The sequence below is a fragment of the Aquamicrobium sp. NLF2-7 genome, from assembly GCF_022359935.1.
GTDB classification, from domain to species: Bacteria; Pseudomonadota; Alphaproteobacteria; order Rhizobiales; family Rhizobiaceae; genus Mesorhizobium; species Mesorhizobium lusatiense.
This window is the reverse complement of sequence record NZ_JAKSED010000001.1, coordinates 960,041-1,016,390: the sequence shown is the minus strand read 5'-3', so window position 1 is coordinate 1,016,390 and position 56,350 is coordinate 960,041. Positions and strand designations below refer to the sequence as shown.

General features: G+C 62.3%; 54 protein-coding genes, 1 tRNA gene, 1 other RNA gene and 1 pseudogene (2 of these 57 cut by a window edge). 32 read left to right on the top strand and 25 right to left on the bottom strand.

Going from position 1 to position 56,350, the window contains the following annotated elements; genetic code table 11:
- Positions 1–2,004, top strand: partial view of an AsmA-like C-terminal region-containing protein gene (locus tag MIC97_RS05005; protein ID WP_239799110.1) — the 3' portion only. Its footprint begins 1,815 nt before the window's first position; only the last 2,004 of its 3,819 coding nucleotides appear in the window; its start codon lies off the left edge, out of view; its stop codon occupies positions 2,002–2,004.
- Between the two features lie 31 nt (positions 2,005–2,035).
- Here MIC97_RS05005 and MIC97_RS05000 read toward each other — a convergent pair whose 3' ends face one another.
- The 10 genes from MIC97_RS05000 to MIC97_RS04955 all read right to left on the bottom strand — a co-directional run bounded on the left by MIC97_RS05000 (position 2,036) and on the right by MIC97_RS04955 (position 13,581).
- Complete coding sequence (locus MIC97_RS05000; protein ID WP_183831593.1) at positions 2,036–2,257, bottom strand: ribbon-helix-helix domain-containing protein; 222 nt, start codon at positions 2,255–2,257, stop codon at positions 2,036–2,038.
- A gap of 168 nt (positions 2,258–2,425) precedes the next feature.
- Complete coding sequence (locus MIC97_RS04995; protein ID WP_239799109.1) at positions 2,426–2,875, bottom strand: PTS sugar transporter subunit IIA; 450 nt, start codon at positions 2,873–2,875, stop codon at positions 2,426–2,428.
- Positions 2,876–2,922: 47 nt separating this feature from the next.
- A complete protein-coding gene (locus MIC97_RS04990) occupies positions 2,923–3,618 on the bottom strand; it encodes a response regulator transcription factor (protein WP_239799108.1) in 696 nt (231 codons plus the stop codon).
- Positions 3,615–6,320 (bottom strand): sensor histidine kinase KdpD, encoded by a 2,706-nt coding sequence (locus MIC97_RS04985; protein ID WP_239799107.1) that lies wholly within the window; start codon positions 6,318–6,320, stop codon positions 3,615–3,617. Before MIC97_RS04985 ends, MIC97_RS04990 begins: the two co-directional genes overlap by 4 nt.
- Positions 6,321–6,377: 57 nt before the next feature.
- Complete coding sequence (gene kdpC / locus MIC97_RS04980) at positions 6,378–6,950, bottom strand: potassium-transporting ATPase subunit KdpC (RefSeq protein ID WP_239799106.1); 573 nt, start codon at positions 6,948–6,950, stop codon at positions 6,378–6,380.
- A gap of 75 nt (positions 6,951–7,025) precedes the next feature.
- Entirely contained in the window at positions 7,026–9,098 is a 2,073-nt protein-coding gene (gene kdpB / locus MIC97_RS04975; RefSeq protein ID WP_239799105.1) for a potassium-transporting ATPase subunit KdpB, read from the bottom strand.
- 221 nt (positions 9,099–9,319) lie between these two features.
- Complete coding sequence (kdpA, locus tag MIC97_RS04970; RefSeq protein WP_239799104.1) at positions 9,320–11,017, bottom strand: potassium-transporting ATPase subunit KdpA; 1,698 nt, start codon at positions 11,015–11,017, stop codon at positions 9,320–9,322.
- Between the two features lie 938 nt (positions 11,018–11,955).
- A complete protein-coding gene (locus MIC97_RS04965) occupies positions 11,956–12,153 on the bottom strand; it encodes a DUF4169 family protein (RefSeq protein WP_239799103.1) in 198 nt (65 codons plus the stop codon).
- Positions 12,154–12,166: 13 nt separating this feature from the next.
- Positions 12,167–12,706, bottom strand: coding sequence for an SspB family protein (locus MIC97_RS04960; protein ID WP_239799102.1), 540 nt, complete (start codon positions 12,704–12,706; stop codon positions 12,167–12,169).
- 221 nt (positions 12,707–12,927) lie between these two features.
- Positions 12,928–13,581: a TetR/AcrR family transcriptional regulator gene (locus tag MIC97_RS04955; protein ID WP_239799101.1), complete on the bottom strand. Its 654-nt coding sequence runs from the start codon at positions 13,579–13,581 to the stop codon at positions 12,928–12,930.
- A 163-nt stretch (positions 13,582–13,744) separates the two neighbouring features.
- Between MIC97_RS04955 and MIC97_RS04950 the strand changes: the two genes are divergently transcribed.
- Positions 13,745–14,956: a multidrug effflux MFS transporter gene (locus MIC97_RS04950; RefSeq protein ID WP_239799100.1), complete on the top strand. Its 1,212-nt coding sequence runs from the start codon at positions 13,745–13,747 to the stop codon at positions 14,954–14,956.
- Positions 14,957–15,002: 46 nt separating this feature from the next.
- Here the strand turns inward: MIC97_RS04950 and MIC97_RS04945 are convergent, their stop codons facing one another.
- Both MIC97_RS04945 and ssrA read right to left on the bottom strand, forming a co-directional pair.
- The gene (locus MIC97_RS04945; RefSeq protein WP_239799099.1) at positions 15,003–15,545 is read right to left on the bottom strand and encodes an AAA family ATPase; all 543 of its coding nucleotides are present in this window, start codon (positions 15,543–15,545) and stop codon (positions 15,003–15,005) included.
- A 122-nt stretch (positions 15,546–15,667) separates the two neighbouring features.
- Positions 15,668–16,023, bottom strand: a transfer-messenger RNA (tmRNA) gene (gene ssrA / locus MIC97_RS04940).
- Positions 16,024–16,185: 162 nt separating this feature from the next.
- Between ssrA and MIC97_RS04935 the strand changes: the two genes are divergently transcribed.
- Positions 16,186–16,494, top strand: a complete 309-nt coding sequence (locus tag MIC97_RS04935; RefSeq protein WP_239799098.1) for a DUF2853 family protein — start codon at positions 16,186–16,188, stop codon at positions 16,492–16,494.
- Positions 16,495–16,792: 298 nt separating this feature from the next.
- Positions 16,793–17,599: a thymidylate synthase gene (locus tag MIC97_RS04930; RefSeq protein WP_239799097.1), complete on the top strand. Its 807-nt coding sequence runs from the start codon at positions 16,793–16,795 to the stop codon at positions 17,597–17,599.
- 24 nt (positions 17,600–17,623) lie between these two features.
- Here MIC97_RS04930 and MIC97_RS04925 read toward each other — a convergent pair whose 3' ends face one another.
- A complete protein-coding gene (locus tag MIC97_RS04925; protein WP_239801034.1) occupies positions 17,624–17,833 on the bottom strand; it encodes a TOBE domain-containing protein in 210 nt (69 codons plus the stop codon).
- 159 nt (positions 17,834–17,992) lie between these two features.
- Between MIC97_RS04925 and modA the strand changes: the two genes are divergently transcribed.
- From modA to MIC97_RS04905, 4 genes are all read left to right on the top strand, one after another.
- Positions 17,993–18,799, top strand: coding sequence for a molybdate ABC transporter substrate-binding protein (gene modA / locus MIC97_RS04920; RefSeq protein WP_239799096.1), 807 nt, complete (start codon positions 17,993–17,995; stop codon positions 18,797–18,799).
- Between the two features lie 15 nt (positions 18,800–18,814).
- On the top strand, positions 18,815–19,519 hold the full coding sequence (modB, locus tag MIC97_RS04915; RefSeq protein WP_239799095.1) for a molybdate ABC transporter permease subunit: 705 nt from the start codon (positions 18,815–18,817) through the stop codon (positions 19,517–19,519).
- Positions 19,516–20,613 carry a molybdenum ABC transporter ATP-binding protein gene (gene modC, locus MIC97_RS04910; protein ID WP_239799094.1) on the top strand — a complete coding sequence of 366 codons (1,098 nt, stop codon included), beginning with the start codon at positions 19,516–19,518 and terminating at the stop codon, positions 20,611–20,613. Before modB ends, modC begins: the two co-directional genes overlap by 4 nt.
- 102 nt (positions 20,614–20,715) lie before the next feature.
- A complete protein-coding gene (locus MIC97_RS04905; protein ID WP_183831040.1) occupies positions 20,716–21,057 on the top strand; it encodes a winged helix-turn-helix domain-containing protein in 342 nt (113 codons plus the stop codon).
- 36 nt (positions 21,058–21,093) lie between these two features.
- On the opposite strand, the gene cobF is transcribed toward MIC97_RS04905, so the two are convergent.
- Entirely contained in the window at positions 21,094–21,876 is a 783-nt protein-coding gene (gene cobF, locus MIC97_RS04900; protein WP_239799093.1) for a precorrin-6A synthase (deacetylating), read from the bottom strand.
- A 158-nt stretch (positions 21,877–22,034) separates the two neighbouring features.
- On the opposite strand from cobF, the gene MIC97_RS04895 reads away from it, so the two are divergent.
- From MIC97_RS04895 to MIC97_RS04875, 5 genes are all read left to right on the top strand, one after another.
- Positions 22,035–22,544 (top strand): dihydrofolate reductase, encoded by a 510-nt coding sequence (locus tag MIC97_RS04895; RefSeq protein WP_239799092.1) that lies wholly within the window; start codon positions 22,035–22,037, stop codon positions 22,542–22,544.
- 164 nt (positions 22,545–22,708) lie between these two features.
- A complete protein-coding gene (hflK, locus tag MIC97_RS04890; protein WP_239799091.1) occupies positions 22,709–23,821 on the top strand; it encodes an FtsH protease activity modulator HflK in 1,113 nt (370 codons plus the stop codon).
- A complete protein-coding gene (locus tag MIC97_RS04885; protein WP_239799090.1) occupies positions 23,821–24,759 on the top strand; it encodes a protease modulator HflC in 939 nt (312 codons plus the stop codon). The genes hflK and MIC97_RS04885 overlap by 1 nt, the downstream gene beginning before the upstream one ends.
- Before the next feature lie 3 nt (positions 24,760–24,762).
- Positions 24,763–24,948: a DUF2065 family protein gene (locus MIC97_RS04880; protein WP_183831029.1), complete on the top strand. Its 186-nt coding sequence runs from the start codon at positions 24,763–24,765 to the stop codon at positions 24,946–24,948.
- A 232-nt stretch (positions 24,949–25,180) separates the two neighbouring features.
- On the top strand, positions 25,181–26,728 hold the full coding sequence (locus MIC97_RS04875; protein ID WP_239799089.1) for a DegQ family serine endoprotease: 1,548 nt from the start codon (positions 25,181–25,183) through the stop codon (positions 26,726–26,728).
- 143 nt (positions 26,729–26,871) lie between these two features.
- Here MIC97_RS04875 and MIC97_RS04870 read toward each other — a convergent pair whose 3' ends face one another.
- Positions 26,872–27,441: a GNAT family N-acetyltransferase gene (locus MIC97_RS04870; protein ID WP_239799088.1), complete on the bottom strand. Its 570-nt coding sequence runs from the start codon at positions 27,439–27,441 to the stop codon at positions 26,872–26,874.
- A complete protein-coding gene (gene serB, locus MIC97_RS04865; RefSeq protein WP_239799087.1) occupies positions 27,438–28,325 on the bottom strand; it encodes a phosphoserine phosphatase SerB in 888 nt (295 codons plus the stop codon). The genes MIC97_RS04870 and serB overlap by 4 nt, the downstream gene beginning before the upstream one ends.
- A 16-nt stretch (positions 28,326–28,341) precedes the next feature.
- Here serB and miaA point away from each other — a divergent pair, with 16 nt between their 5' ends.
- Positions 28,342–29,262 (top strand): tRNA (adenosine(37)-N6)-dimethylallyltransferase MiaA, encoded by a 921-nt coding sequence (gene miaA / locus MIC97_RS04860; RefSeq protein ID WP_239801033.1) that lies wholly within the window; start codon positions 28,342–28,344, stop codon positions 29,260–29,262.
- A gap of 121 nt (positions 29,263–29,383) precedes the next feature.
- On the top strand, positions 29,384–30,175 hold the full coding sequence (locus tag MIC97_RS04855) for a GGDEF domain-containing protein (protein WP_239801032.1): 792 nt from the start codon (positions 29,384–29,386) through the stop codon (positions 30,173–30,175).
- Positions 30,176–30,216: 41 nt separating this feature from the next.
- On the opposite strand, the gene MIC97_RS04850 is transcribed toward MIC97_RS04855, so the two are convergent.
- Positions 30,217–32,058, bottom strand: a complete 1,842-nt coding sequence (locus MIC97_RS04850; RefSeq protein WP_239799086.1) for an ATP-binding protein — start codon at positions 32,056–32,058, stop codon at positions 30,217–30,219.
- 344 nt (positions 32,059–32,402) lie between these two features.
- Here MIC97_RS04850 and MIC97_RS04845 point away from each other — a divergent pair, with 344 nt between their 5' ends.
- The 6 genes from MIC97_RS04845 (at position 32,403) to MIC97_RS04820 (ending at position 37,613) form a co-directional block, all read left to right on the top strand.
- Positions 32,403–34,184 carry an acetolactate synthase 3 large subunit gene (locus tag MIC97_RS04845; protein ID WP_275592318.1) on the top strand — a complete coding sequence of 594 codons (1,782 nt, stop codon included), beginning with the start codon at positions 32,403–32,405 and terminating at the stop codon, positions 34,182–34,184.
- Positions 34,185–34,255: 71 nt separating this feature from the next.
- Positions 34,256–34,828 carry an acetolactate synthase small subunit gene (ilvN, locus tag MIC97_RS04840; RefSeq protein WP_239799085.1) on the top strand — a complete coding sequence of 191 codons (573 nt, stop codon included), beginning with the start codon at positions 34,256–34,258 and terminating at the stop codon, positions 34,826–34,828.
- Positions 34,829–35,051: 223 nt separating this feature from the next.
- Positions 35,052–35,648 (top strand): LysE family translocator, encoded by a 597-nt coding sequence (locus MIC97_RS04835; RefSeq protein WP_239799084.1) that lies wholly within the window; start codon positions 35,052–35,054, stop codon positions 35,646–35,648.
- Positions 35,649–35,772: 124 nt separating this feature from the next.
- Positions 35,773–36,030: a type II toxin-antitoxin system VapB family antitoxin gene (locus MIC97_RS04830; protein ID WP_239799083.1), complete on the top strand. Its 258-nt coding sequence runs from the start codon at positions 35,773–35,775 to the stop codon at positions 36,028–36,030.
- A 3-nt stretch (positions 36,031–36,033) separates the two neighbouring features.
- Positions 36,034–36,441, top strand: a complete 408-nt coding sequence (locus tag MIC97_RS04825; protein ID WP_239799082.1) for a type II toxin-antitoxin system VapC family toxin — start codon at positions 36,034–36,036, stop codon at positions 36,439–36,441.
- A 44-nt stretch (positions 36,442–36,485) separates the two neighbouring features.
- Positions 36,486–37,613 carry an ATP-dependent RecD-like DNA helicase gene (locus tag MIC97_RS04820; RefSeq protein ID WP_239799081.1) on the top strand — a complete coding sequence of 376 codons (1,128 nt, stop codon included), beginning with the start codon at positions 36,486–36,488 and terminating at the stop codon, positions 37,611–37,613.
- 129 nt (positions 37,614–37,742) lie between these two features.
- On the opposite strand, the gene MIC97_RS04815 is transcribed toward MIC97_RS04820, so the two are convergent.
- A complete protein-coding gene (locus tag MIC97_RS04815; protein ID WP_239799080.1) occupies positions 37,743–38,141 on the bottom strand; it encodes an STAS/SEC14 domain-containing protein in 399 nt (132 codons plus the stop codon).
- 104 nt (positions 38,142–38,245) lie between these two features.
- Between MIC97_RS04815 and MIC97_RS04810 the strand changes: the two genes are divergently transcribed.
- The 3 genes and pseudogenes from MIC97_RS04810 (at position 38,246) to MIC97_RS04800 (ending at position 41,934) form a co-directional block, all read left to right on the top strand.
- Positions 38,246–38,989 carry a pyridoxine 5'-phosphate synthase gene (locus MIC97_RS04810; RefSeq protein ID WP_239799079.1) on the top strand — a complete coding sequence of 248 codons (744 nt, stop codon included), beginning with the start codon at positions 38,246–38,248 and terminating at the stop codon, positions 38,987–38,989.
- 95 nt (positions 38,990–39,084) lie between these two features.
- On the top strand, positions 39,085–41,004 hold the full coding sequence (locus MIC97_RS04805; RefSeq protein WP_239799078.1) for a potassium transporter Kup: 1,920 nt from the start codon (positions 39,085–39,087) through the stop codon (positions 41,002–41,004).
- 172 nt (positions 41,005–41,176) lie between these two features.
- Positions 41,177–41,934 (top strand): annotated as a pseudogene (locus MIC97_RS04800) (IS5 family transposase).
- Positions 41,935–41,964: 30 nt separating this feature from the next.
- Here MIC97_RS04800 and MIC97_RS04795 read toward each other — a convergent pair.
- Complete coding sequence (locus tag MIC97_RS04795; protein ID WP_239799077.1) at positions 41,965–42,810, bottom strand: hypothetical protein; 846 nt, start codon at positions 42,808–42,810, stop codon at positions 41,965–41,967.
- A 13-nt stretch (positions 42,811–42,823) separates the two neighbouring features.
- Positions 42,824–43,597, bottom strand: coding sequence for a hypothetical protein (locus MIC97_RS04790; RefSeq protein WP_239799076.1), 774 nt, complete (start codon positions 43,595–43,597; stop codon positions 42,824–42,826).
- A 234-nt stretch (positions 43,598–43,831) separates the two neighbouring features.
- Here MIC97_RS04790 and MIC97_RS04785 point away from each other — a divergent pair, with 234 nt between their 5' ends.
- The 4 genes from MIC97_RS04785 to ilvC all read left to right on the top strand — a co-directional run bounded on the left by MIC97_RS04785 (position 43,832) and on the right by ilvC (position 47,698).
- Positions 43,832–44,182, top strand: coding sequence for a hypothetical protein (locus tag MIC97_RS04785; protein ID WP_239799075.1), 351 nt, complete (start codon positions 43,832–43,834; stop codon positions 44,180–44,182).
- A 199-nt stretch (positions 44,183–44,381) separates the two neighbouring features.
- Entirely contained in the window at positions 44,382–45,650 is a 1,269-nt protein-coding gene (locus MIC97_RS04780) for an NAD(P)/FAD-dependent oxidoreductase (protein WP_239799074.1), read from the top strand.
- A gap of 335 nt (positions 45,651–45,985) precedes the next feature.
- A complete protein-coding gene (locus MIC97_RS04775; RefSeq protein ID WP_183830990.1) occupies positions 45,986–46,636 on the top strand; it encodes a TetR/AcrR family transcriptional regulator in 651 nt (216 codons plus the stop codon).
- A 42-nt stretch (positions 46,637–46,678) separates the two neighbouring features.
- Entirely contained in the window at positions 46,679–47,698 is a 1,020-nt protein-coding gene (ilvC, locus tag MIC97_RS04770) for a ketol-acid reductoisomerase (protein ID WP_183830988.1), read from the top strand.
- 76 nt (positions 47,699–47,774) lie between these two features.
- Here the strand turns inward: ilvC and MIC97_RS04765 are convergent, their stop codons facing one another.
- Positions 47,775–48,287, bottom strand: a complete 513-nt coding sequence (locus MIC97_RS04765) for a BA14K family protein (RefSeq protein ID WP_239799073.1) — start codon at positions 48,285–48,287, stop codon at positions 47,775–47,777.
- 162 nt (positions 48,288–48,449) lie between these two features.
- Between MIC97_RS04765 and MIC97_RS04760 the strand changes: the two genes are divergently transcribed.
- Positions 48,450–49,565: an endonuclease/exonuclease/phosphatase family protein gene (locus MIC97_RS04760; RefSeq protein WP_239799072.1), complete on the top strand. Its 1,116-nt coding sequence runs from the start codon at positions 48,450–48,452 to the stop codon at positions 49,563–49,565.
- Between the two features lie 7 nt (positions 49,566–49,572).
- On the top strand, positions 49,573–50,286 hold the full coding sequence (locus MIC97_RS04755) for a hypothetical protein (protein WP_239799071.1): 714 nt from the start codon (positions 49,573–49,575) through the stop codon (positions 50,284–50,286).
- Between the two features lie 120 nt (positions 50,287–50,406).
- Here the strand turns inward: MIC97_RS04755 and MIC97_RS04750 are convergent, their stop codons facing one another.
- Genes MIC97_RS04750 through MIC97_RS04740 form a run of 3 tightly spaced genes read right to left on the bottom strand, consistent with a single transcriptional unit; the run spans position 50,407 to position 53,643 of the window.
- Positions 50,407–51,630: an ABC transporter permease gene (locus MIC97_RS04750; RefSeq protein ID WP_239799070.1), complete on the bottom strand. Its 1,224-nt coding sequence runs from the start codon at positions 51,628–51,630 to the stop codon at positions 50,407–50,409.
- Positions 51,627–52,340, bottom strand: a complete 714-nt coding sequence (locus MIC97_RS04745; protein WP_239799069.1) for an ABC transporter ATP-binding protein — start codon at positions 52,338–52,340, stop codon at positions 51,627–51,629. Before MIC97_RS04745 ends, MIC97_RS04750 begins: the two co-directional genes overlap by 4 nt.
- Positions 52,341–52,344: 4 nt before the next feature.
- Positions 52,345–53,643 (bottom strand): efflux RND transporter periplasmic adaptor subunit, encoded by a 1,299-nt coding sequence (locus MIC97_RS04740; protein ID WP_239799068.1) that lies wholly within the window; start codon positions 53,641–53,643, stop codon positions 52,345–52,347.
- A gap of 115 nt (positions 53,644–53,758) precedes the next feature.
- Here MIC97_RS04740 and MIC97_RS04735 point away from each other — a divergent pair, with 115 nt between their 5' ends.
- Positions 53,759–54,658: a PhzF family phenazine biosynthesis protein gene (locus tag MIC97_RS04735; protein WP_239799067.1), complete on the top strand. Its 900-nt coding sequence runs from the start codon at positions 53,759–53,761 to the stop codon at positions 54,656–54,658.
- 118 nt (positions 54,659–54,776) lie between these two features.
- A tRNA-Lys gene (locus tag MIC97_RS04730) sits at positions 54,777–54,852 on the top strand.
- A gap of 953 nt (positions 54,853–55,805) precedes the next feature.
- Here the strand turns inward: MIC97_RS04730 and MIC97_RS04725 are convergent.
- Positions 55,806–56,350, bottom strand: the final stretch of a protein-coding gene (locus MIC97_RS04725) for a GGDEF domain-containing phosphodiesterase (protein WP_239799066.1). It continues 1,195 nt past the right edge of the window; only the last 545 of its 1,740 coding nucleotides appear in the window; its start codon lies beyond the right edge, outside the window — the gene reads right to left on this strand; its stop codon occupies positions 55,806–55,808.

Sequence of the window (56,350 nt, the reverse complement as noted above, 5' to 3'; positions counted from 1 at the left end):
GTGGAGGCGCTGGCCGGCGCTCATGGCGACAACTCTGTGATTGCCGGGCCCATCATCTCGGGACTGGCGCAGCGTGTGCAAAACTATCCGGGCCTGCTGGAAGATGCGCGCATCGATGCCGTGATGAGTGCTGCGGGCGAGGATGACGGCGACCGGGGCCTGGCCGTTTCGGCGCAGGGGTCCGCCGGCGGGTCTGCCTTTTCCGCCAGCCTCTCCCTGAAGAGGAAGGCGCAGGATCTGCTGCTTTCGCCGCTTTCCGTCACGCTCGGCATTCGCAACGACGATGCGACGGCGCTGCTGGCGCTCGCGGGTCTTCCCGCCCTGCCGCTGGGGCTGACGGGACCGGGCGTGGCCGACATTTCCGCCAATGGCAGCCTGCGCGATGGCATGGCCACCACGGCGCTCGTCACCGGCGAGGATTTCCGGCTTTCCTTTGATGGCACCGTATCGGCTGACGATCAGGGGCCGGCGATAAAGGGCGGCACCAGCCTCGAAGCGGCCGATATAGAACCATGGCTGATGACGGCGGGCGTGGCGCTGCCCGGCATGGGAACGGGAACCTCGCTCACGCTTGGCGCGGAGGCCGACTATGGCAGCGGCGTCCTCATTTTGAAGGGGCTTTCGGGCGCCATCAACGAAACCGCGGTTTCCGGCGACATCAATGCCGAAATGAAGGGCGCCAAGCCCAGCCTGACCGGCGAGGTCAGTCTCGACGAGCTTTATCTCGATCCGTTTGTCGCCATGCTGACCGGCGACGAGGCACTTGCGCCTGTTTCCGGCGAGTGGCCGACAGCGCCCTTTGCTGCGACCGCGCGCGCGCCGGCGGCTATCGACATGAGCGTTTCGGCTGCAGCACTGATGGCTGGCCATATGGCGACGGCTTATGACGCTTCGATGTCGCTGAAGCTGGACGATGACGGATTGCGGGTATCCGATCTCAACGGCAGGCTGCTTGGCGGTGCACTGAGCGGCATGTTCGAGATCAGGAATTCCGCTGGAACCGGGCTGCTCAATGCCCAGATGGCGGTTTCCGACGCAGATCTCGCCACCATCTTTCCGGGTGCGGGGCTCAGCGGCCGAACTGATCTTTCGGCGACGGTTTCCACCAGCGGCAAGTCGGTTGACGGCATGATGACGTCGCTTTCGGGCTCCGGCACGGCTTCGCTGAAGGGGCTCGCCATTTCCGATCTCAACCCCGATGCGCTTGGTGCTTTTCTGAAGGCTGCGGATGCTGTCGGCCGCGACATAGATGCGCGCCGCACGGCGGAATTTGCGGGAACCATTGCGAAGCAGGGGCGCTTTGCCGCGAAGGACACGGATGTCGCCTTCACGCTCGCGAACGGCATCTTGCGCGCGCCGCCGCTCAGGCTTGAGTCGCAAACATCGGGGATTTCGGCAGATCTGAGCGCCAATCTGGCCACCGGCACCGTGCATGCGCAGGGCTCGATTGCCTATGCTGCGGGCGAGGACGCGCTGGTCGGCTCCGAGCCGACGCTGAATTTCACCGTAGACGGCGCTCCCGATGCCATGACGGCAAGTTTCGACAGCACACCGCTGGCCCAGTATCTCACCCAGCGCGCGCTGGAGCAGGAGCAGCAGCGGGTGGAAGCGATGCAGGCGGCTCTGCTCGAAAAGCAGCGCCTGCGCCGCGAAGCCCGCTATTATGCCGATCTGCAGGCACGTCGCGAGCGCGCGGCGGAAGAGGAACGCCTGCGGCAGGAAGCAGAGCGCCAGAAGGCCGAGGAAGAGGCAAGGGCGAGAGAAGAAGCGGAACGCGCCGCGCGGGAAGCGCGGTTGCGGGCCGAGCAGGAAGCGCGCGAGGCGGAAGCGGAACGGGTCCGTCGCGACGCCGAGGCGGAACGCATCCGCCGTGAGACCGAGGGCAGGGCCGGCACGCCGCAGCCATCGCCGGGGACCCCTCCCGCCAATGAAAATGCGCCTGCAAGCCCGCAGGCCGAGCCATTCAACTTGCAGAACCTGCTGAACTCACTGGAAGGCGGGTAAGGAGGGCGCAAGCGCTGCGGGATCGACCGTTTCAATCGCGCCGGACCCTGACCCACTCCAGAACATGAAGGCGAAGGGCCGAAGACAGGTTCGATGCCTTGGGGCGTGTGGTGTCGATCTCGGCCACCAATGCGGCAAGCGTCATGCCGCGCGCGGCGGCGATGGCAACGAGGTCGTCATAGAACGGCTCTTCGAGCGAATAGCTCGTCCGGTGCCCGTTGATGGTGACGGAACGCTTCTTCACCAGACCCATATGCGTCCCTTCCTACCGCTTTCCTGAAGCAGGTCTGCTTTTCTGCGAATCGCAGAAGCACTACGGCAGTTTGTTTTGAAACAATTCCGAACGCAAAATCGCTTCGTGCTTGTGCGGGAATTGCCGCTCAGGGTCGTGAATCCGGAGTTTTTCGCGTGCCGATCCACGTCAGGCGCTGTCCGTCAGCGTCGAAAAAGCTTCGGCTGGAGACTGGGCCCTTCGCAACAGCCCCGGGACCTGCTCATCACGGGTCTTGCGTGCGACGGCAGCGAGGATCTTGAGGTAATCGCTGGTGCGTTCCTTTCCGGACAGCAACAGGAAGACGATATCGACCGGAAGATCGTCCACGGCATCGAACTCGATCGGCTTTCTGAGAACCACAAGGGTGGCGAATGGTGCGTCGAGACCCGCGACAGGTGCGTGCGGAATGGCGACACCATTCCCGATGCCGGTAGAGCCGAGTTTTTCGCGTCCCATCAGAGCAGTGTGGATCACATCCTCTTCAAGCCCGGTGCGCGCGGCGGCGTGGGTGGCCAGCGTTCTGATCAGAACGGCTTTTGTGGGGACCGACAGGTCAAGGATCACATCCTGTGGTGCGATGACGGATGACAGGTTCATGGGATTACTCACGTTGAAGGCACTCGCAGGTTGGCAAGCGTGGCCGGTCACAGCTCCGGTTCACGGAGACGGTAGCCGACGCCTGTTTCGGTCAGGATGTATTGCGGCTGATCGGGCGTTGCCTCGATCTTCTGCCGCAACTGGCGGACATAGACCCGCAGATACTGGACATCGGCCACGCCGCCCCACACCTGTTTCAGGATATGCTGGTGGGTGATGACCTTGCCCGCGTGCTGCACGAGAACGCGCAGGATATCATATTCCCTGGGCGACAGTTTTACCTCCCTGTCCGCGACCCTGACGATCCGCTTCACCAGATCGACGCTCAGATCGCCTGCCTGGAATATCGGTCGTTCGCCGTGCTGCTGGAGCCTGTGCCTCAGAGCGACGCGGATGCGCGCCGCCAGTTCCCGCATGCCAAAGGGTTTGGTGAGGTAGTCGTCGGCGCCCAGTTCAAGTGCTCTGACGATGCCCGTTTCATCGGTGCGGCTCGACAGGATGACGATCGGCAATTCGACGAGTTCGGACCGCCACCGCTCAAGCAAATCATGTCCCGACATGTCGGGCAGGCCCAGATCCAGCAGGATCAGATCCGGCTTTTCGGAGGCGACAAGCGCGATGGCCTGCTCCGCACTGCCCGCTTCGACCATGGCATAGCCTTCCGCCGTCAATCCCACACGCAGAAGCTTGCGGATCGGCGGTTCGTCATCCACGACAAGTATCTTGACCGCTGTGGTGCTCATGGCCTGCCTTCCAAATTCGCTGGTTCCGGCCCGGTCGGGAACCGCAGGGTAAAAATGGCGCCGGATCGATCAAACCGATTGGTCGCCGTGATGGTTCCGCCCATCGCCTCGACAAATCCCCTGCAGATCGACAAGCCGAGGCCGGTGCCGGCCTGCACGTGATCCTTTTTGCGGACACGATAGAAGCTGTCGAAAATCCTGTTGAGATCGTCCGGCGGTATGCCCGGCCCCTCATCGATGATCTGCAACATGACATGGGCATCCTGCGCCCATCCCTTGATCGAAATAAGCGATCCCGCTGGCGCATATTTGCGGGCATTGTCGAGCAGGTTGAACAGCACCTGCTCGAACAGGACCGGATCGAGCCGCACCATCGGCAGATCGGGCGGCACGGCAAGATCGATCCGGTGGTGGACGAGAATTTTCTCGGCACGCCGCAACGCGCTTCCGACGCTGTCGCCGATGAACAGCGGCGTCAGCGAAACCGCCGCCGCTCCCGATTCCAGCCGGGTCATGTCGAGGAGATTGGCAATGAAGCGGTTTAACCGTTCCGCCTCGTCGACAATCGTTGCCAGCAGCTCGGCCCGGCCGGTTTCGGTGAGGGAGGTCGAATAGTCTCTCAGCGCGCCGGCAGATCCGAGTATCGACGCCAGAGGCGTCTTGAGATCGTGCGACAGCGAGGTCAGGAGCGCCGAGCGAAGCTTGTCTGCCTCGACGGCAAGGCGCGCATTGTCGACATCCGCCACCAGCTGGATCCGCTCGATGGCAAGCGCTGCCTGATCCGCAAGGGAATCGAACAGCCGTTGCTCGGCAGGCGCCAGCACCGGGCCCTGCTTGTCATTGTCCAGACCGATGACGCCGACCTGCGTTCGCGCCGTCTTCAGGGGCAGGTAGAGGCGTTTCGCCCCCGGCAGCGTATCCGCGCCGCGGCCCGCGGGCTTGTCATGCTCCCAGGCCCAGTGGGCGGCAGCGATATCCGCATCATCGAGCGTGTCGTCCGGCGGATAGCCTGCCTGTACCGCGATGCGGCCGTTCTCGGGCAGAAGCACGACCACCCTGACCTTCAGCATCGAAGCGATCTGATAGACGGTTGCCCACAGAACATCTTCCAGCGTGCCCGCGCCGGCGAGCTTCCGGCTGAACAGATAAAGCCCCTCGGTGGCTTTGGCGCGCTGACGCGCCGTCACGGCCTGCCGCTGGACCCGGCCCGCGAGATTGCTGGCGACAACCGCGACGCCGAGGAAAAAGGCGAATGCGACGACACTTTCCGGATCGCCGATATCCAGCGTGTAGCGCGGCTCTAGGAAAAAGAAGTTGAAGACGAAGGCGCTCACCAGCGACGCGAACAATGCCGGCCAAAGGCCGCCGCTCATGGCCGAGGCAAGAACCGCCATGAGGAAGACGAGCGCGATGTTGCGCACATCCAGAAAGCGCGAGAGCGCCGTGCCGATGCCCAGCGCGATTGCGACGTAAAGCATGCTCCACAGATAGTGGCCGGGATCCGGGCGCCTTGCCGATTTTGTGCCCGCAGCCGCGGAACGTCGTGTCTCCTCGCCATTGCTGGCCGAGATCACGTGGACGCTCACATCCGTCCTGGCGCGAATGAGGTCGTGCGACACGGAGCCTGCGAAAACCTCGCGCCAGCGCGGCGATGTGGGCATGCCGACGATCACGTGGGTGTAATTGTTTGCGGCGGCGTAGGCCAAAATCTCCTGGGCGACGTTCTCGCCCGGCAAAGTGACCGCTTCCGCCCCCAGTTGCTCGGCAAGCCGCAGCGCACTGGCGATCTTGTCCTTCTGCGCCTCGGAGAGGCGGGCATCCTTGCTGGTCTCCACATGAACGGCTGCCCATGGCGCGCGCAAACGATCGGCCTGCCGGCGCCCATAGCGTACGAGCGCGGTGGCGCCCGGACGTTCGCTGATGCACACGAGCACACGCTCTCCGGCCGACCACGGGCCCGCGATGGCATGCGCCTGCATATGGGTGACGAGCTGGTCATCGACGCGCTGCGCGGTGAGCCGCAAGGCGAGTTCGCGCAGCGCCGTCAGGTTGCTCGGCGAAAAGTAGTTCTGCGTCGCACGCTTCGCGGTCCCTGGCAGATAGACCTTGCCTTCGTTCAGGCGCTTGATCAGGTCGCCCGGCGTGATGTCGATGATCTCGATATCGTCGGCCCGGTCGATGATCGAATCCGGAACGGTCTCGCGCACCCGGATGCGCGTGATCTGGGCGACGACGTCGTTGAGGCTCTCGACATGCTGGATATTGAGCGTGCTGTAGACGTCGATGCCGTTGGCGAGCAGTTCCTCGACATCGAGATAGCGCTTGGGATGGCGGCTGCCCGGAGCATTGGTGTGGGCGAGCTCGTCCACCAGCACCAGCGCCGGCTTGCGCGCGAGGATGGCATCGATGTTCATCTCGTCGAGCACATGCCTCCGATAGGGGACGTGGCGGCGCGGAACGATCTCGAAGCCTTCGACCAGAGCCTCGGTTTCGGCCCGCCCATGTGTCTCGACCACGCCGATGACGACGTCGATGCCTTCCGCCAGCCGGGCGCGGCCCGACATCAGCATCTCATACGTCTTGCCCACGCCGGGCGCCGCCCCAAGAAAGATCTTGAGATGGCCGCGCGATTCACGCTCGGCGCTTTCCAGCAACGCGTCCGGCGATGGCCGGTTCTGCTCTCGTATGGGATCGTCAGGCACGCATGGGCTCCGGATCAACGGTCAGGACGCTTATTATAGTCGTCCTGACAACTTCGTTCAGCGCAGATTGGCGTCATCAAGAGCCAGGTTCAGCCTGAGAACATTGACCACGGGTTCACCCATGAAGCCAAGCATCCGCGGCTCCACATGGCGCTCGACCAGTCCACGCACGGCGGCCTCGTCGGCGCCCCGCGCTTTGGCGACACGGCCGACCTGAAAGTAGGCCGCCTCCGGCGAGATGTGCGGGTCAAGACCACTGCCCGAGGTCGTCACGAGATCCATGGGAACCGGCTGATTGCCGTTCGCGGCGCGTTGAGCCTGTGTATCGGCGGCCACGCGATCGCGAAGCGCCTGGCTGGTGGGGCCGTAGTTCGAGCCGCCGGATGCGCCGGCGTCATAGCCATCAGAGCCGGCCGCCGACGGACGCGGGTGAAAATAGCGTTCGCCGGCGAACCGCTGGCCGATCAGTTCGGAGCCAACGACCGTGCCGTTGCGCTCGATGAGGCTGCCATTGGCCTGGAAGGGCAGGAGTGCCTGCGCGATCCCGGTGATGCCGAGCGGATAGAGAAGCCCGGTGATGATTGTGAAGGCCATGATCATGAAAATCGCAGGCCGGATTTGATTGAGCATCTTGTTTGTCCCGAATGATCCGCCGCTGAACAACAGCAAGGATGCGGAATGATTGCCTGTTTTGCGGGGCCCGCCTCAGGCGAGGCCCGCGGCGGTGATCGCCATGTCGATGAGCTTGATGCCGGCGAAGGGGACGAGGATGCCGCCCAGTCCGTAGATCAGGAGATTGCGGGACAGCAGCGAACCCGCTCCGATTGCACGGTATCTGACGCCTTTGAGCGACAAGGGGATCAGCGCGACGATGATGAGAGCGTTGAAGATGATCGCCGACAGGATCGCGCTTTGCGGCGAAGCGAGGCCCATCACGTTGAGCGCGCCGAGCTGCGGATAGAAGACGAGGAACATCGCCGGGATGATCGCGAAGTATTTCGCGATGTCGTTGGCGATGGAGAACGTCGTCAGGGCGCCGCGCGTCATCAGCAACTGCTTGCCGATCTCGACGATCTCGATGAGCTTCGTCGGATCGCTGTCGAGATCGACCATGTTGCCGGCTTCGCGGGCGGCGACCGTGCCGGTGTTCATGGCCACGCCGACATCCGCCTGGGCAAGCGCCGGGGCGTCGTTGGTGCCGTCGCCGCACATGGCGACCAGCTTGCCTTTGGCCTGTTCCTCGCGGATCAGCGCCAGCTTGTTCTCCGGCGTCGCCTGAGCCAGGAAGTCGTCGACGCCGGCTTCCGCCGCGATCGCTGCGGCCGTCATCGGATTGTCTCCGGTGATCATCACAGTGCGGATGCCCATGCGGCGCAGCTCGGAGAACCGTTCCCTGATGCCGCCCTTGACGATGTCCTTCAGATGGATGACCCCGAGCAGGTGGCCATCCTTCACCACGGCGAGCGGCGTGCCGCCCGCCCTGGCGATTTCGTCGGAGATGTCCTTCAGTTCGCGGACGCTTTCGGCGGAAGCACGCGTGCTGCCGGTCGCGACCGTGGCAAGCTCCACATGCTTCAGAACCGCGTCGACCGCGCCCTTGCGGATCGACGAGCCGTCAAGGTCGACGCCGCTCATGCGCGTCTGCGCCGTGAAGGGCACGAAGGTTGCGTTCAGGCTCGCCATGTCGCGCGCGCGAATGCCGTATCTTTCCTTGGCGAGCACGACGATCGAGCGGCCTTCGGGCGTCTCGTCGGCCAGCGAGGCGAGCTGCGCCGCATCGGCCAGATCCTTCTCTGTGACGCCCCGCACGGGCCTGAATTCGCTGGCCTGACGGTTGCCGAGCGTGATGGTGCCGGTCTTGTCGAGCAGCAGCGTGTCGACGTCGCCGGCGGCCTCGACCGCGCGGCCGGACATGGCCAGAACATTGAAGCGGACCAGCCGATCCATGCCGGCAATGCCGATGGCCGAAAGCAGCGCGCCGATCGTGGTCGGGATCAGCGTGACGAACAGGGCCACCAGCACGATCACCGGAACCATACCGCCGGAATAGGTCGCGAAGCTCGGAATGGTGACGACCGCGAGCACGAAAATCAGCGTCATGCCGGCAAGCAGGATGTTGAGCGCGATCTCATTCGGTGTCTTCTGGCGCTCGGCGCCTTCGACAAGAGCGATCATCTTGTCGATGAAGGTCGAGCCGGCAGCCGCGGTGATGCGAACCTTGATCCAGTCGGACAGCACCTGCGTGCCGCCGGTGACAGCGGAGCGGTCGCCGCCCGACTCGCGGATAACCGGTGCGGACTCGCCGGTGATGGCGGCTTCGTTGACGGAGGCGACGCCTTCGATCACCTCGCCATCCGAAGGGATGATCTCGCCGGCGGAAACCAGAACGATATCGCCAACCTTCAGGCTGGTGCCCGGAACCGACTCGACCTCCAGGCCCTCGGCATCCACGAGGCGACGCGCCTCGGTTTCGCTGCGCGTGCGCCGCAGCGAGTCCGCCTGCGCCTTGCCACGCCCTTCGGCCACGGCCTCGGCGAAATTGGCGAACAACACCGTGAACCACAGCCACAGCACGATCTGCAGCGAGAAGCCGACATTCTCGGCCCCCGTAACGATGTCCCTGAGCAGCAGCACGGTTGTCAGGAGAGACACCACCGCGACGACGAACATCACCGGATTGCGGGCGAGGCTCTTCGGGTTCAGTTTCCGAAAGGCGTCGCCGATTGCCGGGACGAGGATGCGAGCGTCCAGCATGCTCGCGGATTTGGACTGGTTCATGAGAAACTCCAGCGCGTTTGTTGTTGGGGGCCAACCGTTCGGTCACGCCGCCGCGAGCAATTCAGGGATAAGCTTTGCAGCGACCGCCACGCCTGCAGCGCCTGCGCGCTGCCGAAAATGACGTGCTGCCTTCGGCTGTCCGGCCGGCCCCGCTCCGGAAACGGGAGCGGGGTTCACGACATATCCGATCGATCTCAGCCATCTGGCCGCTGCCACGGTTCTCAAAAGGTCTGGCCTGCCACCATGGCGAAGTGCTCGACGATCGGGCCAAGCGCCAGTACGGGGAAGAAGGTCAGGCCGCCGACGATGAGCGTCACGCCGACGACAAGGCCGATGAACAGCGGCCCCGTGGTCGGCAGCGTGCCCGTGGAAGCCGGCACGCTCTTCTTGGCGGCCAGCGACCCCGCAATGGCCAGCACCGGCACGATGAGCAAAAACCTTCCCATCAGCATCGCGAGCCCGATGGCGATGTTGTAGAAGGGCGTGTTGGCGCTCAGCCCCGCAAAGGCGCTGCCATTGTTGTTGGCGCCTGAGGTGAAGGCGTACAGAACCTCGCTCAGTCCGTGCGGACCGGCATCCTGGATGCTGGACAGGCCAGCAGGAACCACGACGGCGATCGCGGTCAGGGCCAGAATGGCAAGCGAGGGCCCGAGCATCGCAAGGATGCTCATCTTCACCTCCCGGGCCTCGATCTTCTTGCCGATATATTCCGGCGTACGACCAACCATCAGGCCGGCGATGAAGACGGCCAGGATTGCGAAGATCAGGGTGCCGTAAACACCGGCGCCGATGCCGCCGAGCGGCGGGATCTGCATGTTGAAGAGGGGCACCAGGCCGCCGAGCGGCATGAGGCTGTCATGCATGGTGTTGATCGCGCCCGTAGAGGCCGAAGTGGTCACGACGGCGAAGAGCGAGGACAGCGCGATGCCGAACCGCGTCTCCTTGCCCTCCATGTTCCCGCCTTCGAGGCCAAGCGCATGGAGGATCGGATTGCCGGCGGCTTCGGCCCAATAGACGACCCCGATGCCAGCCACCACGATGGTGAGAACTGCACCAAGCAGCGCCCAGCCCTGCTTCTGATTGCCGACCATGCGGCCGAACACGTTCAGCATCGCGAAGGAGATCGAATAGATCGCCAGAATGTGGATCAGGTTGGTCAGCGCCGTCGGATTCTCGAACGGATGGGCCGAGTTGGCGTTGAAGAAGCCGCCGCCATTCGTGCCCAGATGCTTGATGATCATCTGCGAAGCGACCGGCCCTTGCGCGATCGTCTGCCGGGCGCCTTCCACCGTCGTGGCAACGGTGTAGGGGTTCAGGTTCTGCGGGACGCCCTGCCACACCAGAACCAGACTGCCGACGATGCAGATCGGCAACAGGATATAGAGCGTGCTGCGGGTCAGATCGACCCAGAAGTTGCCGACGGTCCTGGCGGAGGCGCGCGAAAAGCCGCGGATGATCGCCATGGCGCCGGCCATGCCGACCGCTGCCGACACGAAGTTCTGCACCGTGATGCCGGCCATCTGAGTCAGGTAGCTCATGGTGGTTTCGCCGCCGTAGCCCTGCCAGTTGGTGTTGGTCATGAAGCTGACCGCCGTGTTGAACGAGGAGTCGGCGCTGACCGGCCCCATCCCGGCCGGGTTGAAGGGCAGTCCGGCCTGTATACGCTGCAAGAGATAGAGAAGCGCAAAGCCCGCCAGATTGAAGAGCAGCATGGCCGCCATATAGGTCGTCCAGTGCTGTTCCTCCTTCTCGCTCGTTCCCGCAATGCGGTACAGGCTGCGCTCGAGGGGGCCGAAAATGGTCGAGAGGATCGTGCGCTCACCAGTCATGACGCGCGTGATGTATCCGCCAAGCGGCTTCACCAGCGCGATTGCGATCCCGAGAAAGACCAGAATCTGTATCCATCCGTTTATTGTCATCGATCGTTGCTTTCCGAGCTTTTGCCCTGACAGGAGCAGCGGGCGTTCAGACAAACGCCGCTCCAGCCTCCAAATCCTGACCGCATTCATGCAAGGTCAGACGAGCGGGTCTGACTGCGAAGTGCTCTAGAATCGCTCCGGGTGAGCAAGGGCATAGAGCAGGTATGCGGTCACGAAGGCGGCAACTGCCGCACCCAGGAAATATTCCACGGTCATCGGTGAATTCTCCCGATCAAAGCTTTTCGCAGACTTTGATGTAGCCAAACATCAGCGCGAAAAATCCAAACCCTATTGCCAGCACAAGAATATCCATCGCTTTCGCCTCGGGATCTTCTGTTGATACCAATGGCGGGCAGGACGCGCGTCCTTGCCTTCCACAGCTTCAATTCATCCAGCGCTCACAGGCGCAGGCACGTGTGCCGGAGGAGGAATTTCAGGCAATATGGACGCGAACCGCATATAGGTTCGAGAGAGGACAAGGCCTCGAATAATAGGAATCTGATAAAGATTCCGGCCCCACGCATAAGCATTCCATAAAGATAGCGCCGTTTGCAACCAGAACCCCCTGCACATTCAAATCCACAGCCCACCGAGGCGGGCGCGCGGCGATCAATTTGAGGGGCTTTGGTGATTGTCGTCCGGTTCGGCCATGCGAAGCACGGGAAGGGTTGCTACGCCCCACCAGAGTCTCGTGACTTCCCCGTCATCCGGCAGGGACGAGCAGGGATAAATTGTCTGCTGGATCGAGCGCTACGGAAACCCGGCCGCACATCGAGGCGAATGCCGCCTCAGCTGGCTGGTCCGCTATGGTCGATGCTCTGGCTCGATGCGGAAATCCGTGTCACCAGCGTAGCGAAACCCGAGATGGGTTCCTCAGGAGAGGGTCTGAGGGGTGGGCATGATCCATATCCATGCCTGCCATCGAATGTCGATCCGGCTCACTCCTCTTCGGAGGGGCGCACGGGCTTCAGGAAATGTCCGTCCAGCAGGGTGCGGGATTTTTCTTCCGCCTTGCGGTCGCGTTCCCGCTCCGCTTTGGTGCGACCGTGCAGCGCCCGGTTCTGCGCGGCGGCAAGTTCCTTGTCGTCCCGCGCCTTCCGCTTGCGGATCTGGCGCAGGTTGACGATCTCGCCCATCGGGAAACCCTGTCTATTTCTTGCGGAATGCGTCGAGCGAAACGACTTCGGCGCCCTTCGCGGGGGCAGGCTCTTCTTCAGCCTCGTTCTTTTTCGCTTCCGCGGCTTTCTTCGCGGCTGCCGGCTTCACCTTGGCAGGGGCAGGAACGGGCTTTTCTTCCTGCTCCTGTTCCGTCCCGGAAACTTCTGCCGGCTCGGTGCGGACGTCGAATTCAAGCTCGAAATTCACCGAAGGGTCGTAGAAACCGCGCACAGCGGAGAACGGAATTTCCAGCTTCTCGGGAATGTCTGAGAAGGAAAGCCCGACCTCGAAGCCGCTGTCCGTGACCTTCAGGTCCCAGTACTGGAACTGGATCACGATGGTCATCTGTTCGGGATAGCGCTCGCGCAGGCGGCTCGAAATGCGAACACCCGGCGCGCCCGTCAGGAAGGTGATGAAGAAGTGATGGTTTCCCGGCAGACCCGTGCGTGCAACCTCGGCCAGAACCTTGCGCATCACACCACGCAGGGCTTCCTGAGCCAGGATGTCGTATCTGATATGGTCGTCGGCCATGAGCATTTCCGTTGAATCGTCGCAGTAGCTGTAATCAAGCTTGGCGACCACGTAAACCGGGATATGGGCTACCTGACCAAGATGAGCAAGGTAAGGATGTGTTTAGCCACTATCCCTGCGCGCAGGCCCTTCCTGTTACACGTGAGGGGTGCGGCGGGGTGGCATTGCGGTTTCTACGGAAAACTGGCCGGATTTGCGTCGCTTTTGCTGATGGCATCGCTTCAGGCCGGCTGGCGGACACCGAAGGCACGCAGGAAGGTGCGCACGCCATTGGCCGAGGCGGTTCTGACTTCCTCCTGCGAGGGCGTTTCTCCGATCAGCAGGGTGAGCTGAAGATCGGCATTGGCAAGGGCGAGGAACTGGCGCGCGGCAAGGTCTGGATCGCCGATGACCAGCAGGCCGGCATGGGCCAGCCGGGCGAAGCGGGCGGCAAGTGCGGCCATGGTGCGCCGGGGGCCTTCCTCGCGCCAGTCGGCAAACAGGGAAGGGCATCGCTCGCTTTCAGCCTGAATCAGCCTGCGCAGGAATTTTCCCTCCCGGTTGCAGATGCAGTTGAGGTTCATCCGCATTGCGAAGTCGGTCAGATCCGTTTCCAGATCGCCGGGATGATCGGGAAAGGTGCCGAGCGTGGCAAAGACGACCGCATTGGAGCGCTCCGTCATGTCCCGAACGACAGCCCGGAACAGCCCATCCTTGTCTCCGTGGTGATTGTACACCGTCTGTCGCGAAACGCCGGCTTCGGCGGCGATGAGATCGATGTTCGCCCCTGCAAAGCCCTCCCGGCAAAACACTTCGGCAGCGGCCTCAAGAATGAAGCTGCGCTTGGCGGCGTGGCCGCGTGGCGGGAGCGTGTCAGGAACGATCGATGGTTTCATAAAAAACCATATATCACTGATTGACTATTTAGGCAAACGAGTCTAAATATTTTTCATATCGAATATAAAGATCGGCGTCTTGTCTCTCAGGCATGGCCTGACGATCTTTCCGTGGGTTGCGCCGTTCCTCCCCCGGCGCGCCCGCCAAACGAAAGAGCCAGAAATGCCTGCAAAATTCTACCGCATCGCGGTGGTGCTCGGCCTGCTGTCGGCCATCGGTCCCTTCGCCATCGACATGTATCTGCCTGCACTTCCCACCATCGGTGAAGATCTCGGCGCCAGCACCGCCGCGGTGCAGATGAGCCTGCTGATCTTCTTTCTCGCAACGGCTGTCGGCCAGCTTGCCGTCGGGCCGATCTCCGACATGGCAGGTCGCAAGGCCCCGCTTTATGCGGGGCTTTTCCTTTTCATGATCGGCGGGGTGGGGGCGGCGCTTTCACCCAGTGTGGAATGGCTGATTGCCTTCCGTTTCATTCAGGGGCTTGGCGGCTGCGCCAGCATGGTCATACCGCGAGCCGTGGTGCGCGATCTGCACACGGGTGTCGAAGCCGCAAAATTGATGTCGCTCCTGATGCTTGTGTTCTCGATCTCGCCGATCCTGGCGCCGCTGACCGGGTCCTTCATCATCGACGCCTTCGGCTGGAGGGCGGTGTTCTGGGTGGTGACGGGCGCGGCTCTCGTAGCCTGCCTGTTGCTCGCCACCTCGATCGAGGAAACGCGACCTCCGGCAGCGCGCGTCGGCAGTTCGCTGCGCACATCGCTCGCCGGCTACCGCTATCTGCTTGGTGACCGCAGGTTTCTCGGCCTCGTCGGCACGGGCGGCTTCGCGATCTCGTCCTTCTTCGTCTACCTGTCGAGCTCGTCCTTCATCCTCATCGATCACTACGGGCTCTCGCCGCATCTCTACAGCGTCTACTTTTCCCTCAATGCGGTGTCGTTCTTCGCCATGTCGCAGCTGACGGGCACGCTTGCGCAGCGTTATGGGCTGGCACGGGTGGTGCGGGTCGCGGTGGCGGGATATGCCGCCACGATGCTGGTGCTTCTGGCGCTGATGGCATCCGGCGCCGATCAGCTCTGGGTTCTGGCGGCGATGCTGTTCATTGGTTACGGCTTTGTCGGACTGGTCATTCCCTCGACCTCCGTTCTGGCCATGGACGACCATGGCGCGATAGCGGGAACGGCTTCGGCGCTGATGGGCACGCTTCAGTTCGGCATCGGCGCCGTGGCTATGGCGGGGGCCGGCATTTTCTTCGACGGCACGCCCCTGCCGATGGTGGCAGCCATCGCCGTATGCGCGATCATTGCCTTCGTGCTGGCACAGGTGACGCTGGGGATGAAGCGTGCGCCGAAGGCGGTTAGCGCCCCGGCGGAGTAAGCCGGACCGGAGCGGACATGAGAGGGGCCGGTTCGCCGGACCTTTTTCATGCCGAAGTTTCGCAGAGGATGAAGCGCACCCGCTCTTCCACCGAACAAAGGGGAAGCGGCACCAGATCGTAGCCCAGTTCGGTGTAGATCTTTTTCATTGCCTCGCATGTGCGCTCCGCCTCATCGGCCGATTGCCTGCGCTCCGCATCCTGCCCGAATATGTCGGGCCAGAAAGGCGCGATGAATATTTTGCGATGGTAGCGCAGGGTTTCCGCCGCTTTCATCATGTGAGCAGGCACGGGGAGGCTGGTCAGCCGCAGATAGCCGATCGTGTCGGGAATGCCCCGGTCGAAAAACAGCGTTCCTGATTTCTGCCCTGCCTCTTCATAGGAGCGCATGTCCCATGACAGCATCAGCTCGGCGAACAGGGCCGGATCGCGCCATGGCAGGGCAGGGCCGTCCACCGCCTGCTGGGCGCGTATGATGTTGCGCCCGGCCTCCGGCATGGCGGAATGGCCCGACTCGCGCAGCGCGTCGAGCAGGGTCGTCTTGCCCGAACCCGGCCCTCCGGTGATGACGATGAAGCGGCTGGCATCCATGATGATGCTCCCTTTGTATGCGGGCTGAAATGAGGAAACGGCACGGCGCGGCTCACGGCACAGACCAAAAGGTCGTCGCGCGGACACGGCATGCTGCTGATAAGGATGAAAAGGGGGAGAGAAGTGGAGGTTTCTGTTGCCAGGTACCTCCGAACCCCGCCTGAAGGTGCGAACCCTCAGGAGTTTATTTGAAGCTATCGCACCGCATTACGCAGCGAGACGTGCTTCCGCATAGTTGTCGTTTGCAACTACTGAGTTAGCCCGATGACGGTGGTACAATGCCGGGCAAAAGTACGATCTTTACACCTTCGTCGATCCTGTTTCGCCCCCAGCAAAAGCTGTCCGTCACGACAGTTTCTGGTGGAGGCGCCGGGTACCGCCCCCGGGTCCGAACGGCTTATTACATCGCCCATTTATCGCCATAGTCGGTCAAGCCGACAGGCCGAATATAGGCACTCTTCAGGGCAAATGGAAGAGATGCCCGGTTGCAATTATCAGGTGTGGCGGAGGCTGCTTTAACTTGACTTGGCAGGGCAATTTCTTGCAGGCTCGCAAACGGTACGGGATCTCGTCCGGCGACAGGTTGTATCGGCAGATCGTCCGTGAATTGAGGGGACATAAACTCCGATGAGGGCTATCCATGAGTGACTATCTCGCCGACGTGCAGAAATACGACGCCAAGGCTGACGAGGCTGTGGTGAACAAGATCGTGAAGCATCTGGGCATCGCCCTGCGCAATCGCGATTCTTCGCTGGTTTCGGCCACCGACCAGAAGGAACTGGACCGCGTGCGTGACAGCTGGGGCGTCAAGAAGCTGGGCGTGGACGCTGCCGCAGCGGAGGCCGCCGTTGCCACCGTGGCGAAGACCATGGCCGGTGACCGTTCGAAGGGACGCGTGACCTTCTATTATCTGGTGGCCAAGGAACTCGGTAAGCTCGATTCGCTCTGAGATCTTTCTTCCGCTGCTGCCGGGCGGGGTTCCGAACGGCACACCGATGCGGATTTCACGATTTAAAGCCCGGTCGCGGAAAACGTGATCGGGCTTTTGCCAATGCCGGCTGTGGATGAACAGGGCTTGCGCATCTGTGCTCCGGGCGCGTCTGCGTCTATAGTGCAGCTGAAGCATCGGACCGAAAACCGGACTCCGGTTTTAGGCTGTTCCGATGCCTTGTCGATAATTCAGATCTTTGCTGTGTGTGCGGGTGCGCACATGGAGATCTGGCCAGAAAATCTTCGGAACGGAGCCGATGCGGCAATATCTCGACCTTCTGAGCCACGTTCTTGAAACCGGTGTCGATCGCGGCGACCGCACCGGCACGGGCACGCGCTCGGTTTTCGGCTATCAGATGCGCTTCGATCTGGCGCAGGGCTTTCCCGTCACCACGACCAAGAAGCTGCATCTGAAATCGATCATCCACGAGCTTCTGTGGTTTCTGGCCGGCGACACCAACATCAAATACCTCAACGACAACGGGGTGACGATCTGGGACGAATGGGCAGACGAGGACGGCAATCTGGGCCCGGTCTATGGCCGCCAGTGGCGTTCGTGGCCGACGTTGAATGAAAACGGGTCGGCAGGGGAGATCGACCAGATCGCCAATCTGCTGATCGAGCTACGCCGCAATCCGCAATCGCGGCGGCTGATCGTGTCGGCGTGGAACCCGGCGCAGGTGGACACCATGGCGCTGCCGCCCTGCCACTGCCTGTTTCAGTTCTATGTCGCCGAAGGACGGTTGTCCTGCCAGCTCTACCAGCGTTCCGCCGATATTTTCCTCGGCGTGCCCTTCAACATCGCCTCCTATGCGCTGCTGACGATGATGATCGCGCAGGTGACGGGCCTGAAGCCGGGCGAATTCATCCACACGCTGGGCGATGCGCACCTTTACGCCAATCATTTCGATCAGGCGCGCGAGCAGCTGTCACGCGAGCCGAAGCAGCTGCCCACCATGTGGATCAATCCGGCGGTGGACGATCTGTTTGCCTTCCGCTTCGAGGACTTCCGGCTGGAAAACTACGTGGCGGACCGGAGCATCAGGGCGCCCATCGCGGTCTGAATTCGACGCGCGCCCGCGCCGGCATCAGTCGACAGCGACCATCACATCGGACGCCTTGACCACGGCATAAGCCTCCACGCCTTCGCGCAGCTTCAGCTCATCGACCGCTTCATTGGTGATGGATGCGGTGATGACCGCGCCACCGCCGATCTCGATGCGCACATGGGCCGTGGTGGCGCCCTTCGACACCTCGATGATTTTGCCCCTGATCTGGTTTCTGGCGCTGATCTTCATCGCATGAGCCCTTCTTTTCATGGTCCAATCCGGCTTCAGTGAAGCACGGTTGCATGTGGAGCGCAAAAGGCTTCCCTTGTTATATTCGTCCGTATATATCGGTTGTGACGCTGAACAGGGCGGCAAGAGATTGAAGACAATCTGACAGGGAGAGGCTGAATGATCAGAATCAACAAAACCGGCTTGAAGGCACTGATGACCGCGGGCGCGTTTTCGGCGCTTCTGATCGCACCTGTTTCCACCGCGCAGGCGGACGACAATCAGCTCGTTGTCTTCGCCGCCGCCAGCCTGAAGAACGCGCTCGACGGCATCAATACGGCCTGCGAGGCCGAGGTCGGCGAGACGGCGAAGATCTCTTATGCGTCCTCTTCGGCGCTGGCCAAGCAGATCGAGGAAGGCGCGCCGGCAGACGTGTTCATCTCCGCCGATCTCGACTGGATGAAATATCTGTCCGACAAGAACCTGATCAAGACCGACACCGAGGAGCGGCTGCTGGGCAACCGCATCGTGCTGGTGGCGCCTGCGGATTCGTCCGCCGAAGCCAATCTTGAGAAGGGTTTTGACCTTGCCGGCCTGATTGGCGATGGCAAGCTCGCCATGGGCGACGTCAAGGCCGTGCCGGCCGGTAAATACGGCAAGGCGGCGCTTGAGGCGCTCGATATCTGGGGATCGGTCGAGGGCAAGATCGCGCAGGCCGAGAATGTGCGTGCCGCGCTGAAACTGGTGGCCACCGGCGAAGCGGCGGCCGGCATCGTCTACGCCACCGACGCGGTTGCCGAACCGGGCGTGAAGGTCATTGCGACGTTCCCGGAAGAAACCCATGCGCCGATCATCTACCCGGTCGCGCAGACCGCCGATTCCAAGGATGCCGAAGTGCCGGCCTTCCTGAAGTGCCTGCACACGGACAAGGCGCGCAAGCTGTTCGAGGAACAGGGCTTCACGGTGCTTGCCCCGGCCGCGAACTGAGCCTGAACGCAGCTCATGAACTGGTTGCTGGACCTGACCCCGGATGAATGGACGGCGGTCAGGCTCTCTGTCAAGGTGGCGACGGTGGCGATGCTCGCCTCCGTGCCGCCGGGCATACTGATCGCCTATCTGCTGGCAAGGGGCCGCTTCTGGGGCAAGTCCGTGCTCAACGGTCTTGTTCACCTGCCGCTGGTGCTGCCGCCGGTGGTGACGGGCTATCTGCTTTTGCTCGCCTTCGGTCGGCGCGGGCCGGTCGGCGCGTTTCTGGCCGAGCACTTCGGCATCGTGTTTTCCTTTCGCTGGACGGGTGCGGCGCTGGCCTGCGCGGTGATGGGCTTTCCGCTGATGGTGCGCGCGATACGGCTTTCCATCGAATCGGTGAATCGCAAGCTGGAAGCGGCGGCCGGGACGCTGGGGGCCAGCCCCTTGTGGGTGTTCTCAACCGTAACGCTGCCGCTGATCCTGCCTGGCATCATAGCCGGCGCCATACTGGCTTTCGCCAAGGCCATGGGCGAATTCGGCGCAACCATCACCTTCGTTTCCAATATCCCCGGCGAAACCCAGACCCTGCCGTCGGCCATTTACACCTTCACGCAGGTGCCGGGCGGGGACGAGGGCGCACTGCGGCTGACCCTCATCAGCATCATCATTTCCATGCTGGCGCTGATCGCCTCGGAAATGATGGCACGCCGGCTTGGCAAGCGGATGGACGTGGAATGACGGTTTCGGTCGATATTCGTCATCGGCAGGGTGACTTCAATGTCGAGGCCCGGTTCGAGGGCGCGGGCAGGCTGACGGCGCTTTTCGGTCCCTCCGGGTCGGGCAAGAGCACGCTTATCAACCTGATTGCAGGCCTGATCCGCCCCAATGAGGGGCGCATCGAGGTAGATGGCAAGGTGCTGGTCGACACCAGGGCCGGTGTCTACGTGCCGCGCCACAAGCGCCGCATCGGCATGGTGTTTCAGGACGCGCGGCTGTTTCCTCACCTGAGCGTGCGCTCCAACCTGCTCTATGGGCGCTGGTTCACGCCGGCCGCCGAGCGCTATATGGAGATGGACGCGATCGTCGATCTTCTCGGCATCGGCGCCCTGCTGGATCGCAAGCCGTCAAATCTTTCCGGCGGCGAGAAGCAGCGTGTCGCCATCGGGCGGGCCTTGCTGTCCAGTCCCCGGCTGTTGCTGATGGACGAGCCGCTGGCGGCGCTTGACGAGGCGCGCAAAGGCGAAATCCTGCCCTATATCGAGCGCCTTCGCGACGAGATGAAAATCCCCATCGTCTATGTCAGCCATTCGGTGGCGGAGGTGGCGCGTCTGGCGAGCGACGTGGTGGTTCTGGCGCAGGGAATGGTGGCCGCTTCCGGGCCGGTCACGGAAATCCTGCAGCGGCTGGACCTTTTGCCGGCATCCGAGCGCGGCGAGGGCGGATCGCTGGTCGAGACGGTGGTGCAACGTCACGACGATGCGTTTTCCATGTCGGTGCTGAGTTCCGCTGCCGGCGAAATTCACATTCCGCGCATCGATATTGCCGTCGGCCAGCCGGTGCGTCTGCGCATTCGCGCCCGCGACGTGATGATCGCGACGGAACGCCCGAAGGGGCTCAGCGCGCTGAACATTCTTGCGGGCCGCATTGACGGTATCGCCGATGGGGCAGGTGGCGAACGGGAGGTGCGGATCGACTGCAACGGCGTGTCCGTTCTGTCGCGGATCACCGAACAGTCACGGCAGGCGCTGGCGCTCGCGCCCGGCCTGCCGGTGTATGCAGTGGTCAAGACGGTGAGTTTCGACACCGTCAATGCCGGCGTGGCAGCCAGATAAGACAATGACGTGTACGCCGGCACTGTCGTTATTCCATTTTGGAATAGCGATAGTCTCTGCAAGGCGCTATGTGTACGGGAGACCGTTTTGCGGGAACAGAAGATGCCGTCACTGACATTGCGGATAAACCTCGATCCTGACGGGCGCATCGGACCCGGCAAGATCGAGCTTCTGGAACATATCGCGTCCTTCGGCTCGATTTCGGCCGCCTCGCGCGCCATGCAGATGTCCTACAAGCATGCATGGGATCTGGTGGAGGACATGAACCGGGTGTTCGGCAAGCCGCTGGTCAGTGCGCAGACCGGCGGCAAGCGCGGCGGCGGCGCTCAGCTCACACCCGTGGGGCTCGCCGTGGTGAGCCGTTACCGGGCGATCGAGCGGGCAGCGGCCGTTGCCGCGCAGGATCACATGATGGCGCTTCAGGCCGAGATTGACGCGGGATAACGTGTTTATTGCGGCGCGGGCAGGAGGCCGTCTACGTTATAAGGTGTCTTCTTCAGCGTCACCTTGCTGGCGTAGCAGATAAGTGTCCATGATCCATCCTTTCGCGGCACGTGCCTTGGCGCGGACGGCGACGATCCGATCTTCGACGTCGCCGAGGCGGCCCGAAATGATGATCTCGCCGGGAGTGCCCAGATAGGCGCCCCAGAAGATGGTGAGGTTTTTGTCGGGCAGCGAGCGGAAGGCGCAGTGTCCGTCGAGCATGACGACGACCGTGCCGGCGTTTGGCGGCATGCCTTCACCGGGAAGCCGCCGCCCGGTGGTGATCAGCACAGGATCGGCAATGCGGTTCAGCGCGATCTGATGGCTGGCGCACAGCGACTGGATGGCGGTAATGCCGGGGATGACCTCGGTGTCGAAGCTCACATTCCCGCGATGGCGTACCCGCTCCAATATGCGCAGCGCGCTGTCGTAGAGCATGGGGTCGCCCCAGATCAGCAGCGCGCCGGAGCCGTCTTCCGCGATCTCGTCCCGGATCAGCGCTTCATAGATGGCCGCGATCGCGGCGTGCCAGTCGTCCACCGTGCTTTCGTAAGAGGGGGAGGGCGTGGCGCGCCGGGGCACATCGAAGCTGACGCGCCTTGTCCGGGCATTGGTGACGAATCGGTCGCAGATTTCATGCCTCAATGCGGCAAGATCGCTTTTTTCTTCTCCCTTGTCGGGGATGAACAGCACGTCGGCCTTGTTCAGCGCCGTGATGGCCTGAACGGTCATGTGTTCCGGGTTTCCGGCGCCGATGCCGATGACGAAAAGCTTGCGCATGGCTGGTTTCCTGCCCGATCGGGCCGGCGCTGTCCAGCAGCGCGAGCTGCAAGATCGTGACCGCTGCCGTGTCAAAATGGCCGGATGCCAAAAACCACCGTGCCGCGCGGGATTCTATATGCGATACCGTTTGAGGAAGACCGATACAGGGACGACGGATGAAGACTGCGATCTATGTGGCGATTGCCGAAAATGGCGTGATCGGACGCGATGGCGACCTGCCATGGCGGCTTTCCACCGATCTCAAACGCTTCAAGGCCGACACGATGGGCAAGCCTGTCATCATGGGGCGCAAGACCTATGAGAGCATTGGCCGCCTGCTGCCCGGACGGCTGAACATCATCGTCACGCGCGACAGCGCGTTCGGGGTTGAGGGCGCTGAGATCGCGCATTCGCTGGATGACGCGATCGGGATCGCCGAACGGCATGTCGCCGCGACCGGCGGCATCGATGAAGTCTGCATCATCGGTGGCGCGCAGATTTATGCGCAGGCGCTGCCGATGGTCGATCGTCTGCATGTGACCCATGTAATGGCCGATGTGGACGGCGATGCCCGCTTTCCTGATATCGATCCGCAGCTCTGGCGGCCGGTGGAGCAGCAGGAGGTTCCTGCGGGAGAAAAGGACAGCCACGCAACACGCTATGTGGTCTATGAAAAGCGGGTTTGACAGCTGCTATCCGTCACAATGACGGAAAGTTGCACAATGCTGTATGGAGAAGGGGCGTTTTACGCGCTGTGCGCGTTGAAAGCCGGCTTTGGCCTCCCTATAGAGGATCAAGGCTTGCGCGCTGCACAAATGTAGCGTGAGTGACTGCGGACGAAAGGACATTTATGCCCTGGAATGACAAGAGCGGCGGCGGCGGCCCGTGGGGTGGCGGCGGAAACAACGGTGGCGGTGGCGGCGGCCCATGGGGTCAGGGACCGAGAGGGCCCGGCGGACCGCAAGGCAATCCTCCCGATCTGGAAGACATCATCCGGCTCGGGCAGGACAAGCTGCGGCGCGCCCTGCCGGGCGGGAACGGCGGCAACAAGGCCATGTTCGGCGTCCTGATCCTGATCGTGCTGGGCATGTGGTTCTTCAAGGCGATCTACACCGTTCAGCCAGATGAGGTTGCGGTGGAACTGCGCTTCGGCAAGCCGAAGCAGGAGCTTTCCGAGCCGGGCCTTCATTTCCACTGGTGGCCGATCGAAACCGTCGAGACCGCCAAGATTTCCGAGCAGCTCGTCAATATCGGCGGACTTGCACGCTCCAACGACACCTCCGGGCTGATGCTCTCGGGCGACCAGAACATCGTCAACGTGCAGTTCTCCGTTGCCTATCAGGTCTCCGATCCGCGCGCTTATCTGTTCGACGTTTCCGACCCCGACGGCATGCTGACGCAGGTTGCCGAAAGCGCCATGCGCGAGGCCGTCGGTCGCCGTCCGGCGCAGGACATCTTCCGCGATGACCGCCAGGGCATCGCTGAATCCGTGCGCCAGATCCTTCAGACCACTCTGGATGGTTACCGCGCGGGCCTGAACGTCAATGCGATTTCGATCGAGGATGCCGCTCCGCCGCGCGAAGTGGCGGATGCCTTCGACGAAGTGCAGCGCGCCGAGCAGGACGAGGACAGGTTCGTCGAGCAGGCGAACCAGTATTCCAACCAGAAGCTCGGTCAGGCCCGTGGTCAGGCAGCGCAGGTTCGCGAAGAGGCGGCAGCCTACAAGAACCGCGTCGTGCAGGAAGCACAGGGTGAGGCGCAGCGCTTCATCTCGGTTTACGACGAATATGCCAAGGCCCCGGATGTGACGCGCAAGCGTCTCTATCTCGAAACAATGGAGAAGGTTCTGGGCGGATCGAACAAGGTGGTCGTGGAGCAGGGCGGCGGGCCGGGTGTCGTGCCGTATCTGCCGCTGCCTGAATTGCAGAAGCGCTCCGGCGCTGCGACCGGAGGCGCACAATAATGGCAAACCGTCTTCCAGCCATTGCCGTTGCCGGCATCGTCATCCTGTTCCTGATCTACTCCTCGATCTTCGTGGTGAATGCCCGCCAGCAGGCGATCGTTCTTCGCTTCGGCGAGATCGTCGACGTCAAGAGCGAGCCGGGCATCTACTTCAAGATGCCGTTCTCCTTCTTCGACGCCGACAATGTGCAGATGATCGAGAACCGCGTTCTGCGTTTCGATCTCGACAACATCCGCGTGCAGGTTTCGGGCGGCAAGTTCTATGAAGTCGATGCCTTCATCGCTTACCGCATCTCCAATCCGCGCGTGTTCCGGTCTGCCGTCTCGGGCAGCGTGGAACTGGCCGAGCAGCGGCTCCGCACCCGTCTCGACGCAGCTTTGCGCCGTGTCTACGGTCTGAGGGGCTTCGAGGCTGCTCTTTCGGAAGAGCGTGCCGAGATGATGCGCGAAGTGCGCGACCAGATGCGGCCCGACGCGACCTCGCTCGGTCTCGAAATCGTCGATGTGCGTATCCGCCGTACCGACCTGACGCAGGAAGTGTCGCAGCAGACCTTCGAGCGCATGAAGGCGGAACGTCTGGCCGAGGCCGAGAGGCTGAGGGCACGCGGTAACGAAGCAGCGCAGCGCATCCGCGCCCGTGCCGACCGTGAAGTCGTCGAGATCGTTGCCGAAGCACAGCGGGAAGGCGAAATCCTTCGCGGTGAGGGCGATGCCGAGCGCAACTCTATCTTCGCCGGCGCCTATCTGCGCGATCCGCAGTTCTTCGACTTCTACCGTTCGATGAGCGCTTATGGCACGGCTCTGAACGGCGACGGCACCACCATGGTTCTTTCGCCCGAATCGGAATTCTTCCGGTTCTTCAGGGATCCGAATCAGAGCGCCCCGGCTTCTGCCGCCCCTGTGCGTCAGGCGCCTGCGCCGGCAACCAGCGGCCAGTAATCCGTGCAGGATTTTCTGGCGGCCCTGGGCCTGGTCCTCGTTATCGAGGGCCTGGTCTACGGGGGCTTTCCCCGGCTGGCGCGCCGGCTTGCAGCCGAAGTGCTTTCGATCCCCGAAGGCGCGCTCCGCATGGCCGGCATGCTGGCCATCGCGGCCGGTGTCGGCATCGTGTGGCTGGTTAGAGGCTGACCGGCAGCGGGGAGGGGCAATACCTCTTTCCGGTTCGACCAGAATTGATCTTTTCTTGTCAGAGCGCCGTGCGTCCGGGCGGATGCACGGCGCTCTGCCGTTTTGTATGCGGGCACGGATAATCGCAAACCCGCATACACTTTTCCGTTCGATGCTCTGGTTTCGGTCGCAAACGCGCCGTATTTCATGCCATCATGTCGCATCAACCTCAAAGACGTTCCGGAGCCCGTCCATGATCGATCATTCCGTTGTGCGCGCGGCGCGGACCACCTTGCTGGCAGCCACCGTTCTGTCGTTCGCAATCCCCGCTGCCGTGACGCCATCGCTCGCGCAGAAGGCCCCGGCATCTCCGGCGCCAACCTCTCCGGCGCAAACGTCTCCCGCGACGGGCGCTGGGCCGGAATCGGTGGCCGATCTCGCTGAGGGGCTGCTCGGCGCGGTGGTCAACATTTCAACGTCGCAGACCGTCAAGGGAACGGACGGGCCGGGCGCGGTGCCGATGCCGCAGCTTCCCGAAGGCTCGCCGTTCCAGGACTTCTTCGACGAATTCTTCAAGGATCGCGGTGGTCCGCGCGGTGGCGGCTCCCAGAAAGTCCAGTCGCTGGGCTCGGGCTTCGTCATCGACGCGAAGGAAGGCTTCGTCGTCACCAACAACCACGTCATTGCCGATGCCGACGACATCGAGGTCAATTTCTCCGATGGCCTGACGCTGAAGGCGACGCTCGTCGGCACCGACACGAAGACCGACATCGCGCTGCTCAAGGTCGATCCGGCCGATCACAAGCTGACCGAAGTGAAGTTCGGCGATTCCGACAAGATGCGCATCGGCGACTGGGTTATGGCGATCGGCAATCCGTTCGGCCTTGGCGGAACGGTTACGGTCGGCATCATTTCGGCCCGCAACCGCGACATCAACTCTGGTCCCTATGACGACTTCATCCAGACCGATGCCGCCATCAACCGGGGCAACTCCGGCGGTCCGCTGTTCAACATGCATGGCGAGGTCATCGGCATCAACACGGCGATCATCTCGCCGACGGGCGGCTCCATCGGTATAGGCTTCTCCATCCCCACCCAGCTTGCGCGCGGTGTGGTGGATCAGTTGCGCGAGTTCGGCGAAACCCGCCGTGGCTGGCTCGGCGTCCGCATCCAGCCGGTGACCGAGGACATCGCCGAAAGCCTCGGGATGAAGGAGGCCAAGGGCGCGCTGATCGCCGGCATCATGAAGGGCGGTCCGGTCGATGACGGCAGCATCCAGCCGGGCGACGTCGTCACGAAATTCGACGGCAAGGAGATCGACGAAGTGCGTGACCTGCCGCGCATCGTGGCGGAAAGCCCTGTGGGCAAGGCCGTCGATGTCGTTCTGGTGCGCAAGGGCAAGGAAATGACCGTCAAGGTCACGCTCGGCCGTCTGGAAGACAGCGAGAAGGTTGCCGAAGGCGAGGATGACGAGGCTGGCCAGCAGGGCGAGGCGGTGGCCACGGCTTCCGTGCTGGGCATGACCATCGGCGAGCTGGACGAAGCTGCACGAAGCAAGTTCGGCATTGCCGAGGGCGTCAACGGCGTCGTCGTGACGGAAGTGGCACCCGATTCCGCCGCAGCCGAGCGCGGCGTTCAGGCGGGCGAGGTTATCACCGAGATCGCACAGGAATCGGTGGCGAACCCCACGGATGTGGTGGACCGTATCGCAGCGCTGAAGGAGCAGGGGCGCAAGAACGCGCTACTGATGATGGCCTCGAAAAGCGGTGAGTTGCGCTTCGTGACGATCCGCATGGACTGAGTGCGGTTTTCGGATCTCACGGCAGTTCGTTTCGCTCATGCCTGCGACGGGGCGGCACGACCCGCTGGTGAGCCGTCGCGGACCCTGTGGGTTCGGGTGACTGCCGGAGTGCGCAGGTCATTGCAACATAAAGAAAAAGGCGGTCAGGAGACCGCCTTTTTCTTTGCCCATTCTTCCGCGGTAATGCGGTAGAAGCTGTGGCGCTTCAGGTGCGGGTGGCTGTCCGGCACGCCGGGGTGGTCGAAATCATGGGCGGGTTCGGCCGTCATGCCGATGCGTTCCATCACGGCTGTCGAGCGCTGGTTCGCTGTTACGGCGAAGGACACGATCTCCTTCAAACCCAGAACCTCGAAGCCGTAGTCGAGCCAGGCGCGGGCGGCTTCCGACACATAGCCATGGCCCCAGAATTCGGGAGCCAGCCGCCAACCGATCTCGACGCTGCCTGCGGGCATGAACGGCGTGTCTTCGGTGTAGCTGAGGCCAACGAAGCCGATGCACTCGCCGGTGGCCGCGATTTCGGTCGCTGCCCAGCCGAAATCCTGCCGGGCAAAGGTTTCGCGAAACTCGTCCATCTTGGCATCGGAGGTCGCCCGGTCGCGGCGGAACGGGAAGAATTCCATGACTGTTTCGTCGGAGTTGATGCGGTGAAAGAGCTCGCGGTCGCGTTCTTCCCAGTTGCGCAGGATCAGGCGTTCGGTCCGCAATGTTATCACTGGCTGAACTCCTCGCGCCTGTAGCCTTGCAGATAGAGAAGCGCGGTCAGGTCGCCATGGTCGATCCGCACCTTCGCCTGCGCGGCAACGGAAGGCTTGGCGTGCAGGGCAACGCCGGTGCCGGAAAGCCTGATCATGTCGAGATCGTTGGCGCCATCGCCGACAGCGATCGCATCGGCGGGCGTGAGGTTCAGCCGCGCGGAGATTTCATTGAGCGCATCGGCCTTTGCTGCACGGCCCAGAATGGGCTCGACCACTTCGCCGCTCAGCCTGCCATTCAGCTCGACCAGACGGTTGGCGCGATCTTCATGGAAGCCCAGCATGGCGGCGATGCGCGAGGTGAAGACGTCGAAGCCGCCGGAAACCAGTGCGGTCCAGGCGCCATTGGCACGCATGGTGGCGACGAGCGCCTGCCCGCCGGCAGCAAGGGTGAGGCGGTTGCGAACGATATGGTCGACGATGGTGATGTCGAGATCGCGCAACAGCGCCACGCGCTCGCGCAGGGCGGGCTCGAAGGCGATCTCGTTGTTCATGGCGCGCGCGGTGATGGCCGCGACATGTTCCTTCAGGCCCACCTCGTCGGCGAGTTCATCGATGCACTCCTGATCGATCATGGTGGAATCCATGTCCGCGATGAGGATCTTCTTGCGGCGGCTGGCGGGGTCCTGAACGGCAACATCCACAGGCGCATCCGCAACGGCATCGCGCAACAGTTGCGTCGCGGCGTCCTCATCCAGATCGCCGGGAAGCACGACGTCGCAGGCCTCGCACTCCGCAAGCCAATGAACCTCACTTGCGTGGACTGCCGCCGACGCCTTATCTGCCAGCATGGCCGACAGTGAACGGCTGGATGGATTGGAAATGAGAGTTGCGATGAGCGGCATCGGAGTGTCCGGTGAAATGGGAGAGGAAGGGCGCATCAGGAACGCAATCCTGATAGCCGGGCCGACAGCCAGCGGCAAGTCGAAGCTGGCCCTCGATCTTGCCGAAAAGCTGGGCGGCGCGATCGTCAACACCGATTCCATGCAGGTGTATGGCGTGCTCGACCTTTTGACGGCGCGGCCGGGCGCGGACGATCTCAGCCGCGCGCCGCATCATCTCTACGGCCACGTCTCCCCGGCCACCTCATATTCGACCGGCGCATGGCTGCGCGATGTCGTGCAACTGATGGATGAGGGGGCGCTGGCCGGCCGGCGGCCGATCTTCGTCGGTGGCACCGGGCTCTATTTTCGTGCGCTGAGCGAAGGCCTTTCCCAAATGCCCGATATAGCGCCGGACATTCGCGAGCGCTGGCGCGCGGCGTTGCTGGAGGAGGGGGCAGTTGCACTGCACGACAGGCTTGCGCAGAAGGACCCGGACGCGGCGGCGCGCCTCAATCCCGCCGACGGCCAGCGCATCGTGCGCGCGCTTGAAGTGCTGGAGTCCTCCGGCCTCTCCATCCTCGCCTGGCAGGGGCGGCGCGGGACCGCTCTGATCGAGCGGGCGAGCGCGAAATGCTTCGTCATCGAACCCGACCGGGAACAACTTGCGGTACGCATAGGCGCACGCTTCGATGCTATGCTGGAACGGGGTGCCGTGGATGAGGTGCGCGCCTTGTCGGCGCTTGGCCTCGACCCTGCCTTGCCCGCCATGAAAGCAATCGGTGTCAGGGAATTGCAGGCGGCGCTGGCCGGTGAAATCAGCTTTGGCGAGGCGGCTGAGCGGGCAAAGGCCGCCACGCGCCAGTATGCCAAGAGACAGTCGACATGGTTCCGCACCCAGTCCGGTCCGGAGTGGAAAAGGCTCGCCCTTCGGCAAGCTATTGATGAGGATATGATTTAACGACAATCGTACAATTGTCGACGGTGCCGAACGGAGATGTTCGCGCTCTGGTTGCTGAAATCAGATTTTGTTAAGCTTGTTCGTGAGATAAGGATTCCGGGTGGAATTCAAGCGGGCAGCGATGCGTTTTCACAAGGCAGAGTCAGCATTCTTTGTCTTCATCACAGTCATTCTGGGTGCCGGAATGCTGATGATGTTCGCACATGGCGTCGTGGATTCTCTTGTACATGAGATAAAGGCGCCTGACGGCTTTGCCGACATTTCATACCTGAAGAACCTTCTGTTCTTTACCAGCGTTCTTATGGCGACGGCGTTGTTCTTCGGTGTTTTCTTCATTTATCCGCTCATCCGAAAGCAGGTGAGGGAGGAGAAGAAATTGCGCCAGATGACGGCGTCGCTCAGTGCCCGCTCCGAGACGCTGGAGATCGAGGCGCTGACCGATGGCCTCACGGGGGTGCAGAACCGTCGCTACTTCGACGATGCGCTCAGGGAATACATCGAGGAGTTCCGCCGCATCGACAAGCCGCTGGGGCTGATGATCCTCGACCTCGACCACTTCAAGCAGGTCAATGACGGCTACGGCCACGATATCGGTGATCGCGTTTTGCGTGCCGTCGGCAAATGCCTGCGTGACATGACCCGCTATCACGACATCGTTGCACGTCTGGGTGGTGAGGAATTCGGCATCGTCACGCCCAACATGAACCTTGTCGGGCTGGAAAAGCTGGCGGAGCGCATCCGCGATGCCGTCTCGGCACTATCGATCCCCACGGGGCGCGGCGGCTTGCGGGTAACAACCAGTGTGGGACTGGCCGTATGGGAAGGCAAGGAGACGGCCGAGGAATTCTACCGGCGCGCCGACCGCCAGCTCTACGAAGCCAAGCGGCAGGGCCGCAATCGGGTGTGCGCCTGAAACGGAAACCGGGCCGGGAAGGGCCCCGGCTTCGACTCGTTTCAGGCTCCGTGAGGCTTCATACCAAAGGTCGAGGGTTTCAGTCCGTAGCGCTGGTCCGTTTCGTCCGTGACCGATCTGCGCAACAGGGACGATGCTCTGCGATAGTCGGGATCGCCGGGCTGGCTCGTCCTGTCGACCGGCTCCGCCATCACCATTGAAGGCTCAGGCTGTGGCGCCATGCCGTTTCGCAGGCGGTTGACGATCGACGCCAGATCGACCTCGCGTCCATTGAGACAGGCGGTGGGATCGTCGCCTTTTTGCTGGCCCGGAAGCAGGCTTCTGTCCAGCTTTTCGAACTTCAGCCGCATGGTGGTCGCCACACCCTCGCCGAAAGCGATGGCCTCGCGCTGCCCCATGGAGGACAGGAACGAAAGCGTGGAGGCCGATGAATCGGCAATGGCGGAGCGGATGATCGCCTTGTCCTGTTCGTTTGACAGACGCATGGCGAACACGGTCGAGCATTGCGACAGGATGGTCGGGTCGAGTTCCCCAGGTCTCTGGGTGACGATGCCGAGGAAGCAGCCATATTTGCGGCCTTCCTTGGCGATGCGGGCAAGCGCGTCGCGCGTCGGCGCAAAGCCCTGACGCGAGTCGGCCGGCATGTAGCGGTGGGCTTCCTCGCACATGACCAGAAGCTTCAGCCGTCCCTCGCTCCACTGGGCCAGCTCGAAGGCGAGGCGCGCCAGCACCGAACATACGGCATTGACCACTTCCGAAGGCAGGCCGGCCATCTCGAAGCAGGTTACCGGGCGTCCGCCATGCGGCACGCGGAAGATGTTGCCGATGGTCTGGTGGATCGTGTCCTCGATCAGGTGTGAATTGAACATGAAGCGATAGCGCGGGTCGGCAAAAGCCTGTTCGATGCGGGCCTTCAGCGATTTCAGCGCCGGCCGTTCCGTCTTGCCATCCAGCAGCCCGATCCGCTCATCGATCAGTTTGAGAAGATCGGCGATGCGGTAGGGAATCGGGGTGTCGGCGGTCAGCGTGTCGGAACCGCGGCGCGTGAAGGCCGACGATCCGCCATTGCGATACATCTGGCGCGCGACGGGAACTAGATCCCGCAGCAGGTCGACTTCTTCCGGGATGGCCTGCCTGCCGCGAAACAGCACTTCGGCGAATTCTTCCAGCCGGAACATCCAGAAGGGCAGGTCGAGGCTCGAACTGTCGATCCGCACGCTGTGCTCCGGCAGGGAGGCGGCGAATTCGTTGTGAGGATCGAGGATAAGGATGCGCAGATCCGGGCAGGCGGCGATTGCCTTGCGCATCAGCAGGGACACGGTCGTCGACTTGCCGACACCCGTGCTGCCCACGACAGCGAAGTGACGCGAAAGCGTATCCTCAATGGCGATATTGGCGCTGATGCCGTCATCCTGCGACAGATGGCCGATGTTGACGCCGCGTCTGCCGGCGAGATCGTAGACGGCTTCCAGATCGCGGGCGCGGATGCGATGGGCATGGGCGCCGACATGCGGATAACGGGTGATGCCGCGGTCGAATACGGGCCTGGCACCGGGCTGTGCGCTGTCCTGCACCTCGCCGACCAGTTCCACCTCCACTTCGATCGCGTTGAGCTCGCCGCGCCGCCAGTCGTGTCCGGGCTTGCCGACGCCATAGACGAGGCCGACGGTGCGGGTTGAACCCAGATTGATCGATATCATGCGCCCGACGGTCCAGCGCTCGGCTGGATCGTCTGTATCGTCATCGCCGGCGTAGGAACTGAGGACAGCACGCGCGCCATCGCAGCGCACCACATGCCCCAATATACGCAGATCGGATTGCTGCGCATCGCGCCGCTCCTGCGACGTGACTTCACCCGGCCGATTGCCGCGCTCAACAAACATGACAGAGACCCCCGTACTCTATTGCCGACACTCTGGCATGGCCGGGTTAAGGTGCCGTGAGGGGGCATGGTTGCGACAGTCTTAATAAAGCTGATCCGGCAAATGCATTTTCTGCGCAGATTGGGCGTTGACACGCTATGAAAATCGCCTCTATTGTCCCGGCCCATGGAAAAGGCACTCATTCTCGTAGTAGGAAGGCGCGTGGGCAAGGTGGTGTAACCACCGGGCGAAATCCTCCCATGCGCAACACACAGGCTCCCTCGGGGGCCTTTTTTATTATCCAGAACGGCACTAAACGACGATACAGCGGCCCGCGACAGCGGAAACAGGACGGGACCATACCGATGAGCAACGGACAGAACGAGCGGCGCGAAATGACTGGCGCCGAAATGGTGGTTCAGGCGCTGAAGGACAACGGCGTCAGGCACCTCTTCGGATATCCGGGTGGTGCCGTCCTTCCGATTTACGACGAGCTTTTCCAGCAGGACGATGTCGAGCACATTCTGGTTCGCCATGAGCAGGGTGCGGGCCACGCGGCCGAGGGATATGCGCGCTCGACCGGAAAGCCCGGCGTCATGCTCGTTACCTCCGGCCCCGGCGCCACCAATGCGGTGACGCCGTTGCAGGATGCGCTGATGGATTCCATCCCGCTGGTGTGCATCACCGGTCAGGTCCCTACCAGCCTGATCGGCTCGGATGCCTTTCAGGAATGCGATACGGTCGGCATCACGCGACCCTGCACCAAGCACAACTGGCTGGTGAAGGACGTCAACCAGCTGGCGGCCATTCTGCATGAAGCCTTCCACGTCGCCACGACTGGCCGGCCCGGTCCGGTGGTCGTCGACATTCCGAAGGACATCCAGTTCGCCAAAGGCACCTATGTGTCCCCGCAAACCGCGCCGCTGACCAGCTACAAGCCGCGCAAGCAGGGCGATCTCAACCAGATCAAGGCAGCCGTCGAGCTGATGGCCGGCGCGAAGAAGCCCGTGCTCTACACCGGCGGCGGCGTCGTGAATTCCGGCCCGGAGGCCAGCCACCTGCTGCGGGAGCTGGTCGACCTCACCGGTTTCCCGATCACCTCGACGCTGATGGGCCTCGGTTCCTATCCGGCCTCGGGCAAGAGCTGGCTCGGCATGCTGGGCATGCACGGCACCTATGAGGCCAACATGGCCATGCATGACTGCGACGTCATGGTGTGCATCGGCGCGCGCTTCGACGACCGCATCACCGGCCGGCTGGACGCCTTCGCACCGCATTGCAAGAAGATCCACATCGACATCGATCCGTCTTCCATCAACAAGAACGTCCATGTCGACATCGGCATCATCGGAGACGTCGCCACGGTTCTGGAGGACATGGTGCGCCTGTGGCGCGCGTCGGCCAAAACCGACAAGAAGGCGCTGCATCCGTGGTGGGAGCAGATCGCCAGATGGCGCGCGCGCGATTCGCTGGCTTACAAGACCAATCCCGACGTGATCATGCCGCAATATGCGATCTCGCGGCTCTATGAACTGACAAAGGACCGTGACACCTACATCACCACAGAAGTCGGCCAGCACCAGATGTGGGCGGCGCAGCACTTCCATTTCGACAAGCCCAATCACTGGCTGACGAGCGGCGGCCTCGGCACCATGGGCTACGGCCTGCCGGCGGCGCTGGGCGTTCAGGTCGCCCATCCCGACGCGCTGGTCATCGACATCGCCGGCGACGCCTCGATCCAGATGTGCATTCAGGAAATGTCGGCCGCCATCCAGCATGATGCGCCGATCAAGATTTTCATCCTGAACAACCAGTACATGGGCATGGTGCGCCAGTGGCAGCAGCTTCTGCACGGCAATCGCCTCTCGCACTCCTACACCGAGGCGATGCCTGATTTCGTCAAGCTGGCCGAAGCCTATGGCGCCCATGGCATTCGCTGCGACAAGCCGGACGAGCTGGACGATGCGATCCGCGAAATGATTTCGGTGAAGAAGCCGGTGATCTTCGATTGCCGCGTCGCCACCCTCGCCAATTGCTTCCCGATGATCCCCTCGGGCAAGGCGCATAACGAAATGCTGCTGCCGGACGAGGCGACGGACGAGGCGGTGGCGAATGCGATCGACGCCAGGGGCAGGGAGCTGGTCTGACCAGATCCGCGTGGGTGAAAATTGCGCGAAAACAGTGAATTGTTGCAGATTTTGAATATCGGGATTCAACCATGAACGCACAGCTTCAGCCCACCGGTTCGGCCTATTTCATCTCGCGGGAGACCGAAAAGCCGGAAACGCACACGCTCTCGATACTCGTGGCCAACGAGCCGGGCGTACTGGCGCGCGTCATCGGCCTGTTCTCGGGGCGCGGCTACAACATTGAGAGCCTGACGGTTTCGGAAACCGAGCATGAAACGCACCTTTCGCGCATCACCATCGTGACGCGCGGAACGCCGCATGTGCTCCAGCAGATCAAGCACCAGCTTGAGCGCATCGTGCCGGTGCACCGGGTGGTGGACCTGACCGTGCGGGCGCATGAGCTGGGGCAGGAGCGGCCGCTGGAGCGGGAACTGGCGCTGGTGAAGGTTTCCGGCACCGGCACCGACAGGGTCGAGGCGCTGCGGCTTGCCGATGCGTTCCGCGCCCATGTCGTCGATGCCAACACCGAGCACTTCATCTTCCAGATTACCGGCAAGAGCACCAAGATCGACCAGTTCATCGCCATCATGCGTCCGCTGGGTCTGGTGGAAATTTGTCGTACCGGCGTCGCCGCCATGAACCGCGGCCATCAGGGCATGTAGTTTTTCTTCGCCGTGGGAGAAGACCTAGCGCTCGGTTCGGGCGGCTCTCACGATCATCGAAAACGCTAATGCATTCCGCTCATGCATCGGCTGGTCCCGAAGCCGGATATGCCTTCCTGTCCACCCATGGATGCTGCTGGCACAAGGATTCGGACGCCATTGGCGCGCCCGAAGCAGACCGTTTTTCTCTATAGGTCAGCATTGCTGACTTTGCAGGTTCCACATGAACTCTGAAGTTCTTTTTGCACTGGCTGCCTATGCCTTCGTGAGCTCCATCACGCCAGGCCCCAACAACTTCATGCTGCTGTCTTCGGGTGTGAATTTCGGCTTCGTGCGGTCCATTCCGCATATGCTCGGCATCGGTATCGGCTTTGTCGTGCTGCTGCTCGCTGTCGGATTTGGACTGGGTGCGGTGCTGACGACGTTCCCGGCATTGCATACGGGGCTCAAGATCGCCGGTGGCGCCTATCTTCTCTATCTGGCGTGGAAGATCGCGATGTCGCGCTCTGTCGAGACCGGCGGAGACGGTTCCGCGCAGCCGATGACCTTTCTGCAGGCCGCCGCCTTCCAGTGGGTCAACCCGAAGGCATGGGTCATGGCGGTTACCGCAATGGCGGTATTCTCAAATCCGGAAAACCCGTTCCTGTCCGTCATCCTCATCGCCGTGGTGTTCGGCATCATCAACCTGCCCTGCGTTTCGAGCTGGGCCGGCTTCGGCATGGCGCTGCGCGGCTTTCTGTCCGATCCGGTGCGCCTGAAATGGTTCAACATCGGCATGGGCGTGCTGCTCGCCGCCACGCTCTGGCCGATGCTGCGGTAGCAAAAAAAGCTACTATAGTGCGGCGAGGCTGTCCTTTGACAAGGAATGGGGATAGTCCCCTTTTGTTCTCGTTTTATATACGCTATAATGCTATTTACATAAAGTATTTATGGTTGTATATAAAATGGTGATACACGTTAAGGACGATGAGGCGGATCTGCTGGTAAGGAAGCTGGCGCGGTCACGGGGTATAGGTATTACCGAAGCGATAAAGGAGGCCACCAGGGAGGCTCTGGCGGCAGATGCCGCCGAAGCGAAGGTGGTTGATGTTCCGTTGCGGATGCGATTGCAGCCGTTGCTGGATCGCCTCGACAGGCTGCCGCGCGGTGGCCTCGCTACGGATAAAGAGTTCTTCGACGAGCTGTGGGGCGAGGAAAGCTGACCGATGGACGAGGGAAAGATTCTTTATCTGGAGACTTCCGCCATCGTGGCTATTCTGAAAAATGAGACTGAGCGTCAGGAGTTTCTTGACAGAATCGAGCAGACGAAAGTTTGTGTAACCTCCATTGTTTCGGCGTTCGAGGCTTCGATAGCCATGTCGGGTCTCACAGGAAGTTGTTCTGCGGGATTAAGTGAAGTTCTGAATTTTTTGCGATTAGCAAAGGCTGAAATTCAGGGAGTTGGGGCTGAATTACTACCAGAACTGGCTATCGCTCGCGACCGCTATGGCAAAGGCAGCGGTCATGTCGCCAAATTGAATTTGGGTGATTGCTTTTCTTATGCTGTTGCCAAGCAAGGTGGCATGGAGATTTTGTATAAGGGTGATGATTTTGCTGCCACGGATCTCGGCTAAAATCCTGCCTTGCTCTTGCAAAGCGAATCCTGTCTGACCATCTCATGCAATTTTCACCGCAGCAGGACGAGGCGCTCAAGGCAGTCGCCACATGGCTCAAGGCTGGCCGGCCGCAGCTTTTCCGCCTCTTCGGCTATGCCGGAACGGGCAAGACGACGCTGGCGCGCTATTTCGCAGAGCATGTCGACGGGCAGGTGCAGTTCGCCGCCTTCACCGGCAAGGCCGCGCAGGTTCTGCGCTCCAAGGGGGCAACGAATGCCCGCACCATCCATTCGCTGATCTACCGTCCGCGTGGCGAGGAAGCGGTCGAGGACGAGACGACCGGCAAGACCTCCATGTCGCCGACCTTCTCGCTCAATCGCCAGAGTCCGATCGCCAAGGCGGCGCTGGTGGTCATCGACGAATGCTCGATGGTGGACGAGCAGCTTGGCCGCGATCTTCTGAGCTTTGGCACGCCGATCCTCGTTCTGGGCGATCCGGGCCAGTTGCCGCCGATTTCCGGTGGCGGCTTCTTCACCGAGCAGGAACCTGATTTCCTGCTGACCGAAATCCACAGGCAGGCGCGCGACAATCCCATTATCCGCATGGCGCTGGACGTGCGCGAGGGGCGGGATCTCGCCTATGGCGACTATGGCGGGGCGCGGGTGATCGGCAAGGACGAGGTGACGCAGGATCTGGTCCTCGACGCCGATCAGGTGCTGGTCGGCACCAATCGCACCCGCCGCCGCTACAACCGCAGGCTGCGCGAGCTGAAGGGCTTCACTGCTGACTATCCGCAGGCCGGCGACAAGCTCGTGTGCCTGCGCAATGACCCGGCCAAGGGGCTGCTCAACGGCTCTCTGTGGAAGGTGATGACCGCGTCGCGCGAAACGGTGAAGCCCGGCATCAACCTGCTGGTTTCACCGGAAGAGGATGATCCGGACCGCGGCGTCGCCAAGATCAAGCTGCTCAAGGCCGCATTCGAGGATGCCGAGGCCGAGATTCCGTGGCAGCAGAAGCGGCGCTTCGACGATTTCGACTACGGTTACGCGCTTACCGTTCACAAGGCGCAGGGCTCGCAGTGGAACGACGTGGTGCTGTTCGACGAAAGCTGGGCGTTCAAGGACACGCGGGAGCGCTGGCTCTACACGGCCATCACGCGCGCGGCCGAAAGGCTTACAATCGTCAGGTAGCCGCATGGCTCCGAAGCGAGCCGCTTTGAAACCGGGCCTTTTTCGGGGATGCGACATGCCTCAAAACAGGGCGTGAACACGTCGCCCGATTTCGTGCAGGCGCAGTATTTCGGGCGGCCGCAGCACGTTTCAGGTGCTTTTCTTTGGTTTCGCGCCCAGCCACTCCCATGCTTCCGCTTCGCGTTCAGCCGGAAAATACCTGAGCTCCTGTTCGGGCTGCAGTTCTGCGCGAATGCGTCTGGTCCAGTCCGGCCCGCCGACGCTGGCACAGCGCCTGACATGCGCCAGCGCCATCTGCCGGCCCTGCTCGATCGTCTGCGGGGAGGTTTCCGACCAGTCGGCAGTGTCGAAGTCGGTCAGACGCACCAGCACGTCGACGCGCGGATGCAGCGCGCAGGCGGCCTCAAGCAGGCCGTAAAGGTTCTCTGCGTCGGCCGAATTCACCTCTCCCACGATATCGATCGCAAACAGATCGTCCCTGCTGCTGTCGATACGGCGGATGGCAGGCACGGCTTCAAGATAATTCATCCATTCTCCCTCCGGAACGCGTTTGTCTTCTGGAACACACAAATCCGCTGTCTGTTCCCTGCAAAGCCGCTATAGATGCCGGCACATATGCTCGGGAGGTCACAATGCCGGTCAAGCTGTCGGTCAATCTCAACGCGGTCGCCATGCTGCGCAACAGACGAGATCTGCCGTGGCCAAGCGTGACCGGGCTGGGGCGGGTCGCGCTGGCCGCCGGCGCCCACGGACTGACGGTCCATCCGCGTCCCGACCAGAGACACACGCGCAATTCCGATCTTCCGGAACTGCGGGCCCTGATCGATGACGAGTTCCCGCAGGCAGAGTTTAACATAGAAGGCTATCCGAACGAGGATTTCCTGCAGCTGGTTGAAAAGAATCAGCCGGAGCAGGTGACACTCGTGCCCGATGATCCGGCACAGGCCACCTCGGACCATGGCTGGAACTTCATCGCGCAAGCTGCGTTCCTCACACCGATCGTGCGGCGGCTGAAGAAGGAAGGGGCAAGGGTATCCCTGTTTGCGAATCCCGACACGGAAGGCCTTTCGGCGGCGCGCGACACCGGCGCCGACCGCGTGGAATTCTACACCGGCCCCTATGCGAGCTGCCACTCCGACCCGGACCGGATGGCCGCCGAGCTGGAAAAGCTTGGAAAGGCCGCCGATGCAGCCCTTGCGCTGGGGCTCGAAGTGAATGCCGGCCACGATCTCGTGGTCGCCAATCTGCCGGCTCTGGTGAAACGCGTTCCCCGGCTTGCGGAAGTTTCCATCGGGCATGGGCTGACCGCCGATGCGCTGGAGTTTGGAATGGGCGCCACTGTCAGGCGGTTCCTGAAAGCCTGCGGCTGGCCGTGACCCTGTGCGGCAGCAAGGGTGGCGAACGGACGACGGGGACTTGATATTGCGCCGCGCCGAGAGTAGAGCACCGCGCGCTTAACGGAGTTCTTTCCATGGCCGTTGCCGATCCCGGTAGCGAGGTCGGGTCCGCCGCACCGGCAGACCAACCCGAACACAAGCCCCAAAGCACGCCGCTCATGATGCTCGCCGCGCTTGGCGTCGTCTATGGCGACATCGGCACAAGCCCGATCTATGCCTTTCGCGTCGCGCTCGGCGCCGCATCCGGATGGGAGGGCGCTGTGCGCCACGATATTCTGGGTGTGCTGTCCCTCATCATCTGGGTGCTCACCATCGTGGTGGCGGTCAAGTACATGATGTTCGTGCTGCGCGCCGACAACAAGGGCGAGGGCGGAACGCTTTCCCTGATGGCGCTCAGCCGCTCGGCCTTTCCCAAAAGGCCGGCCCTGATCCTCGGCATCGGCATGCTGGGAGCAGCACTTTTCTACGGCGACGCGGTGATAACCCCCGCGATCTCGGTGTTGTCGGCCACGGAAGGGCTGACCATCATCGGCGAGGGTTTCGCTCCCTACATCGTGCCGCTTACCGTCGTGATCCTGCTGATATTGTTTTCCGTCCAGCGTTTCGGCAGCGGCGGTGTCGCCACCATTTTCGGGCCCATCACGCTGATCTGGTTTCTGGCGATCGGCTTTGCCGGGCTCAGGCATATCATCCACGATCCTGAAATTCTGCTGGCGTTCAATCCGCTCTACATGCTGCGCTTCATCGGGCAGGAAACCACGGTTTCGATGGCCATCATCGGGGGCGTCTTCCTGGCCGTCACGGGTGCCGAATCCGTCTATGCGGACCTCGGCCATTTCGGCCGCCGGCCGATCGTGCTCGCCTGGTTCTGGGTGGTGTTCCCCTGTCTTCTGCTGAACTATCTGGGGCAGGGCGCTTTCGTTCTGTCGCATGACGGCGCTGTCGGCCATCCGTTCTTCCAGATGAACGACGGGTGGCTGCTCTACGTGATGGTGGCGCTGGCGACGGCCGCGACCGTCATCGCCAGCCAGGCCGTGATCACCGGCGCCTATTCGCTGACACGGCAGGCTGTTCAGCTCAACATGCTGCCGCGCATGGAGATCCGCCACACCTCGGAAACCCAGTCGGGCCAGATCTACATGCCGCGGGTCAATTTCCTGATGGCCGTTGTGGTGCTGCTGCTGGTGCTCGGCTTCCGCGAGTCCGAAGGCCTTGCTTCGGCCTATGGCATCGCGGTCACCGGCGTCATGCTGGTCACGACCACGCTGTTTGGCATCATCATGATCCGCATCTGGAAATGGCCTTTGTGGGCAGCGCTTAGCCTCACCGCTCTGTTCGGCCTGATCGAGCTCGGCTTCCTCGTCACCAACGCCATGAAGGTGAGGGACGGCGGGTGGGCTTCGCTGGTGGTAGCCTTCATGGTCATCGTGGTGATGGTGACATGGGTGCGCGGATCGCGTCTGCTGTTTGAGAAAACACGCAAGAATGAGATTCCGCTGGAATTCCTCGCCGGCAATCTGGAAAAGAAGCAGCCCCAGCTGGTGCCCGGAACGGCGATCTTCCTGACCAGCGACCCGTTCAGCGCCCCGACCGCGCTGATGCACAGCCTCAAGCACTACAAGGTGCTGCATGAGCGGAACATCATCCTGTCGGTGGTGACGGCGCCGCAGCCGAAGGTGCCGGACAGCGAGCGCGTGAAGCTGGAAGCGATCAACGACCTGTTCATGCGCATCACGCTGACATTCGGCTACATGGAACAGCCGAACATTCCGCGCGCGCTGGCCACCTGCCGCAAGCAGGGCTGGAAGTTCGACATCATGACCACGTCGTTCTTCCTCTCCAGACGCTCGCTGAAGGCATCGGCCAGTTCCGGCATGCCGATGTGGCAGGATCGCCTGTTCATCAGCCTTGCGCGAACGGCGGCGGATGCGACGGAATATTTCCAAATTCCGACCGGGCGCGTCGTGGAGATCGGCACGCAGGTGGCGATCTAGAGCAATTCTGCTTTTATCTGAATCGCAGAAACGCTCTATCTCATTGTTTTGGCTGCATTTGTGCGAGGCCAGATGTTTCCATCTGGCTGCAAAGTGCTCTAAGATCCGTACTCAATCATCGCTTTGATTAGGCGTTGGAATATGATTTTCTCCTGACAAAGGAGGGCATGATATGGCCAACGAGTTCTGGTTGAGCGACAAGCAGTGGGCTGCGATCGAGCCTTGCCTTCCCAGGAACCAGCCGGGCGCTCGGCGGGTTGATGACCGTCGGGTAATCTCTGGCATTGTTCACGTTCTGCGTTCGGGCTGCCGCTGGCGCGACTGCCCGCCTGTCTACGGCCCCTATACCACCGTCTACAATCGCTGGAACCGATGGTCTCGGCGCAAGGTCTGGCAGAAGCTCTTTGAAGCCTTGCGCTCGGTGTCGCCCGATGAGGACTTTCAGGCCATCGCTTCCACGACCGCCAAGGCACACCGTTCGGCCGCAGGTGGAAAAGGGGGGCGGATGCGCAGGCGATCGGCCGCTCGCGCGGTGGCAGAACGACCAAGATCCATGCGGTCTGTGACGGCGCCGGCAGGGCCATCGCGTTCGAAGTGACGCCCGGCCAACGCGGCGATGTCCGCGTGGCCGCCGCCCTGCCCGGCCCGCTGGCGCCACCAAAGGTCTGAGCCGCCGATACGGCATATGATGCCAATGGCTTGCGTCAGTTCATGATCGAGCGCGCTACAGTGCCGGTCATTCCCAACAACCCGACCCGTAAGCGCCATCATCCTTTCGACATCGTGCTCTACAAACGCAGAAACCTCGTCGAACGCATGTTCTGCCGGCTGAAGGACTGGAGACGCATCGCGACACGATACGACAAGCTTGCCAGAAACTTCCTATCGGCCGTCACTCTCGCTGCAACAATCATATGGTGGACTGATTGAGTCCGAACCTTAGCCCGAGATGGCCTCGATCTAATCCGTCACCGTCATCTTGAAGAAATCGCCCTGTATCTCGAATTCCTCGATGCCGGGCGCGGAGGCGGTGAAGACGATGGCGCGGGCCGGGGTGAGGCCCTGGCAGAACTTGCTGAAGCGCCGCGCCAGCCCGCCATCGGAAAATGTGCCGGTGCGCAGTTCCGGCAGGTCCGAGGCCAGCAGGTGCCAGTCGCGGGGCAGCTTCCCGCAATCGCCGCGCTCTGCATAGATCGGGCGCGAGTCGCCTACCTTCATGTTCACGACGGGATTGAAGGCAATGATCGGCGCATGGTCGGCCGGACCAGCCCATGGCCGCCATCCGGAAGCGGTGACGAGTGCGCCTGCGGTCGCCCCGACCGCCAGAAGCACCGCGCCGCCGAATGCGGCCTGCATTGCCGAAAAGCGTTTGCGGCCGAGCCTCTCAGGGGCAAAAAGGGTGGTCATGCCGGTTGGCCGGCCCGTCACCCGCGTGAGAGCTGTCACGGGGGCTCGGAAAGGCACGGCATATTGCGCCACCGGCACCGGCAGCCCGGGACGGACCTTGCCTTCCATCTCGCCGTCCTGCCTGTAAAGCTGGTTCCACAGCTTCTGCGTTTGTGGATCGTCCGCCACATTGAGCAGCTTTGCCAGCACGCGCAGATTGCCGGAGCGCGGCAGGTGACGGCCTGAACGCCAGTTGTTCAGGTTGCGCAGGGCCGTTTCATGCTGCCGCTGGCCCTTGCTGGCGGTCAGCGCGCAATAGGCGCTGGCGAGCGTCGCGTCGTCGTAATAGCCGGCGCGATTGCACAGTTCGTCGAACAGAGCATGCCAGTGCCGGAATGCCGTGCCGTCGGGTTCCCCCATTGTCCCCTCCGCTTCATCTGGTCACGAGGTTTACCGGATCGGTGACGAAAATCTTGACGAAATCGTCGAGCAGCCGGATTTCCTCGACGCCTGCCGTCCGTGCGGTAAAGCGCACTGCCCGGACCGGCACGACCTTGTTGCAATAGTTGCTCATCTTGCGCGCGAGACCGCCGTCGGTGAAGACACCGAGCGAGCTGTGGGGAACGCGCGGTGCGGTATAGGTCCAGTCCGGGATGTTGCCACCGTCGCAGTCGCCGCGATCTCCGTGGATGACGCGGCTTTCCCCGATCACCATGGCAACGCGCGCATCATAGCCGATGACCGGCAGATCCCTGTGGGGATCGACCATCATCCATCGGATGCCGGTGGCGGCCAGCAAGGCAGCAATGATGCCGGTTCCTGACCAGAGCAGCCGCCCGGCGATGGAGGGGCGCGTTCGGACATTGCCGCTGGCATCCATGTCGGCGGCTGTGTTGCCGGTGTCCGGCAGTTCCCGGCCGCGCGCGGCGGCGTAGAGGAGGTTCCATCGTTGCAGAAGCTCGGGATTGTCCGACACCCGCAGCAATTCTGCGAGGATCATGAAGTTGCGGCGCAGCGGCAGGTGCCGACCGGCCCGCCAGTTGCGCAGGTTTTTTTCCGCGGCGTTGAAATCCTCGCGGGCGGATTTGCCGGAACGGTGGCACAGCTGGCTGGCCAGTGCCGAATTATCGATATGGCCGCTTCTGTCACACAGCGCGTCCAGCAATGCGTGCCATCGGCTGAATTTGCCCCAATCCTGTTCCTGCATGCCCTGTCCCCGCATGCTGTGCGCATCCGCTCCGCTGCCTGAGAGGTGATTTAAAAAGCAATTCATAGAGATAGCAATCAAGTTTGCTCTCGTTTTTCCGGATTTTCCGGTGATTGGCGGACTTTTCGATTTGCTGGCGCGAATGGATTTGGCACGCCGGAAGGACCACCGCCGATGTTCTGCCTGGCTCCGGTGGATCAGTTTTCAGGCGTTACAGAGAGGGGCTTAACAGAGATGCGAAACGCTGTTGTTGGTGCGATGTCGATCCTTTCGGGGCTGATGCTGTCGGGCTGCGTCACTGCGACCAATGCCGACAAGACCGTCGAGATGAGGGTGGGCGAAACGAAGCACCTGACCGCTTACCGGGGCAATTCGTGCAGCGCCGGTGCGCCGAGCTATGCGGACATCGTGGGCCGGCTGCCGAAATCCTCGATCGTGAACTACTCCGATGGAGGGCTTTCGAGCCGCGTCAGCCGGGATTGCGGCAAGCGCGTGCCGACCCGTGCGGTGAACGGCACGGCTATCGCGACGGGCTCGGAAGGCCATCGCTACCAGTCCGGAACGGTCGCGATCGTCGTGAAATAGGTTTGCGACCGGCAGCAGCCGGCAAGGCAATTTGCGGGGGCGACCGGGCGACGCGGCAATGCGCCGCCCGGTTTCGTTTCCGGCATGGTTGTGGCGGTGCAGGGCTTTGTTGTATCCCGCACGAGGGGGACGCAACCGCAGACGCATGATCCGGCAAACTACGGTGCGGAACGGCATTGCCGGACAAAGCAGGTCTGACGTGCAGCCAAAATTATCGATCGCCATTGCAGGCGCGGGACCGGCCGGTCTTGCCGCGGCACTCTATCTCCACCGCGCCGGGCACAGGATCACCATATTCGAGCGTTTCGAAAATCCGGCTCCGGTCGGCTCGGGGCTTATCCTGCAACCGACCGGGCTTACCGTTCTGGACGACCTTGGATTGTTGGGCGACATCATGGCGCTTGGCAGCCGCATCGACCGGCTGCACGGCACGGATGCGCGCTCCGGGCGCACGGTGCTGGATGTCCGCTACCGGGCCCTGCCGGGCGGGCGCTTCGGGGTGGCGGTGCACCGCGCCGCACTCTTCGGCGTGCTCTACCGCGCGGTTCTGCGCGAGGGCATCGCCATCGAGACGGGCGTCGAGATCGATTCCCTCGATGCGGACGAGGCGGCAACGCTGATCGACGACAAGGGGCGCGGGCTCGGATCATTCGATCTGGTGATCGACGCCAGCGGCACGCGCTCCCGTCTGCGACGCCATGCCGATGTTCCTGTCGAGCCGGAGCCGCTGGCCTATGGCGCGTTCTGGGCGTCGCTGGGCTGGCGCGGAGACGGGTTCGACGAACATGCGCTGCTGCAACGCTATGACCGGGCGCGGGTGATGATCGGCGTGCTGCCCATCGGCCGTGCCGAACCGGGCGGAGAGCGGATGGCGGCCTTCTTCTGGAGCCTGAAGCCGGACGCCGCCGCCCGCGTGCAGAGCGAAGGCCTTGAGGCGTGGAAAGCCCGCGTGGTCGGGTACTGGCCGAAATGCGCTGCGTATGTCGACCAGATAGACAGTTTCGACCAGCTTTCGCTGGCACGCTATGGCCACCACACGCTGCCGGTTCCGGCCGGTCGGCGGCTGGCCATTATCGGCGATGCCGCCCATTCCACCAGCCCGCAACTGGGGCAGGGGGCCAACATGGCGCTTCTCGATGCGGCGGCGCTGGCCCATGCGCTGAAACAGAGCGCAACTATCGAGGATGCGCTCGCCGCCTATGCGCGGACGCGGCGCTGGCACATCCGCAGCTTCCAGACATTGTCGCGCGTGTTCACGCCGTTCTACCAGTCGGACGGCTGGCTGCTGCCCTTCATGCGTGACAGCGTGGTGGCGACCACCGCGAAGATTCCGCCGTCGCCGCGCATTCTCGCCGCGCTCGTGGCGGGGACCATCATCGATCCGCTGCGCGGGATCGGCCTCAGCGAGACGGACTGGCAACAGGTCGCTGCAGCGCCGGCGCGGCCTGTGGCGGCGTTCGCTGAGTGATCCGCCGGTTCGCCGGCGTATAAAATTCCGGCTCTGATATGCGGATCTTCCGGCACCTGTGGCAATTCCGGCAAAAGCGCGAAGCGGCTTTGCGTCCGGGATTTTATCGAGAAAAAAGATTGGAGCGTTTCCGGGGGTCGGGGAAATGCACAAATGATCCAAGGGATATTTTTTCAAAAGATCAGCCTTGCGTGAAAAGACCCTCTTGTCTTCCCGATGGTGATCGGGCATAGCAGGAACCGTAACGTACGGTACGGCATCTGAAGATGCGGCCGTCCGATTAGGGGAAGGGCGCGGGCAGGGCTTTTGCTGCCAAGCGATGAGCGGACGACAACGTGGTTCAGGCGTACGAACAGGAGGAAGTGCAGAAGCTCACGGAGCGTCAGAAAGACATTCTGGATGCAGCTCTGCGCCTGCTGGTCGAAGACGGCGACAATCTCACCATGGCTGCCGTGGCGCGCCGGGCGAGATGCTCCAAGGAAAGCCTCTACAAATGGTTCGGTGACCGCGACGGGCTGCTCACCGCGACCGTGCGCTGGCAGGCTTCCAAGGTGCGCGTGGTGCCCGTCGATCAGGGCAGGCCGGACCTGGTGTCGCTCACCGAAAGCCTGGAAAGCTATGCGCGAGACTGGCTGAAGGTGATTTCGAGCGATACTTCCGTGGCGCTCAACCGGGTTGCGATCAGCCATGCAGGCTCAGGCCGCGACAAGCTCGGCGAGATCGTACTGCAGAACGGCCGTTTTGCGCTGGCCGCACGGCTGAAGCCGGTGCTCGATGCCGGCAAGCGGGCCGGACTTCTTGTGTTCGAGGATGCGGAAACCGCGTTCAGGACGTTTTTCGGGCTGGTCGCGCGCGATGTGCAGATCCGGCTTCTGCTCGGCGACTGGCCGGGCATGACGGAGGCGGCGATCGAGGAAGATGCGGCGCGCGCCACCAAACAGTTTCTTGCCCTGCACGGGGCCGGGAAGGGTCAACAGGCCAACTAATCCACACGACAGGTCAATACAGGAACGGGAAGGACTTTTATCATGCGTGTCTATTACGATCGCGACGCAGATCTGAACCTCATCAAGGGCAAGAAGGTTGCCATCATCGGCTACGGTTCGCAGGGCCGCGCCCATGCGCTGAACCTCAAGGATTCCGGCGTGAAGGACATCGCCATCGGCCTGAAGGCCGGCTCGGCGACCGCCAAGAAGGTCGAGGCCGACGGCCTCAAGGTGATGACCGTTGCCGAAGTCGCCAAGTGGGCCGACCTGATGATGATGGCTGCTCCCGACGAACTGCAGGCCGACATCTACAATAGCGAGATCGCCCCGAATATCCGCGACGGCGCAGCGATTGCCTTTGCCCACGGCCTCAACGTGCATTTTGGCCTGATCGAGCCGAAGTCGTCCGTCGACGTCATCATGGTTGCGCCCAAGGGCCCCGGCCACACCGTTCGCGGTGAATACCAGAAGGGTGGCGGCGTGCCTTGCCTGGTCGCCGTGCATCAGGATGCCAGCGGCAACGCGCTCGACCTCGGCCTGTCCTACGCCTGCGGCGTTGGCGGCGGCCGCTCGGGCATCATCGAGACCAACTTCCGCGAAGAGTGCGAGACCGACCTGTTCGGTGAGCAGGCCGTTCTGTGCGGCGGCGTGGTCGAGCTGATCCGCACCGGTTTCGAGGTTCTGGTCGAGGCCGGCTATGCGCCGGAAATGGCCTATTTCGAGTGCCTGCACGAAATGAAGCTGATCGTCGACCTCATCTACGAGGGCGGCATCGCCAACATGAACTACTCCATCTCGAACACTGCCGAGTGGGGCGAGTATGTGTCGGGTCCGCGCGTCATCACCGCCGAGACCAAGGAAGAGATGAAGCGCATCCTGAAGGACATCCAGAGCGGCCGCTTCACCAGCGAGTGGATGCAGGAATACCGCTCGGGCGGTGCGCGCTTCAAGGCAACCCGTCGTCTGGCCGATGAGCACCAGATCGAAGAGGTCGGCGCCAAGCTGCGCGGCATGATGCCGTGGATCTCCAAGAACAAGCTGGTCGACAAGGAAAAGAACTAAGTTTTCCGCACCAGAAAAACGAAAGGCCGGCGATGACCATCGCCGGCCTTTTTCCATTTACGGGCAGGGAAAAGGTTCAGCCGTAGGGCGACCGGCACTGGCGGCGCGGCCCATTGTAAGGCTGGAAGGTGTTGTCCGAGGCCCGGTAGGAGCGATAGCGGTCGTAGCACCAGCGTACATGCGCGTTGCCGGACGGGCGATAGTAGCGCCGTGGCTCGGTGTAGTAGCGATAGGCCGGCGCACCCAGTCCAAGGCCGAGATAGAAGCCCGATCCGCCGTAATGAGGCCGGTAGTAATGGTGCCGCGGCGGCCGTGGACGGTGCCAGTTGCCGCCATGCTGTGGCGGTCTCCAGTGTGAGCCACCAGGACGATGCGGACGGTTCCAGTTGCCGGATGGCCGGTTTCCGTGATGAGGAGGCCTGCGCCAGCGTTCATCGCGAATTTTGGTGACGTCCTGAGTTGCACTGGCCGCAGGTGCGGCAGGTACATTTGCAGGCGGCGGACCTGCCATGGCCGGAACGGAAAGCATGCCGGCGAGACACAGCACGGTCAGCCCGGCCCTGAACGGAGAGGATAGAAGCTTTTTCATGTGCCACTCCCAAGGATAGAGCAAGTTGCAGCGCCGGACGGTTCCGGCAATTGGCTGCAGCATGACGACTGGTCAATGAACGCAGGATGAACGGTGCGGGTTCCGTGAAGGTCATGTTTCTGTGCTTGTCTTTGAGGTGACTTGCAGGCAATTGTCGCTGCCATGTCTTTGCGCCTTGCTACCTTCAATGTCGAAAACCTGATGAACAGGTTCGATTTCTCCGGTTTCCGCAATCAGCTCAATCAGGACAGGACGCTGGCCCTGTTCGAGATCAAGAGCGAGGCGGAATACCGCGCACTGGAACAGGCGCGCGCCATCGCCCATTCGGATGATACGCGCCAGCTCACCGCCCTTGCCATCGCGGCGACCCGGGCCGACATCATCTGCATGCAGGAGGTGGACAATATCGAGGCGCTGAAGGCGTTCGAGTATGGCTATCTTTTCAAGATGGTGGGGCAGGGATACCGCCAGAAATACACCACGTCCGGCAATGATTCGCGCGGCATCGACGTCGCGCTGATGATGCGGGACGAGACCGCGCACGGCCAGCCGATCGAGTTCGTGCGCATGACCAGCCATGCCCATCTCACCTATGGCGAGCTTGGCCTGCACACGCCGGAACTGGCGGCGCTGGGGCAGGAGCCGCACGAGCGTATCTTCCGCCGCGATTGTCTTGAAATCGACCTCAAAATCGGCGGCAAGCCGCTGACGCTCTATCTGGTCCATTTCAAATCCATGGGGGGCGCGCCGCGCAACGGCATGGACGGGCGGCATGCAACCATGCCGATCCGCTTCGCCGAAGCCCGCGCCGTGCGCCACATCATCGAACAGCGTTTCGGCCGGGATCGCGCGACAGACAAGCGATGGGCCATCTGCGGCGACATGAACGATTACCGGCAGCGCGTGGTGATCGAAGGCGACGGTCCATCAGACTACCGCTTCGAGGTGCGTGACGAGGCTGTTTCCTGTCTCGATGCTCTTCTTCACGACGGGTTTTGCGAGAATGTCGTCGAGCGCCGTCCCGAGATGGATCGCTGGACGCTTTATCATACGCGTGGGCCGCAGGAGCGGCATCTTTGCCAGCTCGACTACATCCTTCTGTCGCGCTCGCTTGCGGAGGAAAATGCAGGCGCTGTGCCGGATATCATCCGCAACGGCCAGCCATATCGCACTCCTTTCCCGGTGGGACAGGAGGTCAGCCATTTTCCGCGCGTTGGCTGGGACCGGCCCAAGGCTTCCGATCACTGCCCGGTGGCGGTGACGCTGGACATTGTGTGAGGCGGCGGTGAGCTTCAACCTGCCTGCGAACGTGATCCTGCCTGTCGACAGGATCGACGTGCAACTGGATCCCGCGCCGCATCCGTTCGAGCGCGACAATGCCGAGGCGATCGCTGCCGGCTGGCTGGAACATCAGGCTGGCAATCCCGCCCTGTTCGACGGAACGATGGTTCTGCTGTCGTCGCTGACCTATGACGGCGGAGTGCTGGCCGGTATCTGTCATGAAGTGCGCTATTCGACTTTCCTGCACTGGCGCCGCCATCCCGAGACGCCCGGCGCGCATCATGCCTTCGCGCACGCCATGCCGGTATCCGGCGACGGCGCGCTGGTGGCGATCCGCATGGCGCCGCATACGCTGAATGCCGGCAAGGTCTATTTCGCGGCTGGCTCCTTCGAGCCCATCGATTTCGTCGACGGACAGGTCGATCTGCACCGCAACATGGCCCGCGAGGTCATGGAGGAAACCGGGCTCGATCTCGATGCCGCCGTGCCCGAGGCGCGTCATCATCTGATCTCGACGCCGGGCGGGGTGGTGATTTTCCGCCGTTACCGGTTTTCGCAGTCAGCCGATGAGATCGCCGTTCAGGTTCAGGCCCATATCGCCGCCGATCCCGATCCGGAAATCAGCGAGCCGGTCGTCATTCGCGACGCTTCCACGCATCCGGCGGGGATGATGAGCTACATGCCGGCACTCGTCGGCTGGCATTTCGCCGGCGCCTGAGTTCAATCGACCCTGAGCCTAGAGCATTTTGCAGCCGGATGAAAACATCCGGCGTCGCATAAATTCAGCTAAAACAAAAGGATAGAGCACTTCTGCGATTCGGAGAAAAGCAGAAGTGCTCTATTCGTGCCTGAGCGCATCGATGGGGTCGAGGCGGGCGCCGCGCAGGGCGGGGAAGAAGCCGAACACCATGCCGATCAGGGCCGAAAAGCCCACGGCCAGCATGATCACGGCGGCACTTGGCGCAAACGGGATCGATAGCGCGAAAGCCGCGCCGCCGGCCAGTGACAGGCCAAGCAGGATGCCGATGATGCCGCCCAGCAGCGACAGAACCGTCGCCTCGACCAGAAACTGGATGAGGATGTGCTTTTCCTGCGCGCCGATGGCGAGCCTGATGCCGATCTCGCGCGTTCGCTCCGTCACCGAGACCAGCATGATGTTCATGATGCCGATGCCGCCGACCAGCAGGCTGACGCCCGCAACCGCGCCCAGCATGCCGGTCATGGTGGCGCTGGCGCTGGCCATGGTGTCGGCGATCTGGGTCATGTCGCGCACGCCGAAATCGTCTTCGCCATCGGGAGGAATGCGGCGCACGTCGCGCAAGATGTTTTCGATGCGCGTCTGCAATTCGCTGGTCTGCACCGAATCTTCGGCCGAAACATAGATGTTGTCGATGTTGCGGTTGCCGGCGATGCGGCGCTGGAAGGCCACCAGCGGCATCAGCACAACATTGTCCTGATCCTGCCCGAAGCCCGTATAGCCCTTCGGCTCCAGAAGGCCGATGACCTTGCAGGCGGAGCGGTTCACGCGGATCAGTTCGCCGTCGGGATCGCCCGCGCCGAAGAACTGCTGGCGCACCGTTTCGCCAATCAGGCACACGCCCGCGCCATTGCGGGTTTCCTGCTCGGTGAAGGGGCGGCCGGAGGCCAGCGTCCAGTTGCGGGCATCGAGAAAGGCGCTGTCGGTGCCGGTCACGGAAACGCTGAGGCTTTCCGTACCGTAGATGACCCGCACCTGCTTTTGTGAAGCTGCGGAAATGGCGCGTGCGCCGGTCAGGCGCGTGGACAGCGCGTCGAACTCCTTGGAGCCCAGTTTGCGGCGCTGGCCCCAGTCGCTTCCGCCGCCCGGTCCGCCGGGGCCGGCGGGACGGCCTGGATGGACGACCAGCAGATTGGAGCCGAGCTGGGCGATGTCGGCCTTGACCTTCTCGGTCGTGCCCGAGCCGATGGTGAGCATGGCGATGACCGCGGCAACGCCGATGACGATGCCGAGCAGGGTGAGGAAGGAGCGCAGCGCATTGCGGCGCACCGAGCGCAGGGCGAGGCGGATGGTCTCCCAGATCATGACGCTTTCCTTCGCACGGTGTTGCGCAGGTCTGCCGCCACCTTGCCGTCGAGGAAGTGGATGGTGCGGCCCGCATAGGCGGCGATGTCGGCTTCATGCGTGACCATGACGATGGTCAGGCCATGATCCGAATTGAGCTGTGTCATCAGTTCCATGATCTCGTGGCTGCGTGCCGTGTCGAGATTGCCGGTAGGCTCGTCGGCGACCAGAAGGGTGGGGCGAGTGACGATGGCGCGGGCAATGGCCACACGCTGCTGCTGGCCGCCTGAAAGCTCGGCGGGCGTATGGTGCTCGCGGCCTTCCAGCCCCACCTGTGCAAGCGCCTGCATGGCGAGGCTGCGCCTTTCTGCGGCGGCAACGCCGCGATAGATGAGCGGCAGCTCGACGTTTTCAGCCGCCGTGGTACGCGCCAGCAGATTGTAGCCCTGAAAGACGAAGCCGATATAGAGGCTGCGCAGCAGGGCGCGGCGGTTACGGTCCAGCCGTCCGGCATCCACGCCCATGAAGGAGTAGGTGCCTTCAGAAGGGGTGTCGAGGCAGCCGATGATGTTCATCGACGTCGATTTGCCGGATCCGGAGGGCCCCATGATCGAGACGAACTCACCTTTTTCGATGGTGAGATCGACGCCGGCGAGCGCGTTGACCCGCGCTTCGCCTTCGCCATAGGTCTTCCAGACCTTGTCGAAATGGATGAGCGATGAGGCGGCCATGGCGCTAGCCCCGCTGTTGCTGGCCGGTAATCACCAGATCGCCTTCGGAGAGGCCCGACAGGATTTCCGTCAGTTCACCATTGGTCGAGCCGACATGCACGCGCACCGGCTGCGGTTCGCCATTCTTAAGCACATAGAGCGTGCGGCTGCCGTCAGCTTCGCGCTGGCGACCCTGCTGCTGTCCACGACGCTCGCGCGGAGGCTGCATGCGGCCGGTGAGCATCGAAAGCGCGCTCCAGTCGCTGCCGCTCTGCTGGGCGGAAGGCCGGTAACGGAAAGCGGTGGTGGGAACGGTGAGCGCGTCCTTGGCATGTCTCGTGATGACGGTGACGGTGGCCGTCATGCCCGGACGCAGCAGGAGTTCGTCGTTTTCGACCTCCAGCCTGGCATCATAGGTCACGACGCCGTCCGTGGTGACGGAAGCATAGGAAATGTCGCGGATGGTGGCATCGAAGCGGCGCTCGGGAAAGGCATCGACCGAAAAACGCGACTGCTGGCCGGCTTTCACCGTGCCGATATCGGCTTCGTCTATGGCGGCCTTGAGTTCCATCTTCTTCAGATCGGCGGCAAGCACGAACAGCACCGGCGCCTGAAGGGAGGAGGCAACGGTCTGGCCGGGATCGACCGAGCGGGTCAGTACAATGCCGCTGATCGGCGCATAGATGGTGCTTTTTGCCAGATCGGTCTGCTGTGCCTTGAGATCGGCCTGTGCGATGGCGAGGTTGGCCTCCGCGCTGTCAAGTGCGGCTTTCGCCCGGTCGCGGGTGGCGGTTGCCGCTTCCAGCGCCTGCGCGGTCGCCATGCCACGTTTGGTCAGCGCCTCGGCCCTGACCAGCGCCTGTTCGCTTTCCTTCAGGGTGACGGCTGCGTCATCCACCTTCGCTTCGGCTGCCTTGGCGGAGGCCTTGGCGCGGTCGATCTGCACTTCGAGCTTGGAGGTGTCGAGCGTTGCCAGAACATCGCCCTCACTCACTTCCTGGTTCTCGGCGACCGCGACGGAGCGGATGATGCCGGAAAGCTCGCTCGAAATGTCCACCTGTGTCAGGGGCTGAAGGGTGCCGGTCGCTGAAACCTCAAGCACGAGGTCGGAGCGGGCAGCCGGCTGGGTTGCATACACGATGCGGGCAGGGGAGGCGGAGAAATAGCTATAGCCGGCAAAGGCCGCTGCCACCGCCGCGATGCCGAGCACGACATAGCCCAACCGGCGGCGGGACGGCTTGGCCGCACCCTTGCCGGTGAGACCAAGCCTGGCCTCGATCGCGTTTTCCGATTCCGCCCTGGGCGGATTGACAAACTGGTCCACGCCGGACCCCTATATTAGAAGTAATGTCCCTTACCGAACACACATCAGGTGTCAGAGCCTGAAATTCAAATTAAATTTCGCTCATGTTTCGCCATCTGGCGGAGGAAATCCGGCAATGCAGGGTCGCAGATATCTGGTCTATGACGTGTTTACAGAAGAGGCCCTCGGCGGCAATCCGCTGGCGATCGTGCTTGATTGCGAGGGGCTGGACGAGCGTTCGATGCTGCGCATTGCACGCGAGTTCAATCTCTCGGAGACGGTGTTCGTCCTGCCCGCCGAACAGGCGCGGCACAGGGCGAAAATCCGGATTTTCACGCCCCATTATGAAATGCCCTTTGCCGGGCATCCGACTGTCGGCACGGCGGTCGCACTGGCAAGAGAGAGCGGCGAGGGCGCCAGCATTTTCGTTCTCGAAGAGAATATCGGCCCGGTAAGATGCGCGGTGTCGCATGACGGCCAGTTCGCGGAGTTCGATCTGCCGAAGCTTCCCGAGCGAATCGATGCTGCAATGACGCCGGAAGCCGTGGGAGCGGCGCTGGGCCTCGCGCCGCATGAGATGGGGTTCGAGAATCACCGCCTGTGCTGCTGGAGCGCCGGCGTTCCCTATGTGATGGTGCCGGTGGCCGGATTGAAAGAGGCGGCGAAGGCCCGTATCGATTCGCAGCTTTGGGCGGAGATCGCGCCACTCAAGAGCGAAACCGCCCACGCCAGCGCCTATGTCTATTGCCGCGAAACCGTCCGCCATGACAGCGCTTTCCATGTGCGCATGTTCGTTGCCGGCAATCCTTCCTACGAAGACCCGGCAACGGGTTCGGCGGCCGCCGCCTTTGCCGGAACGATCATGCATTTCGACGGTCCCGGCGAGGGCATGTCGCCCTTGTGGATAGAGCAGGGGCTGGAAATGGAGCGCCCCTCCCGAATCCGTCTGGAACTGGAAGTCCGCAAGGGCCAGCTCGCGGCGGCCCGCATTGGCGGTTACGCTGTCAAAACCGCTGAAGGACGGCTTTTCGTTTAGCTGCCTGATCTTTTTTTCACATGTGCGAATGTTTTCTCAGCGAAATATCAGGACAGGGGTAGACAGGCTTCATGGCGGCAGCTATATGCCCGCCAACGTTGGTTTTCCCAACGCCCGTGGGTGATTAGCTCAGTCGGTAGAGCAGCTGACTCTTAATCAGCGGGTCGTAGGTTCGATCCCTACATCACCCACCATTTTCAATTATTTAGCCGGTATGTTGTGATGGCCATTTTGAAAATGGCCTGTTTTTTGCACTTCACGCGTGTGTCATTCCGGCTCTGAGCGTCTCGCACCATGCCCTCGAATGGCCGGACATCTCCGCGATGTGCCCTATGTCTGCGGCGCCTGTCCGGGTTCGGTCTGATGACTTAAAATGGCATGCATGCCGGATCCTTCGTCGCATCGATGCTTCGGATGCCAGGGGCTATCCAACCGGGCGGCCGGAGGATGGGCATTGCCGCCTGGGCGATGCTGTCCGGGCCTGTGCCGAAATGGACGAGGTCCCGACGGACGGTGCGAGTGATCGAACGCCATCACGTCGATGAACGCGAAGGCAGGTGTGCTCGCTACAGAGATTCGGAGCCTGTGCACTATGTCCTGAACAATGAGGCGCCGTTTGCGCCTGTCAGGATAGCTATCAGGATCCACATCAGGACGAGGCCGCCAACTATCCAGCAGACGATGACAATCGTCTCTGATCTGCGCGAATTTTCTTGTCGGAGCGGTTGCCTAGTCGCTTCAGGAGAAGCGCAATCGGTAGTCTCCCCACTCAGGGGGTGATCCATTTTACCGGTTACTCACAGCGATGAAACCCGGCGTATCTACCAAACTATTTCGTCATTGTCACGATGCGTGAAGTGGGCTGGCATGCAGTCCTGAAGGATAGCATGCCCTCTCTGCAGCATTGCCGAATGGTTCCGCAACCCAGGCCATGGCATCAGATGCCGCGCGGATCTGTTCAGGGAATATCTGAAAGCAGGCCGGATGGATGTAGTTCCTGCCATCGCCACCCGGCCGCGTGCCGGGCGTCCTTGCGGGCATCGGGACCCTTACCGGGTCCCTATGGCGACCAGAAGGGCGCTGCGTCGATCAGGCGGGTATTTCCAGCATGACCCGTTCGAATCTTTCGCCGGTGGGGCGGCAGGGTTCAGCTTGCAGCGGCGTGGCGCTGCATGCGGTCTCTCGCATAGGATTTCAGGCTGGCCATCATGAAAGGCAGATGCAGCAGGTTGCAGGCCTTGGCGAAATACCAGCCCTGCAGGCTGTCGCAGCCCAGTTGCGTCAGGATTTCAACCTGATGTTCCGTCTCGACACCTTCGGCAGTGACCGCCTTGCCCATTCCATGCGCGATGTCGATGACACCGCGGACGATCGCAAGATCGGCGCTGCTCGTGCCCAGATTCGATATGAAGCTGCGGTCGATCTTCACGCGGTCGATCGGCATGTGCCGCAGATGGGACAGGGAGGCAAAGCCGGTGCCGAAATCGTCGAGGGCGATCTCGACACCCGCCGAATGGAGGCGATGCAGGCGGCCCTCAAGCTGCTGGAAGTCGCGTCCGAGAAAGACACCTTCCGTGACCTCAATGCAGAATTTTTGCGGTGGCAGGCCCGTCTCTTCGACAAGCTCGAAAAAGCGGTCGACGAATGCATCGGAGCGGAAGTCGGCATTGGTCACGTTGATGGCCACCCGGC

Excerpts from the sequence above, each read along its gene's own strand:
- MIC97_RS05000 (WP_183831593.1), bottom strand. The coding sequence starts at position 2,257 with ATGGGTCTGGTGAAGAAGCGTTCCGTCACCATCAACGGGCACCGGACG.
- MIC97_RS04995 (WP_239799109.1), bottom strand. The coding sequence starts at position 2,875 with ATGAACCTGTCATCCGTCATCGCACCACAGGATGTGATCCTTGACCTG.
- MIC97_RS04990 (WP_239799108.1), bottom strand. The coding sequence starts at position 3,618 with ATGAGCACCACAGCGGTCAAGATACTTGTCGTGGATGACGAACCGCCG.
- kdpC (WP_239799106.1), bottom strand. The coding sequence starts at position 6,950 with ATGCTCAATCAAATCCGGCCTGCGATTTTCATGATCATGGCCTTCACA.
- kdpB (WP_239799105.1), bottom strand. The coding sequence starts at position 9,098 with ATGAACCAGTCCAAATCCGCGAGCATGCTGGACGCTCGCATCCTCGTC.
- kdpA (WP_239799104.1), bottom strand. The coding sequence starts at position 11,017 with ATGACAATAAACGGATGGATACAGATTCTGGTCTTTCTCGGGATCGCA.
- MIC97_RS04965 (WP_239799103.1), bottom strand. The coding sequence starts at position 12,153 with ATGGGCGAGATCGTCAACCTGCGCCAGATCCGCAAGCGGAAGGCGCGG.
- MIC97_RS04960 (WP_239799102.1), bottom strand. The coding sequence starts at position 12,706 with ATGGCCGACGACCATATCAGATACGACATCCTGGCTCAGGAAGCCCTG.
- MIC97_RS04955 (WP_239799101.1), bottom strand. The coding sequence starts at position 13,581 with ATGAAACCATCGATCGTTCCTGACACGCTCCCGCCACGCGGCCACGCC.
- MIC97_RS04950 (WP_239799100.1), top strand. The coding sequence starts at position 13,745 with ATGCCTGCAAAATTCTACCGCATCGCGGTGGTGCTCGGCCTGCTGTCG.
- MIC97_RS04945 (WP_239799099.1), bottom strand. The coding sequence starts at position 15,545 with ATGGATGCCAGCCGCTTCATCGTCATCACCGGAGGGCCGGGTTCGGGC.
- MIC97_RS04935 (WP_239799098.1), top strand. The coding sequence starts at position 16,186 with ATGAGTGACTATCTCGCCGACGTGCAGAAATACGACGCCAAGGCTGAC.
- MIC97_RS04930 (WP_239799097.1), top strand. The coding sequence starts at position 16,793 with ATGCGGCAATATCTCGACCTTCTGAGCCACGTTCTTGAAACCGGTGTC.
- MIC97_RS04925 (WP_239801034.1), bottom strand. The coding sequence starts at position 17,833 with ATGAAGATCAGCGCCAGAAACCAGATCAGGGGCAAAATCATCGAGGTG.
- modA (WP_239799096.1), top strand. The coding sequence starts at position 17,993 with ATGATCAGAATCAACAAAACCGGCTTGAAGGCACTGATGACCGCGGGC.
- modB (WP_239799095.1), top strand. The coding sequence starts at position 18,815 with ATGAACTGGTTGCTGGACCTGACCCCGGATGAATGGACGGCGGTCAGG.
- modC (WP_239799094.1), top strand. The coding sequence starts at position 19,516 with ATGACGGTTTCGGTCGATATTCGTCATCGGCAGGGTGACTTCAATGTC.
- MIC97_RS04905 (WP_183831040.1), top strand. The coding sequence starts at position 20,716 with ATGCCGTCACTGACATTGCGGATAAACCTCGATCCTGACGGGCGCATC.
- cobF (WP_239799093.1), bottom strand. The coding sequence starts at position 21,876 with ATGCGCAAGCTTTTCGTCATCGGCATCGGCGCCGGAAACCCGGAACAC.
- MIC97_RS04895 (WP_239799092.1), top strand. The coding sequence starts at position 22,035 with ATGAAGACTGCGATCTATGTGGCGATTGCCGAAAATGGCGTGATCGGA.
- hflK (WP_239799091.1), top strand. The coding sequence starts at position 22,709 with ATGCCCTGGAATGACAAGAGCGGCGGCGGCGGCCCGTGGGGTGGCGGC.
- MIC97_RS04885 (WP_239799090.1), top strand. The coding sequence starts at position 23,821 with ATGGCAAACCGTCTTCCAGCCATTGCCGTTGCCGGCATCGTCATCCTG.
- MIC97_RS04875 (WP_239799089.1), top strand. The coding sequence starts at position 25,181 with ATGATCGATCATTCCGTTGTGCGCGCGGCGCGGACCACCTTGCTGGCA.
- serB (WP_239799087.1), bottom strand. The coding sequence starts at position 28,325 with ATGCCGCTCATCGCAACTCTCATTTCCAATCCATCCAGCCGTTCACTG.
- miaA (WP_239801033.1), top strand. The coding sequence starts at position 28,342 with ATGGGAGAGGAAGGGCGCATCAGGAACGCAATCCTGATAGCCGGGCCG.
- MIC97_RS04855 (WP_239801032.1), top strand. The coding sequence starts at position 29,384 with ATGCGTTTTCACAAGGCAGAGTCAGCATTCTTTGTCTTCATCACAGTC.
- MIC97_RS04850 (WP_239799086.1), bottom strand. The coding sequence starts at position 32,058 with ATGTTTGTTGAGCGCGGCAATCGGCCGGGTGAAGTCACGTCGCAGGAG.
- MIC97_RS04845 (WP_275592318.1), top strand. The coding sequence starts at position 32,403 with ATGAGCAACGGACAGAACGAGCGGCGCGAAATGACTGGCGCCGAAATG.
- ilvN (WP_239799085.1), top strand. The coding sequence starts at position 34,256 with ATGAACGCACAGCTTCAGCCCACCGGTTCGGCCTATTTCATCTCGCGG.
- MIC97_RS04835 (WP_239799084.1), top strand. The coding sequence starts at position 35,052 with ATGAACTCTGAAGTTCTTTTTGCACTGGCTGCCTATGCCTTCGTGAGC.
- MIC97_RS04830 (WP_239799083.1), top strand. The coding sequence starts at position 35,773 with ATGGTGATACACGTTAAGGACGATGAGGCGGATCTGCTGGTAAGGAAG.
- MIC97_RS04825 (WP_239799082.1), top strand. The coding sequence starts at position 36,034 with ATGGACGAGGGAAAGATTCTTTATCTGGAGACTTCCGCCATCGTGGCT.
- MIC97_RS04820 (WP_239799081.1), top strand. The coding sequence starts at position 36,486 with ATGCAATTTTCACCGCAGCAGGACGAGGCGCTCAAGGCAGTCGCCACA.
- MIC97_RS04815 (WP_239799080.1), bottom strand. The coding sequence starts at position 38,141 with ATGAATTATCTTGAAGCCGTGCCTGCCATCCGCCGTATCGACAGCAGC.
- MIC97_RS04810 (WP_239799079.1), top strand. The coding sequence starts at position 38,246 with ATGCCGGTCAAGCTGTCGGTCAATCTCAACGCGGTCGCCATGCTGCGC.
- MIC97_RS04805 (WP_239799078.1), top strand. The coding sequence starts at position 39,085 with ATGGCCGTTGCCGATCCCGGTAGCGAGGTCGGGTCCGCCGCACCGGCA.
- MIC97_RS04795 (WP_239799077.1), bottom strand. The coding sequence starts at position 42,810 with ATGGGGGAACCCGACGGCACGGCATTCCGGCACTGGCATGCTCTGTTC.
- MIC97_RS04790 (WP_239799076.1), bottom strand. The coding sequence starts at position 43,597 with ATGCAGGAACAGGATTGGGGCAAATTCAGCCGATGGCACGCATTGCTG.
- MIC97_RS04785 (WP_239799075.1), top strand. The coding sequence starts at position 43,832 with ATGCGAAACGCTGTTGTTGGTGCGATGTCGATCCTTTCGGGGCTGATG.
- ilvC (WP_183830988.1), top strand. The coding sequence starts at position 46,679 with ATGCGTGTCTATTACGATCGCGACGCAGATCTGAACCTCATCAAGGGC.
- MIC97_RS04765 (WP_239799073.1), bottom strand. The coding sequence starts at position 48,287 with ATGAAAAAGCTTCTATCCTCTCCGTTCAGGGCCGGGCTGACCGTGCTG.
- MIC97_RS04760 (WP_239799072.1), top strand. The coding sequence starts at position 48,450 with ATGTCTTTGCGCCTTGCTACCTTCAATGTCGAAAACCTGATGAACAGG.
- MIC97_RS04750 (WP_239799070.1), bottom strand. The coding sequence starts at position 51,630 with ATGATCTGGGAGACCATCCGCCTCGCCCTGCGCTCGGTGCGCCGCAAT.
- MIC97_RS04745 (WP_239799069.1), bottom strand. The coding sequence starts at position 52,340 with ATGGCCGCCTCATCGCTCATCCATTTCGACAAGGTCTGGAAGACCTAT.
- MIC97_RS04735 (WP_239799067.1), top strand. The coding sequence starts at position 53,759 with ATGCAGGGTCGCAGATATCTGGTCTATGACGTGTTTACAGAAGAGGCC.